The sequence below is a fragment of the Streptomyces sp. CA189 genome, from assembly GCF_056428985.1.
In genome coordinates this window covers 1-47969 of sequence record NZ_JBWJVM010000071.1, presented here as the reverse complement: position 1 = coordinate 47969, position 47969 = coordinate 1, and the positions used below count along the sequence as shown (strand labels likewise).

Annotated in this window: 41 protein-coding genes, 2 tRNA genes and 5 pseudogenes; 25 read left to right on the top strand and 23 right to left on the bottom strand. The window is 71.6% G+C overall.

Going from position 1 to position 47969, the window contains the following annotated elements; genetic code table 11:
- Nucleotides 1-192 precede the first annotated feature (192 nt).
- Together AC061S_RS35100 and AC061S_RS35095 are read right to left on the bottom strand one after the other, a co-directional pair.
- Complete coding sequence (locus AC061S_RS35100) at nt 193-759, bottom strand: GPR1/FUN34/YaaH family transporter (protein ID WP_385372615.1); 567 nt, start codon at nt 757-759, stop codon at nt 193-195.
- A gap of 99 nt (nt 760-858) precedes the next feature.
- Nucleotides 859-1389, bottom strand: coding sequence for a universal stress protein (locus AC061S_RS35095; protein ID WP_214951587.1), 531 nt, complete (start codon nt 1387-1389; stop codon nt 859-861).
- Nucleotides 1390-1921: 532 nt separating this feature from the next.
- Between AC061S_RS35095 and AC061S_RS35090 the strand changes: the two genes are divergently transcribed.
- From AC061S_RS35090 to AC061S_RS35075, 4 genes are all read left to right on the top strand, one after another.
- Entirely contained in the window at nt 1922-2200 is a 279-nt protein-coding gene (locus AC061S_RS35090; protein ID WP_478689924.1) for a hypothetical protein, read from the top strand.
- Nucleotides 2201-2576: 376 nt separating this feature from the next.
- Entirely contained in the window at nt 2577-3746 is a 1170-nt protein-coding gene (locus AC061S_RS35085) for a helix-turn-helix domain-containing protein (protein ID WP_422522592.1), read from the top strand.
- Nucleotides 3747-3828: 82 nt separating this feature from the next.
- Nucleotides 3829-4431: an oligoribonuclease gene (gene orn, locus AC061S_RS35080; RefSeq protein ID WP_250741286.1), complete on the top strand. Its 603-nt coding sequence runs from the start codon at nt 3829-3831 to the stop codon at nt 4429-4431.
- A gap of 96 nt (nt 4432-4527) precedes the next feature.
- Nucleotides 4528-4600 (top strand) — tRNA-His (locus AC061S_RS35075).
- Nucleotides 4601-4670: 70 nt separating this feature from the next.
- Here the strand turns inward: AC061S_RS35075 and AC061S_RS35070 are convergent.
- On the bottom strand, nt 4671-6434 hold the full coding sequence (locus AC061S_RS35070; protein WP_478689923.1) for an NlpC/P60 family protein: 1764 nt from the start codon (nt 6432-6434) through the stop codon (nt 4671-4673).
- Nucleotides 6435-6626: 192 nt separating this feature from the next.
- On the opposite strand from AC061S_RS35070, the gene AC061S_RS35065 reads away from it, so the two are divergent.
- On the top strand, nt 6627-7937 hold the full coding sequence (locus AC061S_RS35065; protein WP_478689922.1) for an MFS transporter: 1311 nt from the start codon (nt 6627-6629) through the stop codon (nt 7935-7937).
- Here AC061S_RS35065 and AC061S_RS35060 read toward each other — a convergent pair.
- From AC061S_RS35060 to AC061S_RS35035, 6 genes are all read right to left on the bottom strand, one after another.
- Nucleotides 7855-8154, bottom strand: a complete 300-nt coding sequence (locus AC061S_RS35060; protein ID WP_478689921.1) for a hypothetical protein — start codon at nt 8152-8154, stop codon at nt 7855-7857. The genes AC061S_RS35065 and AC061S_RS35060 overlap by 83 nt on opposite strands.
- Nucleotides 8155-8233: 79 nt before the next feature.
- Nucleotides 8234-8908, bottom strand: coding sequence for an NADPH-dependent F420 reductase (locus AC061S_RS35055; protein ID WP_478689920.1), 675 nt, complete (start codon nt 8906-8908; stop codon nt 8234-8236).
- A gap of 133 nt (nt 8909-9041) precedes the next feature.
- Entirely contained in the window at nt 9042-9683 is a 642-nt protein-coding gene (locus AC061S_RS35050; protein ID WP_478689919.1) for a disulfide bond formation protein B, read from the bottom strand.
- An 11-nt stretch (nt 9684-9694) separates the two neighbouring features.
- Nucleotides 9695-9859: a DUF5993 family protein gene (locus tag AC061S_RS35045; protein ID WP_478689918.1), complete on the bottom strand. Its 165-nt coding sequence runs from the start codon at nt 9857-9859 to the stop codon at nt 9695-9697.
- Nucleotides 9860-9927: 68 nt separating this feature from the next.
- Nucleotides 9928-11301 carry a sensor histidine kinase gene (locus AC061S_RS35040; protein ID WP_478689917.1) on the bottom strand — a complete coding sequence of 458 codons (1374 nt, stop codon included), beginning with the start codon at nt 11299-11301 and terminating at the stop codon, nt 9928-9930.
- Between the two features lie 7 nt (nt 11302-11308).
- A complete protein-coding gene (locus AC061S_RS35035) occupies nt 11309-11998 on the bottom strand; it encodes a response regulator transcription factor (protein ID WP_250741272.1) in 690 nt (229 codons plus the stop codon).
- A gap of 79 nt (nt 11999-12077) precedes the next feature.
- Here AC061S_RS35035 and AC061S_RS35030 point away from each other — a divergent pair, with 79 nt between their 5' ends.
- Complete coding sequence (locus tag AC061S_RS35030) at nt 12078-12629, top strand: hypothetical protein (protein WP_478689916.1); 552 nt, start codon at nt 12078-12080, stop codon at nt 12627-12629.
- Nucleotides 12630-12670: 41 nt separating this feature from the next.
- On the top strand, nt 12671-14173 hold the full coding sequence (locus AC061S_RS35025; protein WP_478689915.1) for a class I adenylate-forming enzyme family protein: 1503 nt from the start codon (nt 12671-12673) through the stop codon (nt 14171-14173).
- A gap of 7 nt (nt 14174-14180) precedes the next feature.
- On the opposite strand, the gene AC061S_RS35020 is transcribed toward AC061S_RS35025, so the two are convergent.
- Both AC061S_RS35020 and AC061S_RS35015 read right to left on the bottom strand, forming a co-directional pair.
- Complete coding sequence (locus tag AC061S_RS35020; RefSeq protein ID WP_478689914.1) at nt 14181-15065, bottom strand: spermidine synthase; 885 nt, start codon at nt 15063-15065, stop codon at nt 14181-14183.
- 66 nt (nt 15066-15131) lie between these two features.
- Entirely contained in the window at nt 15132-15548 is a 417-nt protein-coding gene (locus tag AC061S_RS35015) for a hypothetical protein (RefSeq protein WP_478689913.1), read from the bottom strand.
- Between the two features lie 318 nt (nt 15549-15866).
- Here AC061S_RS35015 and AC061S_RS35010 point away from each other — a divergent pair, with 318 nt between their 5' ends.
- The 5 genes from AC061S_RS35010 (at nt 15867) to AC061S_RS34990 (ending at nt 22218) form a co-directional block, all read left to right on the top strand.
- Nucleotides 15867-17222: a tetratricopeptide repeat protein gene (locus AC061S_RS35010; RefSeq protein WP_478689912.1), complete on the top strand. Its 1356-nt coding sequence runs from the start codon at nt 15867-15869 to the stop codon at nt 17220-17222.
- Nucleotides 17223-17986: 764 nt separating this feature from the next.
- Nucleotides 17987-18985: a DUF6192 family protein gene (locus AC061S_RS35005; RefSeq protein WP_478689911.1), complete on the top strand. Its 999-nt coding sequence runs from the start codon at nt 17987-17989 to the stop codon at nt 18983-18985.
- 2 nt (nt 18986-18987) lie between these two features.
- On the top strand, nt 18988-19407 hold the full coding sequence (locus tag AC061S_RS35000; protein WP_478689910.1) for a RacP protein: 420 nt from the start codon (nt 18988-18990) through the stop codon (nt 19405-19407).
- Nucleotides 19408-19475: 68 nt separating this feature from the next.
- On the top strand, nt 19476-20312 hold the full coding sequence (locus tag AC061S_RS34995) for an IS5 family transposase (protein WP_478689909.1): 837 nt from the start codon (nt 19476-19478) through the stop codon (nt 20310-20312).
- 1477 nt (nt 20313-21789) lie between these two features.
- On the top strand, nt 21790-22218 hold the full coding sequence (locus tag AC061S_RS34990) for a hypothetical protein (RefSeq protein WP_478689926.1): 429 nt from the start codon (nt 21790-21792) through the stop codon (nt 22216-22218).
- A gap of 341 nt (nt 22219-22559) precedes the next feature.
- Here AC061S_RS34990 and AC061S_RS34985 read toward each other — a convergent pair.
- Nucleotides 22560-22865, bottom strand: a pseudogene (locus AC061S_RS34985) (DUF6192 family protein); the annotation flags it as partial.
- A 74-nt stretch (nt 22866-22939) separates the two neighbouring features.
- On the opposite strand from AC061S_RS34985, the pseudogene AC061S_RS34980 reads away from it, so the two are divergent.
- Nucleotides 22940-23091 (top strand): annotated as a pseudogene (locus AC061S_RS34980) (IS5-like element IS4811 family transposase); the annotation flags it as partial.
- Between the two features lie 182 nt (nt 23092-23273).
- Here AC061S_RS34980 and AC061S_RS34975 read toward each other — a convergent pair.
- Both AC061S_RS34975 and AC061S_RS34970 read right to left on the bottom strand, forming a co-directional pair.
- Complete coding sequence (locus AC061S_RS34975; protein ID WP_478689908.1) at nt 23274-23726, bottom strand: hypothetical protein; 453 nt, start codon at nt 23724-23726, stop codon at nt 23274-23276.
- Between the two features lie 231 nt (nt 23727-23957).
- On the bottom strand, nt 23958-25577 hold the full coding sequence (locus AC061S_RS34970; protein ID WP_478689907.1) for an IS1182 family transposase: 1620 nt from the start codon (nt 25575-25577) through the stop codon (nt 23958-23960).
- 247 nt (nt 25578-25824) lie between these two features.
- Here AC061S_RS34970 and AC061S_RS34965 point away from each other — a divergent pair, with 247 nt between their 5' ends.
- Nucleotides 25825-26775, top strand: coding sequence for an MSCRAMM family protein (locus AC061S_RS34965; RefSeq protein WP_478689906.1), 951 nt, complete (start codon nt 25825-25827; stop codon nt 26773-26775).
- An 87-nt stretch (nt 26776-26862) separates the two neighbouring features.
- Here the strand turns inward: AC061S_RS34965 and AC061S_RS34960 are convergent, their stop codons facing one another.
- Together AC061S_RS34960 and AC061S_RS34955 are read right to left on the bottom strand one after the other, a co-directional pair.
- Complete coding sequence (locus AC061S_RS34960) at nt 26863-27459, bottom strand: histidine phosphatase family protein (protein WP_478689905.1); 597 nt, start codon at nt 27457-27459, stop codon at nt 26863-26865.
- Nucleotides 27460-27610: 151 nt separating this feature from the next.
- Nucleotides 27611-28523 (bottom strand): annotated as a pseudogene (locus AC061S_RS34955) (RNA-guided endonuclease InsQ/TnpB family protein); the annotation flags it as partial.
- 175 nt (nt 28524-28698) lie between these two features.
- Here AC061S_RS34955 and AC061S_RS34950 point away from each other — a divergent pair.
- The 5 genes from AC061S_RS34950 (at nt 28699) to AC061S_RS34930 (ending at nt 35463) form a co-directional block, all read left to right on the top strand.
- Nucleotides 28699-29727 carry a phosphatase PAP2 family protein gene (locus AC061S_RS34950; protein ID WP_478689904.1) on the top strand — a complete coding sequence of 343 codons (1029 nt, stop codon included), beginning with the start codon at nt 28699-28701 and terminating at the stop codon, nt 29725-29727.
- A complete protein-coding gene (locus tag AC061S_RS34945) occupies nt 29681-30862 on the top strand; it encodes a hypothetical protein (RefSeq protein WP_478689903.1) in 1182 nt (393 codons plus the stop codon). The genes AC061S_RS34950 and AC061S_RS34945 overlap by 47 nt, the downstream gene beginning before the upstream one ends.
- Nucleotides 30850-32454 carry a hypothetical protein gene (locus tag AC061S_RS34940; RefSeq protein WP_478689902.1) on the top strand — a complete coding sequence of 535 codons (1605 nt, stop codon included), beginning with the start codon at nt 30850-30852 and terminating at the stop codon, nt 32452-32454. The genes AC061S_RS34945 and AC061S_RS34940 overlap by 13 nt, the downstream gene beginning before the upstream one ends.
- The gene (locus tag AC061S_RS34935; protein WP_478689901.1) at nt 32451-33785 is read left to right on the top strand and encodes an AAA domain-containing protein; all 1335 of its coding nucleotides are present in this window, start codon (nt 32451-32453) and stop codon (nt 33783-33785) included. The genes AC061S_RS34940 and AC061S_RS34935 overlap by 4 nt, the downstream gene beginning before the upstream one ends.
- A gap of 283 nt (nt 33786-34068) precedes the next feature.
- Nucleotides 34069-35463, top strand: a complete 1395-nt coding sequence (locus AC061S_RS34930) for a signaling protein (RefSeq protein WP_478689900.1) — start codon at nt 34069-34071, stop codon at nt 35461-35463.
- A 15-nt stretch (nt 35464-35478) separates the two neighbouring features.
- Here AC061S_RS34930 and AC061S_RS34925 read toward each other — a convergent pair whose 3' ends face one another.
- A complete protein-coding gene (locus AC061S_RS34925; RefSeq protein WP_478689899.1) occupies nt 35479-35979 on the bottom strand; it encodes a MarR family winged helix-turn-helix transcriptional regulator in 501 nt (166 codons plus the stop codon).
- Nucleotides 35980-36094: 115 nt separating this feature from the next.
- Between AC061S_RS34925 and AC061S_RS34920 the strand changes: the two genes are divergently transcribed.
- Complete coding sequence (locus AC061S_RS34920) at nt 36095-36664, top strand: NADPH-dependent FMN reductase (protein WP_478689898.1); 570 nt, start codon at nt 36095-36097, stop codon at nt 36662-36664.
- Here the strand turns inward: AC061S_RS34920 and AC061S_RS34915 are convergent.
- The gene (locus tag AC061S_RS34915) at nt 36654-37916 is read right to left on the bottom strand and encodes a M20 metallopeptidase family protein (protein WP_478689897.1); all 1263 of its coding nucleotides are present in this window, start codon (nt 37914-37916) and stop codon (nt 36654-36656) included. The two genes, AC061S_RS34920 and AC061S_RS34915, sit on opposite strands and share 11 nt — an antisense overlap.
- 105 nt (nt 37917-38021) lie before the next feature.
- On the opposite strand from AC061S_RS34915, the gene AC061S_RS34910 reads away from it, so the two are divergent.
- The 3 genes and pseudogenes from AC061S_RS34910 (at nt 38022) to AC061S_RS34900 (ending at nt 39138) form a co-directional block, all read left to right on the top strand.
- Nucleotides 38022-38369, top strand: a complete 348-nt coding sequence (locus AC061S_RS34910; RefSeq protein WP_478689896.1) for a hypothetical protein — start codon at nt 38022-38024, stop codon at nt 38367-38369.
- A 122-nt stretch (nt 38370-38491) separates the two neighbouring features.
- Nucleotides 38492-39074, top strand: a pseudogene (locus AC061S_RS34905) (bifunctional DNA primase/polymerase).
- A tRNA-Lys gene (locus AC061S_RS34900) sits at nt 39065-39138 on the top strand. Before AC061S_RS34905 ends, AC061S_RS34900 begins: the two are co-directional and overlap by 10 nt.
- An 89-nt stretch (nt 39139-39227) precedes the next feature.
- Here AC061S_RS34900 and AC061S_RS34895 read toward each other — a convergent pair.
- Nucleotides 39228-40430, bottom strand: a complete 1203-nt coding sequence (locus AC061S_RS34895) for a M6 family metalloprotease domain-containing protein (RefSeq protein WP_478689895.1) — start codon at nt 40428-40430, stop codon at nt 39228-39230.
- A 441-nt stretch (nt 40431-40871) separates the two neighbouring features.
- Here AC061S_RS34895 and AC061S_RS34890 point away from each other — a divergent pair, with 441 nt between their 5' ends.
- Nucleotides 40872-42767 (top strand): putative bifunctional diguanylate cyclase/phosphodiesterase, encoded by a 1896-nt coding sequence (locus AC061S_RS34890; RefSeq protein WP_478689894.1) that lies wholly within the window; start codon nt 40872-40874, stop codon nt 42765-42767.
- Nucleotides 42768-42784: 17 nt separating this feature from the next.
- Here the strand turns inward: AC061S_RS34890 and AC061S_RS34885 are convergent, their stop codons facing one another.
- The 4 genes from AC061S_RS34885 to AC061S_RS34870 all read right to left on the bottom strand — a co-directional run bounded on the left by AC061S_RS34885 (nt 42785) and on the right by AC061S_RS34870 (nt 46753).
- A complete protein-coding gene (locus AC061S_RS34885; RefSeq protein WP_478689893.1) occupies nt 42785-43645 on the bottom strand; it encodes a poly-gamma-glutamate hydrolase family protein in 861 nt (286 codons plus the stop codon).
- 165 nt (nt 43646-43810) lie between these two features.
- Nucleotides 43811-44080 carry a DUF397 domain-containing protein gene (locus AC061S_RS34880; RefSeq protein WP_478689892.1) on the bottom strand — a complete coding sequence of 90 codons (270 nt, stop codon included), beginning with the start codon at nt 44078-44080 and terminating at the stop codon, nt 43811-43813.
- Nucleotides 44040-44888, bottom strand: a complete 849-nt coding sequence (locus AC061S_RS34875) for a helix-turn-helix domain-containing protein (RefSeq protein ID WP_478689925.1) — start codon at nt 44886-44888, stop codon at nt 44040-44042. The genes AC061S_RS34880 and AC061S_RS34875 overlap by 41 nt, the downstream gene beginning before the upstream one ends.
- Before the next feature lie 167 nt (nt 44889-45055).
- Entirely contained in the window at nt 45056-46753 is a 1698-nt protein-coding gene (locus AC061S_RS34870) for a glycosyl hydrolase family 18 protein (RefSeq protein WP_478689891.1), read from the bottom strand.
- 340 nt (nt 46754-47093) lie between these two features.
- Between AC061S_RS34870 and AC061S_RS34865 the strand changes: the two are divergent.
- Nucleotides 47094-47762: pseudogene (locus AC061S_RS34865) on the top strand (DUF7638 domain-containing protein); the annotation flags it as partial.
- Between the last annotated feature and the right edge of the window lie 207 nt (nt 47763-47969).

The following is a 47969-nucleotide window of genomic DNA, read 5'->3' as shown; positions in this document are numbered from 1 at the left end:
GAGCCGGGAGTATGCCGCCCGCTCACGAGCGAGCTTCTTACGTCCCTGCGGCTGCCGGTCCTCGCGGATCTCGAAGCCCATGCCACCCCTTGAACTGGGGTGTTGCAACGACTCCTAGAACCCAAGATCCCCCGGGGGCCTTTTCGTGTGGTGCGTGGTGCGTGGTGCGTGTGGTGCGTGGTGGTTGGTCCGTCAGCTCGCGGCGACCGCTCCGCGCGAACCCTTTCCGAAGGCCATCGGCCAGCTCGCCAGCGCCGCGGTGGCCCCGTACCAGGCCAGCAGTCCGGAGAGCGCCGCCACCCAGCCGGCCGCCTTGGCCAGCCCGTCGCTCTCGGCGAAGGTGCCTATCGCCAGGAGCAGCAGGGAGAGGGTGAACAGGCCGTACACGCCCTGACCGAACAGCCCGCCCGAGGCGGCGGCGGTGAGGGTCAGCGCCAGCATGGCGAACAGCACGAGGAACATTCCGGCCGCGTCTGCCGAAACCTTTCCGTCGGCCCCGTTGGCCCAGATGAACCAGAAGGTGCCGATGCCCGCGAAGGCCGTGCCGTTGAAGCCGTTGCCACCGCGGTACTCGAGGACTCCGAGGACGAACAGGGCGAGCCCGCCGAGGTACATGGCGAGCGAAACGGAGTTGGCTGCGGTCACACCGTCGATGATGCCGGTGGTGCCGATACCGAACGCGAGAAGGGTGAGACCCAGGGCGATGTGCCCGAGGGTCGAAGTCGAGGCCGTGCTTCCCGCAGAGACACCGTTGTCCACGGCGGGCTCCCTTCGATCTGCAGTTGTTTGCTGCGTCCCAGCAGCCTTTATCTACCCCTTACATGGGGGTGCACAACCGCACAATCGACATACAGTCGGTTACGGGATGACAACGACCGGTCGCTGCGCCCGCTTCGCCAGCCGGCCCGCCACCGATCCGAAGATCCGGCCGACGATGCCGTGCGTGGAGCCGACCACGATGGCGTCCGCCGAGTACTCCCGGCCGACCTCCTCCAGCTCGTGGCAGATGTCCCCGCCCCGCTCGACGAGGATCCACGGAACCTCGGAGAGGTAGTCCGCGCAGGCCAGCTCCAGCCCCAGCACCTCGGTGCGGTGGTCCGGCACGTCCACGAAGACCGGCGGCTCGCAGCCGGCCCACACGGTGGTGGGCAGCCGGTTCGCGACGTGGACGATGATCAGGCCGGAGCCTGAGCGACGGGCCATGCCGATCGCGTACGCGAGGGCGCGCTCACTGGACGTGGATCCGTCGAAGCCCACCACGACCCCGTGCCGGAAGGCCGGGTCGCAGGGATGACGTGGTTGTTCCACCGCGCGCAGGTCGGCCGATTCGGGATCGGCGAGGCGTTTGCGCTTACGGTCCGCGGGTTCGGAGAATTCGTGACCGGCCATGGGTGTCTCGGCGAAGAGGTCCTCAGGGGAAGGGACAAGGGGACGGGGCGCCAGTAGGCGGAAGCGACGATACAAGCGGGACGATTCCAGAAAACGACAACTCAGTGTGACCGAGCTCTGTCCGGGAAGCATCTTCCCAAGCCCATACCCACCAGGGTACGGCGACACTCCTGTGCTGCACAGGTCATGCCGCCCTTGGAGAGCGTCCCAGGGAGCATGCCGCAGCCACGCCTCCTTGGCAATGTCCGCTGCCCCCTACAGCCAGTGACGAGGAGCACCCCATCGGGTGTGCGCCACCCGTGCGCGCAGTGACCGAGCCGCGCCGCGCGCCGTTGGACACGAGTCCGACCGTCCAGGAAGAGCCCGCAGGGAGCACGCCGTGCCCGGTCATCCGCGAGGCCATCGAGGTCTTGGCCCCGTCCAGCCCGCTCAGTCGCCCGCTCAGCCGACGCAGTCCGTCCACATGCCGCCCCCTCCCCTTCACTCGTCCGTGCAGCCCGCCCGGGGGTCACACGAGGACCCCGCGGGTGACGTGGTGCGCTGGGCGGCCTTCAGCTGCCTGCTCGTCCCCGTGGTCCTCGTCGTCTACGGGACCTCCTTCGGCGGGGCCGCCGTCGCCACCCTCGGCCTGGCGGCCGTCACGGCGGCCTGCCGGGTGCTGCTGCGCCACTCGGAGCAGGCGGAGCGGAATGCCGCGCGGATCCTCTCGGAGGACCGGTTGCCGCCCGCGCATCGGGGCCGGCACTCGCGCGCCGGGGCCGGAACGCAGCGCGGATGTCAGGTTTCCGGCGGGATGTCCTCTCGCGACTGACCGATTCGCACATCCACACCCGCATGTTTTCAGCCAACTTCCCGGCAGGTCGCCCCCCTTGCCGGAATGTCCCCCCGACCCCCTCACCATCAGCGACTACGCCGCCACGGGGGGGCTTTGACCCTACGAGTACTGGCCATGGCCGGACAGTGCGCTTTCCACCCGGGTAGCGGAGTGGAACGCTTCCTGATCGAATGCTTTTCGCCAAGTTGCCAAGTCGACATAGCGCTGCGTGCTGAACTTGTCACGCCGACACCACGGGACGCAGTAGATTCGATCATGTATTTACGGCGGGGGAGCCACGTGCAAGGCCGAGGGGATACGTGCAGGTGCGACCAGACCAAGGAGTCGCGACACCCAAGGGGGGCTTAGCGCCATGAGCCAGGATTCCACCGCCGTCGTCGTAGACGGCAGGAAGCTCGCGGGGCGTCGCCGCAGGGAGATCGTCGCGGTGCTGCTCTTCAGCGGCGGACCGATCTTCGAGAGCTCCATTCCACTTTCCGTGTTCGGCATTGACCGGCAGGACGCGGGAGTTCCACGCTACCGACTGCTCGTGTGCGCCGGTGAGGACGGTCCGCTGCGGACCACCGGCGGACTCGAACTGACCGCGCCATACGGGTTGGAGGCGATCGCCCGGGCAGGCACGGTCGTCGTGCCCGCGTGGCGTTCCATCACCTCACCGCCGCCGCCGGAGGCGCTCGAAGCGCTGCGCCTGGCGCACGAGGAGGGTGCCCGGATCGTCGGACTGTGCACGGGGGCATTCGTGCTCGCCGCCGCCGGTCTGCTGGACGGCCGGCCCGCGACGACGCACTGGATGTACGCGCCGACGCTGGCCAAGCGCTACCCGTCCGTCCACGTCGATCCGCGCGAGCTGTTCGTCGACGACGGCGACGTGCTGACGTCCGCGGGCACCGCGGCCGGAATCGATCTGTGCCTGCACATCGTGCGCACGGACCACGGCAGCGAGGCGGCGGGTGCACTGGCCCGCAGGCTCGTCGTCCCGCCGCGCCGCACGGGTGGCCAGGAACGCTACCTCGACCGGTCGCTGCCGGAGGAGATCGGCGCCGACCCGCTGGCCGAGGTCGTCGCCTGGGCACTGGAGCACCTCCACGAGCAGTTCGACGTGGAGACGCTGGCCGCGCGCGCCTACATGAGCAGGCGCACGTTCGACCGGCGGTTCCGCTCGCTCACGGGCAGCGCGCCGCTGCAGTGGCTGATCACCCAGCGGGTGCTCCAGGCACAGCGGCTGCTGGAGACCTCCGACTACTCGGTCGACGAGGTCGCCGGACGCTGCGGGTTCCGCTCGCCGGTCGCGCTGCGCGGGCACTTCCGCCGCCAGCTGGGGTCCTCCCCGGCCGCCTACCGCTCCGCCTACCGGGCTCGCCGCCCGCAGGCGGACGTGGTCCAGGTGGCTCAGCTCTCGGACTCGCCGGTCCCGCACCAGCGCACTCCGCAGCCCCAGCGGGCCGCCGCGGCGCTGGCCGCGGCCGGTCCCACGGTGACGGAGCTGTACGCCCCGGGCCGGGTGCTGCGCGAGCACGCGTAACGAGGTCCCGGGAAGGTCCCCCGCGTCTGTGGTCACCTCGGTGGTCGCCGATGCGGGGGACCTTCCGCATAAGGTGGGGCGCATGAACGATCGCATGGTGTGGATCGACTGCGAGATGACCGGGCTCTCGTTGACGGACGACGCACTTATCGAGGTGGCCGCACTGGTCACCGACTCGGAGCTCAACGTGCTCGGCGAAGGCGTGGACATTGTGATCCGCCCGCCGGACGCGGCCCTGGAAACCATGCCCGACGTGGTGCGCGAGATGCACACGGCGTCCGGCCTGCTCGACGAGCTGGCCGGCGGGACCACCCTCGCGGATGCGGAGGCACAGGTCCTGGCCTACGTACGGGAACACGTGAAGGAACCCCGCAAGGCCCCGCTCTGCGGAAACACGGTCGGCACCGACCGCGGCTTCCTGCTGCGCGACATGGCCGCGCTGGAGGGGTACCTGCACTACCGGATCGTGGACGTGTCCTCGATCAAGGAGCTGGCACGCCGCTGGTACCCGCGCGCCTACTTCAACAGCCCGCCGAAGAACGGCAACCACCGGGCGCTCGCGGACATCAAGGAGTCCATCGCCGAGCTGCGCTACTACCGGGAGGCGGTCTTCGTGCCGCAGCCCGGTCCGGACTCGGACACGGCGCGCACCATCGCCGCCAAGCACGTCGTCCCCGGCGCCTAGCACCCACCGGAGAGGGGGGCGGGGAATGGGGGGAGCGAGCACCCTCCCGGACCCTGTACCCTTTTCTTCGGCCGGTCGGTTTTCCGACCGGACATGGTGGGTGTAGCTCAGTTGGTAGAGCACCTGGTTGTGGTCCAGGTGGCCGCGGGTTCAAGTCCCGTCACTCACCCTGTTGAAAGGCCCCGTCCCGCGCAAGCGGACCGGGGCCTTTCTCTTTGACCTACGTGGTCAGCCCGGTCTCAGATGCGGTGGACCGTGCGGAGCGACGTCGCGTAATTGCCCGTGCCGTCGAGGAGCGAGGTACCGCCCAGGTCGGCCATGGTGGGACCGTTGCCGGTCTTGCGGCTGGAGAGGAAGCGGCGCTTCCCCTCGATGTCCAGGCCGAGGTAGATGCCGACGTGGTCCACGGGGTAGTCGTCCTCCGGCCTGGGGTCGGTGGCGTCGAACAGGACCAAGTCCCCCGGCTGGATCGGGGCGTCCGCCACAAGGGCCTTGTTGTCGTCCGGCTTGGTCGCGACGCCCACCCCGGGGGCGTGGCCGACCATGGCACCCGACTGGCGGGGCAGTGCCGCCTTCGCCGAATTGTTGCCGTCGTGCATGGGGACGCCCATGTGGTAGCCGTAGACCATCCGCACGTACCCCGAGCAGTCGAGGTTCTTGCCCTGGCCCGGCTTCGCCACCTCCACCGAGGTGCGGTCGGGGAAGTACCAGTTCCGCTCCATGTAGTCATTGAAGTCCGCACCGACCGGGCGCAGCCCCTCCTCGTCCAGCTGGCCGTATCCGGCCGCGCCCATGACCTGCGCGCCGGTGGCCTGGGCGGTGGCGCTGGTGACCGCCGGAACACCCGCGAGGAACATGGCCGCGTGGGCCAGGACGTCCGGGCTGGGGGAACCGGCCCAGCCGCGGATGGTCTGCTCCAGGGCCTGGGTCCAGGTGCCGTCGAAGGGCGCGGGGAGGACGCGTACCCAGCTGTCGTGGGTGACGGTCGCCGGCTGCTCCCAGGTCGAGGCGTCGACCCTGAAGCTGCTCACGATCAGCTTGGGCGCGTTGGTGCAACCGGTGTTGGCCAGTGCCCGCACGCCCACCCGCCCCTTGGGGAAGGTGCTGTCCGTGTCCGTGGTGTCCACGGCCCAGCCGGGCTCGGTGGTGCCCGTACGCCAGGCCTTGACCTGTATGCGGGGACCCTCGCGGCGCACGCGGATCGTGAAGTTGGTGTTCTCCGGGATTCCGGTGCCGACGACGATGGGGGCGGTGGCACCCAACGGGAGCCGGGTGACCGAGTTGAGGTGCTCCCTCTCGACGCGCAGTTCCACCACATTCGTGGTCAGGAAGGACAGCCTGGCCCGGTAGCTGTTGTCGATGTCCTTGTAGCCGAAGGACAGCGCGAACGAGCAGGCCTGGCCCTCGGGCACCTTGTCGAACTTTGCGGTCATGCTGACGTCGACGTCCGTGATCTGGCTGTCCACGAGCGTGGCGTGGCGGCTCGCGTCTACGCTGCTGAGCTTGATGGTGCCACTGCCCGGCGCCACCGCGAAGTCGGCGGCGTGAGGGTCCTCGGTGGACCAGCTGCCGCCGCCGGGGGACATCCCCCAGCCCGAGACGGTGCGCTGGAATTCGTCCACGAAGGACTTCTTGTTCTCGATGAAGGTGCGCTCGGCGCCCTTGAGGACCACCGTGCGGGCGCCCTTGGTCAGGACGGCCACGTGCTGGGAGCCGGCGGTGACCTCGAGGCGCTCAGGGGTCCCCGGCAGCACCTTCGTGGTGAAGGTGCCGAGGGCGACCTCTCGGTAGAAGTTGGGGTCCAGCCCGGCGACCCATACGGCGGACCGGGGCGAGGTGAGCGTGCCCGTGCCCGCGGGCAGGGTCGAAGCGGCCGGCGCGAGGGTGGGCGCGGCCACGGCGGCGGATCTGGGCGAGGCCGCGGCGGTCAGGGTGCCGAGTGGAACGGAGGCTGCGGCACCGGCGAAAACGGCAAGGACGTTGCGGCGAGAAGTGTTTGACATGCGGCAATGATCTACGGGCCGTCAGCTGGAGCAGTCACCGCCCCCTCGAGTTCGCAGGAGCCGCCTGGGCGCGGAAGGGATCGGCGCCGTCCGTGGGTACCGAACCGGAGGCTCCGGCATTAGCCTCCCGCCCAACGGGCAACAGCGCGCGCCGGAGAAACGGGAGGGTCGGCGTGCGGCTGGAGGTTGTCCGTGCCCACGCCGTTGCCCACACCGTCCCCCACCTCCACGGCCCCGCCCGTGCCCGCCGGCTTCCGCGGGGTGTTCGCCCTCGGCGGCCCCGCCCTGCCCGTCTACGGGTTCCTGGCCCGGCTCCCCGCCGCGCTGTGCCCCATCGGCACCCTGCTGCTCATCAACGAGCGCGTCGGCATCGGCGACGCCGGGACCATCGCCGCCGCCCTCTGGCTCGGCCAGGCCCTCGGCGGCCCGGTCATCGGCCGGCTCGCGGACCGGCGCGGCCACCGGCCCGTCCTGCTGGTCGCCTGCGCCGCGAACGCCGCCGTGCTCCTCGCCCTCGTCGCCGCCGTCCTCGGCGGGCTGCCGCTCGCCGCCCGCATCGCGCTCGCCGTCGCCGCCGGCCTCACGGCGGCGCAGGTCGGGCCGCTGGCCCGGGCCCGGTGGGCGCGGCTGGCCGGAGAGGACAAGGCCCTGGTCGGGGCCGCGCTCTCCTTCGACACCACCCTCGACGAGGTCGGCTTCATGGTGGGGCCCGCGCTGGCCGGGATCCTCGCGGTGACCGTCCATCCCGCGTCGGCCCTGATCCTCGCGGCCGCCCTGGGCCTGGTGTTCGGGACGCTCTTCGCCGTGCACCGCACGGCGCCCGGGCCGACGGGACCGGGCGCCGCAGCGCGGGGCGGCGTACGGCTGTGGTCTCCGGGGCTCGCACTGCTGTTCGTCGTGGCCGTCCTGCAGGGCGCCGCCTGGAGCGGGGCCAACACCGGGGTCAACGCGCTCGCCGTGGCGGTGGGCTCCCCCGGGGCCGCCGGGCTCGTCTGGGCCGCCATGGCCGTGACCAGCTCGGTCGCCGGCTTCGTGACCGTGGCCCGGCCCGGAACGGCCGGCCTGACCGTCCGGCTGCGCTGGAGCATCGCCGCTCAGGCGCTGCTGACGCTTCCGCTGCTCGCCGTCTCCGGCCTGTGGGGCGCGGCCTTCGCCGTCGCCGGCATCGGGCTGGCGGTCGCCCCGCACCTCATCGCGCTGTTCGGCCTCGTGGAACGGGCCGGCCCCGCGCGGCGGATGGGTGAGGCCATGACCCTGGCCGGCAGCGGTCTGATCATCGGCCAGGCGCTGGCCGCGGCGGCCGCCGGTCCGCTCGCCGCGGCGTACGGCCACCAGGCGGCCTTCGCCATCTCGTGCGCGGCCGCGGCCGCCTCCGCGGTGCTGGTGTGGGCGGCCGCCGACCGGGTGCTGGGTGCGGGGCTCAGCCCGAGCTCTTCATCGCCGCCAGCCCCTTCGCCAGGTCCTCTGCGTTCATCACCGGGCCGACCTCCAGCTCGGCGTTGAACTGCAGGAACAGGTCCTCCATCAGGGGCGGCATCTGGGAACTGTCCTGGAGGTCGAAGACCATCCAGCAGGACCGGACGCCCTCGTGGAGGCCGAAGTAGGCGGCCTCCGGCTTCACGGCCTCCATGAGCTTCTTGATGGCCGCCGGAAGGGCGCCGCTCTTGATGCCCTCGTTCGTCGCCGCCGTGTCCAAGTGGGCCCTGAGCATGACTCTCATGCGCGGCTCCTTTCGTCACGGCCACCCTGAGCGCGCGTGCGGGAGGCGGCAACATCTCCGCCTCCGTCCGGGCGCGGGGCTACTCCGTCCGGTTCGCGCCCTGGATGTGGAAGTTGAAGTCCGTGTGCCCGAGGGCCCCCATCAGCCGGAGCCAGACCGGCAGCAGCATCTCGGTACCGCGCGCCGTCTCGATGCCGCCCAGGTCGATGACGGTGTGCTCGCGCCAGTCGAAGGAGTACAGGAGCTCCCGTACGGCCTTCTTGGCCCCGGCGTCCTCACCCGAGAGGAAGACGGTGTGGTCGCCGGGGACCCTGGCCGGGTCGACCATGACCTGGCAGTTCATCGTGTTCAGCGTCTTGACCACGCGCAGCCCCGGGAAGGTCCGCTGGATCAGCTCGCCCAGGCTGTCGCCGTCCACCGGGTCGAGCCCGGGCGGGAACCCGCGGGAGAAGTCCAGCGGGTTCGCGATGTCGATCAGGATCTTGCCGTCCAGGTGGGCGGCGTCCGCCTCCGTCAGGGCGGCCACGCTGACCTGCCCGCCCGTGGCGTTGACCAGCGCCTCGCCGAGCCGCGCCGCCTCCGCGAAGGGGACGAGGCCCGCCTCCGGGTGGGCCTGCTGCCACGTGGCGTACTCGGTGCGTTCGAGGGTGGCCCCGGGGTCCCGGGTGCCGATGACGACCTCGTGGCCGAGGGAGAGCAGCCGGGCTGCCACCGTACGGCCGACGATCCCGGTACCGAGCACTGCGTAGCGCATGACGCTTCCCATCGCAGACGGAAGGAACGGAAGGAACGGAAGGACCAAGGAGAGGGGCGGGGCGGGGGCGGCCCCACTCAAGCAGGTCGTACGGATTCCCGCGCGGAGGGCGTCAACTCCGCGCCAACCTCAGCTAGTCGAGGATCCCCACGTCGTAGAAGAACTGATAGCGCGTCGGGTCGTCCGGCAGGAACCAGTGGAAGCCCTCCTCCAGGAAGACGGCCACGACGTTCACCGCGATCACCAGACCCAGGAACCACAGGGCGGCCATCCCCACGGCGCGGTACGGACCCGGGTCCTGCGCCGGGACGGCCCGGTCCGCAGTGGCGTGGGCGAAGGCCAGGACGATGCCGACGGCGACGACCGAGGCCTGGAAGAGGATCCACGCCCAGACGTACAGGTGCAGGCCGAACACCTCGCTGCCGTACCCCTTGTCGCCGGGCAGGATGTGCAGCATCGTCTGGCGCCACGAGGCGAACGAGCCGGCGGTCACGGCGACCAGGGACAGGCCCCAGCCCATCATGTAGTCGCGGCCGGTCACCGCCCCGCGCGTCAGCGCCGTCCGGATGATGTGGGCCGCCCCCATCGCCGCCATCAGCATGAACATCCGCTGCACGATGCAGAGCGGGCACGGGTACTCCCACATCCCGAACTGGTAGAAGAGCCCGCCGCACACCACCCCCGTCCAGCCGATGGCGAAGGCGCACGCGAACCAGAACTGGACCCGGCCCAGCAGGCCGCCCCCCAGGGACGCCTCCGGGAGGAGGCTGGACATCGCGGCCACGGTCAGTAGCTCAAGGTGAGGGCGAGACCGCTGGTGATGTGGTGCGCCATCAGCAGGATCACGGCGAGGAGCATGAGCCACCAGGCGCCGAGCACGACGAACCGCGGGGCGTCCCGGTACATCGCGATCAGCGTGGCGAGGAGGCCGCCGAAGATGAGGGTGTCCATGGCGCGGACCGTACCGACAGGGGGACATGCCGGGCGCGCGGCGCGCCCCCGCCGGCCGCAGGGTTACGTCAGTTGCGTCGCCGCTTGCGTCGGCTGCGTCCGGGCCGCCCCGCGTCTCCCCGCGCCCGCCCGTCCAGCCCGATCCACACCCGCACCTCGGTGCCGCCGAGCACCGAGCGCCCCAGCCGCACGTCCCCGCCCGTCGACTCCGCGACCCGACGGACGATGTCCAGCCCCAGGCCCGTGGACCCGTCGCGGCCGCCGTCGTTGCCGCGCCGCAGGGCCGCGTCCGGATCGGCGATGCCGCCTCCCGCGTCCGAGACGAGCACGATGACCGCGTCCCCGGCGTCGTGGACGTCCACCGCGAAGGGGGTGCCCTCCGGGGTGTGCCGGAACACGTTGCCCAGCATGGCGTCCAGCGCCGCGGCGAGCTCCGGCCGGGCCACGGGGATCCGTACCGTACGGTCGACCCCCGCGAGCCGCACCTCGCGGCCCTCGTCCTCCGCCAGCGCCGACCAGAACCCCATCCGGTCGCGGATCACCTCGGAGGCGTCGCAGCCCGCGCCCGGCCCCTGCGCGGCGGCCGGCCGCTGCTCGCGGGCCGTACGGATGATCGTGTCGACCTCCCGCTCCAGCTGCTCCACGGCCGCCCGGGTCTGCTCCGCCGCCGGGCCGTCGCCCAGCGAGGCCGCGTTGAGCCGCAGCACGGTCAGCGGGGTCCGCAGCCGGTGCGACAGGTCGGCGGCCAGTTCCCGCTCGTTGGCCAGGAGTTCCACCACCTGGTCCGCCATCGAGTTGAACGCGACGGCCGCCGAGCGGAGTTCCTTCGGCCCGTCCTCCGGGACCCGTGCCCCCAGCCGCCCCTCGCCCAGCCGGTGCGCGGCGTCCGCGAGCCGCTCGGCCGGCCGCACCAGGCGGGCGCCGAGCCGGTCCGCGACCGCCACCGAGCCCACGACCAGGGCGAGGCCGACGCCCGCGAGGACCACCCAGGCGGTGGCGACCCCATTGCTGACCTCGCGCTCCGGGACGAGGATCTCCACCACGGCGATGTCCCCGGAGCCGAGCGCCACGGGCTGGAGCAGCGCGAAGCCGCCGCCCGCCACCGGGGCCGTCGCGGCCCGGCCGATCCGCCGGGTCTCGGAGACGGCGCGCTCGCCGGCCCAGCCGTCCCCGATGTCCACGCGCGGGGTGTCCCCGACGGCCGGCACGTGGACGGCCATCCGCCGGTCGGCGCCCATCTGCGTGGACTCCACGGCCTTGCGCAACTGCACCGGGTCGGTGGTGATGGACAGCGTCGGCCCGATGGTGGCGGCCTGCCGCTCGGCGTTGGAGAACGCCCGGTCGCTGGCCATCTCCTGGACGACCAGCCCGAGCGGTACGGCGAAGGCCACGACCACCATCACGGTGACCGCGAGGCACACCCTGACCAGCGCCCACCTCATCGGCGCGTCACTGCGGCGGCTCCAGCTTGACCCCGACCCCCCGCAGCGTGTGCAGGTAGCGCGGACTGGCGGCGGTCTCGCCGAGCTTGCGGCGCAGCCACGACAGGTGGACGTCGATGGTCTGGTCGTCGCCGTAGGACTGCTGCCAGACCTCGGCGAGCAGCTCCCGGCGGGCCACGACCACGCCCGGCCGCCCGGCCAGGAAGGCCAGCAGGTCGAACTCCCGCCGCGTGAGGTCCAGTACGGCCCCGTCCAGCTCGGCCTGGCGGCGCAGCGGGTCGATGGCGAGGCCGCCGACGCGCAGCACGCGCGAGGGCGGTTCCGCGCCGGCGGCGGAGCGGGCGCGGCGCAGGACGGCGGCCATCCGGGCGGAGAGGTGTTCCACGGAGAAGGGTTTGGTCAGGTAGTCGTCGGCGCCGTCGTTGAGCAGCCGGACGATCTCCGCCTCGTCGTCGCGGGCGGTCGCGATGATCACGGGCACGTCGGTGATCCCGCGCAGCATCTTGAGCGCCTCGGCCCCGTCCAGGTCGGGCAGTCCGAGGTCGAGGATCACCACGTCGAAGCGGTTGTGGGCGACCTCGCGCAGCGCCTCCAGGGCGGTGCCGACGCTGCGCACGGTGTGCGAGGCCTCGGTCAGGTGCCGGATGAGGGCGGAACGTACGAACTGGTCGTCCTCGACCACGAGCACACTAGCCATGGCCCGCACCGTAGCCCATTCGGGGGAGGCCGAGGGGTGCCGGGCCAGGTCTGGGGCAGGTGGTGCAGTATGGCCCCCGATGCGACGAGGACTTGTCGGTAAAGCAGTCGGCCATGCGGGGGCCTGGACCCTGGCGACCGGGGCGGCGGTGACGCTGTCCTGGTGGGGTGTGCACTCGGTCATGTCCGGTACCGCCTACGATCCGCCGCTCGCGGTGCCGCTGGCCACGCAGCCCCTCTCCTCCTCCACGCACCGGGCGCAGCCGCCGGAGCCGTCGCCCTCCTCGGCGCCATCCCCGTCCCCGTCCTCCTCTCCGTCCGCGTCGGCGTCGGCGTCCTCCTCCCCGTCCGCCTCCGCCAAGGCCTCCGCGCCGCCCACCCCGCAGCCGCAGCGGCAGGGGGCCCCGAGCGGGAACGTGAAGGCGTACAGCGTCTCCGGCGGCCGGGTCGTCTTCGATCTCGGCGCCTCCTCCGCCGAGCTGGTCTCGGCGACCCCGCTGGCCGGCTGGCGGATGCAGGTCTGGAAGCAGCCGTCGTGGATCCGCGTCACCTTCACCCGTGACGGCCGCGAGGTGTCGGTGTTCTGCACCTGGCACGACCACCCGCCGCTGGTGGAGATCGTCGATCCGTAGGGGGTGTCCTGTCGATCGGGCCCGCCGGATACCGTGGCGCCATGAGCACCGGCGCGCGCTACGTCACCGACCTGATCGACGCCTGCGAGCGGTACGGGGACCGGCCCGCCCTCGGGTCCGGGTCCTGGGTCCTGACCCACTCCGAGGTGCTGGCCTGGACGTACCGGCTGGCGGGCACCCTGGCCGATCTGGGGATCCGGCGCGGCTCCGGGCTGGCCTGCGTGGCGGCGGGCAATCCCCCCGAGACCCTGCTCGTACGGCTCGCCGCGCACGTGCTGGGGGCCCGGCTGACCCACGTGTGCCTCGGCCCCACCACCCACGGGCTCGACCACCTCCTACGGGACTGCGAGCCCGCCCTGGTCGTCCACGACACCCCGGTGCCGCCGGGCCCCGGGGCCCGCATCGGCCTGGCCGCACTGCTGGAGCTGGCCTCCGCCCGGGAGGCGCTGCCCGTCGCGGTGGCGGCGCGCGTCGAGGACGTGGCCCGGGTGACCTACACGGGCGGTACCACGGGCCGGCCGAAGGGGGTGGCCTCGACCTTCGCCGCGATGGCGGCCCGTACGGCCACCCGCACCGACTCCCCCGGCTCCGACGGCTCCGCCCCGCTGGTGTTCGTATCCACCGACGCGCTCTCCCAGCGCTCCGGCGGCCGGTGCCTGGAGCAGTTGCGGATCGGCGGCCGCTCCGAGGTCGTGCACCCGCTCGGCACCCGGGAGTTCGCCGAGGCCTGCCGGCGGCTCGGACCCGCGGCCACGTACCTGACGCCCTCGATGCTGTACCGGCTGCTCGACGACCCGGAGACCGCCGACGGAGTGCCCGGCCTGGTCCGGGTCTCCTACGGCGACTCCCCCGTCCACCCGGAGCGGCTGCGGCAGGCGCTGACCCGCTGGGGTCCCCAGGTGCGCTGGACCCAGGGCTACGGGATGAACGAGGCCGGGGTGCTCAGCCGGCTCTCCCCGGCCGACCACGACGCGGCGGCCGCCGACCGCCCCCACCTGCTCGGCTCCGTGGGCCGTCCGGCGCCCGGGGTGGAGGTCGAGGTACGGGGCTCCGCGCCCGGGGCCACCGGGGAGGTGTGGGTGCGCTCCCCGATGGTGATGACCGGCTACCGCAACCAGCCCGCCCTGACGGCCGAGACCCTGCGCGACGGCTGGCTGCGCACGGGGGACGTCGGGCATTTCGACGCCGACGGGTACCTGTACCTCGACGACCGGGTCAAGGACGTGGTGATGGTGCACGGGGCGAACATCTACTGCGGCCCGATCGAGACGGCCCTGACCCGGCACCCCGCCGTGGCCCGGGCGGCCGTCGTGGGGCGAACGGACCCGGTCACCGGGGAGGCGGTGTGCGCCTTCCTCGTCGCGGCCCCCGGCCACGCCCCGACGGAGGAGGCCGCGGCGGAGGCGTGCGCGCTGGTCGCGGCGGAGCTGGCGCCGGGCCAGCGGCCGACGGCGGTGTTCTGGCTGCCGGCGCTCCCGCTGACGGGCCGCGGCAAGCCGGACAAGCGGCGCCTGCGGGAGCTCGCGGCGGCTGCGCAGGAGTAGCCGCGGGTCAGCGGAAGACCGACGGCGGGGGCTCCGGCGAGGCCACCGCCGAGGCGTCCGAGACCGGGACGGCCCCGCCCGCGAAGTCGATGAGGGCGCGGCCGTGTTCGACCCGGCCGGGGTGCGGATCGCTCGCCACCCGACGGGTGAACTCGGCGACCGGGAGCTCCCGGTCGGCCGCCACCAGCACGGCGTTGCCGAAGCGTTTCCCCCGCCACACCACGGGGTCGGCGGCCAGCGCCAGCTCCGCGAACCGGGAGGCGGCCGTGGCGATCTGGCCCCGCAGATGGGAGAGCGGCGGACCGTCCGCGAGGTTCGCCACGTACCAGCCGCCCGGCGCCAGGGCCCGGCGTACGTCGTCCAGGAACTCCGCGCTCGTCAGGTGCGCCGGGGTGCGGGCCCCGCTGAACACGTCGGCGATCACCAGGTCGGCCCAGCCGTCCGGGATCTTCGCCAGCCCGGCCCGGGCGTCGACCGCGCGGACCCGGACCCGGGCCTGCGGGTCCAGCGGCAGGTGTTCCCGTACGAAGGCCACGAGCCCGGCGTCGATCTCGACGATCTGCTGCGTCGAGCGGGGGCGGGCGGCGGCCGTGTAGCGCGCGAGGGTGAAGGCGCCGCCGCCGAGGTGGAGCACGTTCAGGGGCTGGCGGGCGGGGGCGAAGAGGTCGATCAGGTGGCCGATGCGGCGCTGGTACGCGAAGTCCAGGTGCCCGGGGTCGTCCAGGTCCACGTGGGACTGCGGGGCCCCGTCGATCAGCAGGGTCCAGGCGCGCGACCGCTCCCGGTCGGGCTCCAGCGCGGCATGGCCGCCGTCCACCGGCCCGGCCGGCGCCTCGGAGGTCTCGCGCCCGCGCCGCTTGTCGTTGCCCTTGCCCTTGCCCTTGCTCGCCACGCCCTCATTATGGCTGGTCAGGGCCGGGGGCGGCGGGCGGCGGAGGTCCGCGGGCGTCAGCTGGCGTCAGCGGCAGTTGTCGGCGGCCTCGATCAGCCGGGCCGCCTCCCCGAGCGCCGCCCGCAGCACCTCCGGGTCGGTGACCGGCCCGACGGCGTCCGGCGGCAGCAGCCAGCCGGTGTCCCCCGCGGTGGGCGAGGTGTCGCCGAAGCGCATGCCGCGCCCGTTGGTGTGCGTACAGGCACTGCCCGGGAGGTCCCAGGCGTCGGCGGTGCCGGGCGGTACGAGGAAGCCGAGGGTGCTGCCGGACCCGTCGTGCAGGACCGGGCCGACGCCGCACGCGTGACTGGCCTGGCCGGCGGCCCGCTGGATGATGTCGACGGCCTCCAGCCCCTGCCGGGTGGGGACCGTGACCAGGTCCGGGGCGCCCATGAGGCGGGCCGCTCCGGGCTCGGGCGCGGTGTTCGTATCCGTGCTCTCCATGCCGCCCTCCACCATGGGAAACCCCTCCTCGATCCGCGTACGAGCATCGCGGGAGCGGTCCCGGAAGCCGGCGGGCTTCCTCCCACTCCGCATGGGTTCAACGCACGGGAACGTCAACAGGTGCGGCGGCAAGACGCTGCAAAGGATGGCAGTTCATGGCGGATCGCGGGTGAGATATCCGTTTTGTAGCCAAACACCGAGTCAACCCTCCACCGCTGGCGGTACGTTCGTGCCCGCCGGGCAGCGCGTCACACAGTCACCACGTGACCACCGCACAGTCACCGGCAGCGCGTCCCTTGCCCCAGAGAGGCAGCGTCCATGCCGGCGTCCCCCCACTCACCCAACACCCCCTTCCGGCGACTGCGCGGTCAGCACTCCCCGGCCGAGTTCGCCGCACTGGTGCGCAGGGCGGCAAAGGAAATCGGAGAAACGGTTTCCTGCGACGCCCGTTACATCGGCCGGGTCGAGTCCGGCGAGATCCGCTGCCCCAACTACGCCTACGAGCGGGTCTTCCTCCACATGTTCCCCGGCCGTACCCTGGCCGACCTGGGGTTCTCCCCGCGCGAGACGGTACGGGGCCGGCTGGCGCAGCGCGAACAGGCGGCGTCCTTCGGCTCGTTCGCCAAGCGCCCCCACCCCACCGACTCCCCTGCCCCTTCACGTTCCAAGGAGAGCGACGTGCTGCGTCGCGCGTTCATGGCGGGGGGCTCCGCGACCGTGGCGGCCGCGACCCTCAGCCTCACCCTGCTCGGCGACACCCGCCGGCTCCCCTCCCGCGCCGGCGAGTCCGAGGCGGCCGCCGTCGAGGACGCCGTACGCCAGATCCGGCTGCTGGACGACCGGCACGGAGCGGACGCCCTGTACCGGCGGGCCGCGGAACCCCTGCGCACCGCCTACGCGTTGCTCGACGCGGGGGCGACCCGGCAGTCCACGGAGGACCGGCTGCACGCCGGCGCGGGAGAGCTGGCCATCTCGGTGGGCTGGCTCGCGCACGACTCGGGCCGGTTCGACGACGCCCGCTCGCACTACGCGGAGGCGCTCGCCACGGCCCGGGTCTCCGGGGACGCCGGCCTGGAGGCGCACGCCTTCAGCAACATGGCCTTCCTCGCCCGGGACTGCGGACGCCCCCGCGAATCGGTACGGGCGGCCCAGGCGGGCCGCCGGGCCGCCCGATCGCTCGGTTCCCCGCGGCTCGTGTCGCTGCTCGCCCTGCGGGAGGCCGGCGGCTGGGCGGGGCTGGCCGACCGCAAGGCCTGCGAGGAGGCGCTGACGCGGGCGCACACGGAGTTCTCGCGGGGCCAGGCGGGGGCGGACCCGGAGTGGATGTCCTTCTTCGGCGAGGCCGAGCTGGAGTCCCTGGAGTCCCGCTGCTGGGCCGCGCTCGGCGAGCACGCCCGGGCGGCCCGGCACGCCCGCCGGGCGGCGGACCTCCAGGATCCGCACTTCGCCCGCAACGTCGCCCTCTACACCGCCGAGCTGGCCGACAACCTGGCCCACGCGGGCGCCCCCGACGAGGCCGCCTGGGCGGGCGGCCGGGTGCTGGAGCTGCTGGACGAGGTCCAGTCGACCCGGATCCGGTCCATGCTGGCGGCCACGGCCCGCACCCTGGTCCCGCACCAGCGCTCCCCGCGCGTGGGCGCGTTCCTGACGCGCCACGGACGCGACCAGGCGTAGTGGGCATCAGGCGGGGCCTTCGCCCGGCCCCTCCGGATCCTGCGCCGCCGATCCGTACGAGCCGCGGACTACCCCTATCAGGCCACCGATTGCATCCACCTGGCGCAAGGACACGTGTGGCGCGACGATGGCCGTTCCGCCTCTGGTCAGACTCGGCACCGGCTTGCGGTTCGACCAGCCGGAGAAGCGGCTGGCGACTCGTGCCGAAAGGTGGAGCAACTCATGGCAGTAACTGCCTGTTTCGGATCCCCTGTACCGGCTAGCCTGGGGGCCTAGGCTTGGCTGGTGTCGAAGGGCGCCAAGAAGGCTACGGAGAGGGCCTGTCGGGCTTGTGGTGACCGGCTTAGGTCGGGTGCCAGGCCGGACGCTGTGTTCTGTTCGGCGACCTGTCGTTCCAGGCAGTGGCGGGTGGAGCGGCGGTTGCGCCGGCGTCTTGCCGCGGTCCAGGGTGGTGCCGGTGAGGGCGAGTGCCGCGAGTGCGGGGCCCGCTGGATCGCGGGGGTGGAGCGGCGATTCGCGGCCGTGTATTGCTCGCCGAAGTGCAAGGTGAGGGCCTGGCGCCAGCGGAACGATCCGTTCGCAGACCGGTCACAGTAACCGCAGCGCGAACGCATCAGTTGTCCAAGTTTGGTCAGTTCCCGGTAATTTGCAGTCCTTTGTTGTGATCTTCCTCTTTGCGGTCTGACTCTCGGTGATGAGCGGGCTTTGTTCCGTCACGGCAGGAAGATGGCCGTGCCATGGCCCGCGCTGGGTGGTGACACACCATGCCCGAGGACAACGAGAAGATCGGAAGCGTCAGCCCGTCACGATACGAACAGATCGTGAGCGAGCTCCGCGAAGTCGTCGACCAGCACTCCCGGGGTCAGTTCACGATCGGTGACCGCGCTCTGGAGATCGAGCCCTCCCGCCCTCGCGAGGGCGCCCGGCCTGAGGGCGGATGGACCGTCAGGGAGTCGTTGACCCGGCTCGCCGAGGACATCGGCCTCAAGTACAGCACCGTCAACAACGCCCGCTGGGTCGCTTCCCGCTGGCCGAAGGAACACCGCCAGGCTGGCGTCCCCTTCACCGTCTACCGGATCCTGGCCAGCGTCGATGACGAGGACGAGCGATTCGCGGCCGTGAAAAGCCCGCCCAAGGGCAAGGCCCGTTGGACGGCCGATGACGCCAGCCGCGTGCTCGGCTGGCAGGTCGAGAACCCGGTCTCCAAGCAGGAGAAGATCAGCGCGATTCACGCCCTGGCCCAGGACGAAGAGGTCGCCGCGGTGGTCACCACCGATCTGCTCCGCCGGCCCTCGGTCTCGGCGCAGGTTGCTGTCGAGGACCGGGTCAGGGTGGTCGAGGAGTTCACCCGCGACGAGACCGTCGCGGCGACGGTGACCACCGGCCTGCTGCGGCGCCCGGACGTCGCCTTCAGGGCCATGAGCGATGACACCGCCCGCCACCAGGTCAACCACGCCCAGGTCGAACGCGGCCGCCAGGCCCGCGAGAACTTCGAACGGACCAGCCCCGTCGCGCCGGCGGTCAAGCAGATCAACCGCACGGTCGAGTTCCTGGACCTGGTCACTGCCTGTCACTCCTTCGTCGCCGCCTCCGGCCGGGCCGTTCCGGGCCTGCGGGACCGCCAGTTGTCCGAGGACGAACAGGCGATCGTCCACCAGAACATCGCCAAGGTCGGGGCCACTCTCGACTGGATCGAGAACGCCGTCGACACTGGCAAGGTCGACATGGACGACGAGCTCGCTGCCCTCCTCCGAGGCCAGTAGCCATGCCCCGCGCCTCACGGCGCCGGGGCGATGCCGCTCTGCGGCACGCCGACACGGTCCGATTCGTGCTCTTCGAAGCACGCCCGGCCGGACTCCTCTTCCACCAGCTCGCCCGCGCCAGCGACCTCACCCCCAGCCAGGTGAGGTCCGGACTGGCCGCTCTGCGGGACGTCATCGCGGACCAGGGATGGCCCCCGCTGATCTGGACCAGGGCCGATGGCTACCAGCTCGGAGCCGAACGAGCCGCCCTGGAGGCATACGAACGAAAGGTGATCAAGGAGAAGCTCACCGAGTTCCGCCGGTTCATCACCGGCGGCGTCGCACCCCACGCCGCCGCCCACCCGGGCGACAAATGGGTCCGCCACATCACCGCCCAGCTCAACTCGATCGAGTCCACCCTCGACCTCGTCAACAGCTACTGACCCCCTCGCTGCCCGGGGCCCGGCCGAAGGCCGGGCCCCGGGCAGCACCGGCTTGAAGGCCAGACACGATGCGCCGACGCCGCTACCCATCCGACACCACCGACGCCGAATGGGCCCTGCTCAAGCCCCTGCTGCCCACCCCGGCCTGCGAGACAACCACCGGCGGCCGGCCCGAGAAGCACGACCGGCGCGAGATCGTCGACGCGATCCGCTACGTCGTCGACACCGGCTGCAAATGGCGGGCGCTGCCGGCGGACTACCCGCCCTGGCGGACCGTCTGGGGATTCATGGCCCGCTGGGCCGCCTGCGGCGTCATCAACCAGATCCGCGACGCCCTCTCCCAGCGGATCCGCCGCGAGATGGGCAAAGGCCCCCGCGCGGTCGCCACCGTCATCGACTCCCAGTCCGTCAAGGCAGCCGAGACCGTCGGCCGTGACTCACGCGGCTACGACGCGGGCAAGAAAATCAACGGCCGCAAACGCCACATGGTCGTCGACACCCGCGGCCTCCCCCTGCTCGTCATGGTCACCCCCGCCGACCTCCACGACAGCCACGCCGCCAAGGAAGTCCTCTTCCGCCTCCGCCTCATGCACCCCGAGATCACCATCGTCTGGGCCGACTCCGCCTACGCGGGCAAGCTCGTGACCTGGGCAAAGAAGTATCTCAGCCTGACGATCAAGACCGTCAGCAGACCCAAGGACTCATCCGGCTTCGTCATCCTGCCCCGCCGATGGGTCGTGGAACGGACCTGGTCCTGGATGATGCGGGCCCGCAGACACGTACGCGACTACGAACGACTCATCCAGCACTCCGAAACCCTCATCACCTGGGCAGCCATCACCCTCATGACCCGTCGAATCACCAAGGCACGCAAGCCCCCCGAGCGGTTCTCACCCCTGCTCTGACCAGGCACCCCAAGCTCTCGAACCCCGCCCACACAACGTCAGCACCGCACCTCACCACCACGGAACTTGTCATGGCGGCCTCACGAACAGGCAGTAAGGGCCGAGCCGTCGGTGAGGGTGACGTCGGTGAAGTTGCGGTCGTCGGGAGTGAGGATGGTTCGAACGACGGACCGTGAGCCTGTTTCGCCCGTGGTGGGCTCCGTAGCGGTAACGAGGTCGCCGACTTGGATCTGTTCGATGGGGCGGCTAGTGCCGTCGGCCATCAGTACTGGGGTGCCGGCTGGGAAGCTGTGCGAGACCGCAACCAGGCACTCGATGGTGCTGCGGGTCTTGCGCGCATCTACGAATCCAGAAAGTCCGGCCAAGCGCACTGCGACACACCGTTGTTGGTTCCTTTGCCCCGATCACGATCAGCCGAACTATTGATCAACCCGCGTTTCTTCGCGTATGTAGGGGCCCGGCGACCGAATGATGCCTGGGAAGCCGAAAGTCTTTCGGATCAACTCATTCGGTTCTACGAGGAGCAATTTCACATGAGTCCTGAGAACAGGACCGTATCCGGCCTGGGCCCGCTTCCCCGGCGGGCCAAATGGCTCGCCAGCGGAGCGATGGCGTCGGTGGGTCTCATCATGCTGGGCTTCACCGGCAACGCAATGGCAGTCGGCCAGGTGCCCACCGCACCGCCTCAGGTGAGCCCGGCAAACCCGCCGACTGCCGGCACGACGAGCACGGCCCCGACGGTCAGGAAGGTCCGGACGGCCCATGGGGCCCTGAGGGCCCGCACGTCTCGAACCTCCTCAACGAGCACAGGGGGTTGGTCTCTGGGGACGACGACGGCCGCCACGACGACAAGTGCGAGGACAAGGACAGGCCGGGGGCAACCGGGGCCACGGGCCCGACCGGCCCCACGGGCCCTGCCGGAGCTGACGGCGCTGACGGTGCGACTGGTCCGACCGGCCCCGCCGGAGCCGACGGCGCCACCGGCCCTGCTGGCCCTGGCGGGGGTGCGACCGGTCCGACCGGTCCCGCCGGCGCTGATGGCGCAACCGGCCCGACCGGCCCTGCCGGAGCTGACGGAGCTGACGGCGCGACCGGCCCGACCGGCCCTGCTGGCCCTGGCGGGGGTGCGACCGGTCCGACCGGTCCCGCCGGCGCTGATGGCGCAACCGGCCCGACCGGCCCTGCCGGAGCTGACGGCGCTGACGGCGCTGACGGCGCTGACGGTGCGACTGGTCCGACCGGCCCCGCCGGAGCCGACGGAACCGACGGAACCGACGGCGCTGACGGTGCGACTGGTCCGACCGGCCCCGCCGGAGCCGACGGAACCGACGGAACCGACGGAGCAACCGGAGCCACCGGCCCCGCCGGCCCCGCCGGAACGGCGCAGTGCCTCGACGTCGACTCCTTCAACCCCAACGACAACAGCGAGGTCAAGGCGGTACTCACCGGCGGCGACACGTTCATCGGCATCCGTGACGTGGAGGGCAACCAGGGGACGGACCCTGGCCCCTTCTACTGGGTGAACCTCAGCGGCCCCGCCGCGCAGGGCTATCCCGAGGACGCCTGTGCTGTCTCCGTCAACCGCCTCGGTGACGACGAGTTCCTCATCGTTCAGGTGCTGACCGAGGGAGGGGAACTCTGGGAGACGCAGTGCGAATCGATCGAGCTCTCGCCCGGCCCCAACCAGCCCCAGAGGTGGTTCCTCTACTGCCCGTTCGTGCCGGACAACCCCGGTTTCGGCGCCGGCCAAACGCCCCCGCCGGGTCCTGGCCCCATCGTCTGGACCGAGGTGCTCCCGGTGGACCAACCGGCCACCCTCGCCAACCGGTCCTCGGCCAAGAAACTCCCGGTCGTCGGGCCGGGCGCTACCGACAAGGGCCTGAACAAGAGCAAGAAGCGCTCCTGACCCCTGTGCGGCCCCCCGAGCCACCGGCCGGACCCTAAGTCCGGCTCGTGCTCCGGGCCGCCGAAGTCCGGACTCGTGAGGTGCGATGTACAACCCGGCCGGGGACCCTCACAAGGGGTCCCCGGACCGGTGTAGTCAGGAGCTGTATAGCCGAGGTCGGGCGCCACGCACCGGCCAGCACCAAGGCCCCGCCCAACAGGCTCAAGGCCAGGCCCACCGCTTCGTACCCGGACCAGTTGGCCCACCAGCCCCCCGCGGCCAGCACCGTCCCCACCAGGACGCTGCCACCGACACGGCGCTGCCTGCCCGTCATCACCACCACGCCTCCCCTTCTCCTCAGGCGAGATAGGAGTCTCCACCCGGTTGCCGACCCGGCGGCTGGCGTCGTCGACCGTCCAGTGGGTCTTGCCCTCGGGCGGAGTGCAGATCGCAGTGAACCGGTCTTCCTCGTCCTCGATACCCGCCAGGATGCAGTGGACCTTGAACGAGACGTCCGGCCTGCGATGTTCCTTGGGCCACCGTGAGGAGGCGAACCGTGCCGTCTTGACCGCGCTGAAGGACAAGCCGACGTCCTCGGCCAGCCTGGTCAGCGAGTCGCAGACGATCGGGGTCCTCTCGCCCGCGGTCCCTCCGCCGACCTCACGCATCGGTTCGATCTCCAGGGCACGGTCCCTGGTGACGAACGAACCCCGGGACTGCTGCTCGACAACTTCGCGCACTCAGCGACGCGGCGAAGGAAGCGCTGTTCCGGCTGCGGCTGATGCCCCGGAGATCACCATCGTCCGGGCCGACTCCGCCTGCGCTGGACAGCTCGCGACCTGGGCGAAGAAGTACCTGAACCTCACCATCAAGACGGTCAGCCACGGCCCCGACGGCCCGTCAGCCCGGACCGCAGGATCCCACGACCGCAACCCGCCCGTCAGCGGATCCGCCCACCACACCCAGCTGAACCTCCCGCGCGGCTCCGACCCGCGCCTGCCGACAGCGTCCACGATCAGCCCCGTTCGATTCCTGACCTGGGAAAACGCTACCCGGAGCCTTGAGAAAGGTCCCCCTCACCGACCAGGCCTGCGGGGACCCGCATAGCGTTTGGGGTTGCGCTGTCGTCCCTGCCCCGGGGCCTGGGTTTGGGGCATGCTTTCGTCCCCGAACCCTCTACGGACCACTCCGGCACGTGGCGTTGATGTCGAGGAACGCTTCCAGGGGCCGACAAGCGACAGGGCGACCTTCAGCACAGCCGTGTCGCTGCCAGTGGCGGCGAAAGCGCCAGGGTTCCCCGCGAGGAGTCGTTCAAGCGCGTCCCACTCCACCAAAGGAGGGCGACCGCTCCAGTCGATGAGCGGGACGCCGGACACGGCGTTGAGTTCCTCGTCGTCCAACAGACGGCGCAACCAGTAACCTTCGCGGTCAGCTCCAAGGAGCCGGATCGCCGCCTTCATATGGTCGTTGCGCAACCCCCTCAGCAACATCTCGGCGAGCTCCTCACCCGTCAAGCTGTCGTTGGTCATCGGGCTCTCCCGTCCGTAATGGATAGGGCCTACAGTGACCCCGCACCACTGTCCTCGCCCCCAGGACGGCCCCTCGCCTCCACACGCCGCGCGACCTCCCGCAGCCCAAATCCAGCCGCCGGCAGCGTCCGCGATCAGCCCCGTGCGAATCCTGACCTGGGCAAACGCTGCCCGGAGGCTTGAAAACAGGTACTAACCTTGACTCTGTCGGGGATCTTGGAGCCGTCGAGGTCAGGTGCCCAGGGTTCGCCATGACTTCGGCCGGGGCATCTTGCGCTGGTCGAGGTAGTTCTGGAAGGCAGTCGGTCGGCGAGGTATGGGTGATTCCTCGGTTGGTGGCAGTCTGCTGAGGCGCTCGATGTTGACGGCGATGGCCGTCAGGACGTGCTGGATGTGGGCTTTTCCCTGTCCTCGGTAGCGGCAGCGCCGCATGCCGTGTCCGTGGGCGAACTCGTTGACCGTGCCCTCCACTCCGGAGCGGACCGCGTAACGGGTCTTCCACTCGGGTGTCTGTTGCTCGGTGCGGACGCGGAGTTGCAGGTCGCGGAGCTCTCGCGGGGGGAAGCCCACGGTGCGGGCGTTGTCGGCGGTGGTGGTGCACTTGGTGCGGGCCGGGCAGGGGCGGCACTGGCTCTTGGTGAACCTGGCCACGATCAGCGGGGCCGCGGTGGGCGAGGAGGTCGGGTAGGGGCCGTGCCAGCCCGCGCTGACCTGGCCCTGGGGGCAGGTGACCTGCCTGCGGTCGTAGTCGATGTGGAAGTCGTCCCGGGCGAAACCCTTGGCCTGGCGATGCTGGCGGGTGGGGTTGGCCGGCAGCGGTCCGGTGACGGTGACCTGGTGGTCTCGGGCGGCTTGTTCCAGGTGGGGCAGGGAGGTGTAGCCGGCGTCGACCAGGTGCTCGGCAGGCAGCAGCCCGCGGCGGGCCAGACGGGTGTGGATGCCGGGCAGGACCTGGCTGTCGTGGGTGGTGGCTGCGGTGGTGGCGACGTCCGTGATCACGTTGCGGCCGTCGGGAGCACAGGTCTCGGTCAGATGAGCGGCGAACCCCTTCCAGCTGATGATGTGTCCGTGGCGTGCGTAGCGGGCCGAGGTGTCGTAGGGAGAGACGACCGCCCGGGACGAGGGCGGCAGCCCGGGCCCTCCTTCCTTCTCGGCGGTGCGCCAGCGCAGGTGTCCCGCGGTGTCACGGTCGTAGTTCTGCACCATGATCTGGCGCAGGGCCTGGATGCGGGGACCGGACGTGCGGTCTGCTCCGTGCCGGTAGAGGTGTTCCAGGAGCCGGAGGGCGTCGTTTCCGGTAGCGAGGATCCGGGTCTTGGGTTTGGTGGGGTTCTTGCCCAGGCGGACCGGCCGGCCGTAGCGGAGCCCCCAGCCCTCATCGACCAGCTCGTCGAGCAGGTGAGGGGAGGTGCTGGCGACTTCTTCCAGGGCGGCGCGGACCGCTTCGGTGATCAGCTCCAGGCGGGTCAGGTCGCGCACCGCGGCCAGGACGTGGGTGGAGTCGGTTCGCTGCGTAGTGCGCTCGTGCACCAGGCCGGCCTCCTTGAGGCGGGCCAGCGCGAGGTCGAGGAGGCGATCAGCACGGTCTGCTTCGGCAAGACGGTCGCGGAAGTCGGCCAGCACGCTGTGGTGGAACCCAGGGTCGTCCAGCTCCATGGCCATGGCGTACTTGAAGTCGATGCGGCAGCGGACCGCCTCGGCGGCTTGCCGGTCCGAAAGCCCGAGCAGAAACTGCAGCACGCAGACGGTGGCCAACTGGGCGGGCGACAGGCCCGGGCGCCCGTCACGCGGGTACCAGTCAGCGAAGTCCTCGTCGTGCCAAAGCCCGTCCAGCCGGTCTCTCACCCACATCGCCGTGGTGCCACCTGGGTTGCTCGCCCGCGCGATCTGCACGGTCAGAGAGGGGACTTGCTCACCGGAACGGGGGCGGAGGGACAACGGGCACCTCGACGATTCCATCGGTTACTGGAACAGCCCGAGCATGCCCGTTGATCATGCTGCCGCGCTGAGGAACTCCAAGATCCCCGACAGAGTCAAGCTAACCACTGGAGCGTCCCGATCGACACGCCTGAGGCGGGGGACGCTCAGAGCTTCGCTCATGTGTCTCGGTGTGGTCACCGCAGTCGCCGTCCCCCTCGCCGGCATGGCGTCGGCCCAGGGGCGGGTGCCCGGACCCCCGAGCGGGGACGGCAAGCAGGCGACCCAGGTGCAGGGCAACCCGAACTGCAACACCCTCATGCCGGGTGCCTTCCTGTTCGCGTTCAAGCAGGATCCCCCGGCGGACGCGACGGACATTCCGCTGAACTTCAACGGGCTGACCGGCACGCTCGACATCGACGTCAGGAACACCGCACAGGGGCAGGTGTTCGACTACACCATCGAAGGTGACTTCACCGCCCTCGGCGTCATCGTCAAGGGCGGCCCGAACGCCAACTTCTACGACTACCGGCCCGGCGGCAACACGGCCGACACCTCGCTCCACGCCCCGATCAACCCGAACAACAACCGCTTCTTCGGCCTCAGTCACATCGACTTCTGCATCGGTGAGGCCCCTCCCGGCGCACTCAAGATCCTGAAGAAGAGCACCAAGGCCGGGAACCCGCTGGTCACCCAGGCCGGTGCGGTGTTCAACATCACCGGCCCCGACGGCTACGACGAAGACGTGACCGACGACACCACGATGGCGGCGCCCGACGAGGACCCGACCACCGGCGAGGTCTGCGTATCGGGCCTCAAGCCCGGTCAGTACACGTTCAACGAGACGACGCCTCCGCCCGGATACGGCGCCGCGGACCAGGAGGATGTGACCGTACAGGTGGTCTCGGGGACGACCTGTACCACCAACCCGCCCGCTGCCGGGGCCACGGCCACGTTCACGAACGCGCCGCTCGCCGACCTGCTGGTGCGCGTGGACGGCCAGGAGTCCGGCGAGATCCTGTCCACCATCGCGTGCAACGGCAACAGCACCGGCCCCTCGGACCCGGCCATTCTCAACGTCACCGACCTGCCGCCGGGGACGTACACCTGCACCGTCGTCATCGACCCGTGAGCCTGACACTCCAGTGAGCTGACCCACAGCCGACAGCGCCCGACGCGAACCACGCGCCGGGCGCTGTGTCGTTGCCCCGCCGTCGAGCTACCCGTCCAGGTGCCCCGTATCGTTCCAGCGCTCCAGCGCGGGCGCCCCGTACGCCCAGCCCAGGACCGACAGCGAGGTCGGCTCCAGCCTGATGCGGGCGCCGAAGGAGGCGTCGAAGCCGAGCCAGCGCGCGGCCAGGGTGCGCAGGATGTGGCCGTGCGCGAAGACGAGGACGTCGCGTTCGGCCGAGCGGGCCCAGGTGACGACCTCGTCCGCGCGGGCCGAGATCTCCGCGACGGACTCGCCGCCCGGGACCCCGTCGCGCCAGATCAGCCAGCCGGGCCGGATCGCCTGGATCTCGGCCGGGGTCATGCCCTCGTAGTCGCCGTAGTCCCACTCCATCAGCGCGTCCCACGGCTCCGCCTGGATGCCGAAGCCGGCCAGGTCGCAGCTCTCGCTCGCCCGCACGAGGGGGCTGGTACGCACCTCCAGGCCGCGCAGGCTCGCCCACGGGTCGCGGGCGAGGCGCTCGCCGAGCAGCTTCGCGCCGCGCTTCCCCTCCTCCAGCAGGGGCACGTCCGTGCGTCCGGTGTGCTTGCCGAGCTGGGACCACGCCGTCTGGCCGTGGCGGGCCAAGAGGATGCGGGGGGCCATATGAGTTCTCCCGGTCGAGGGGTCGAGTGGGGCCAACACCGACGGAACTGACCATTCGCACTGCTTTGCGGGGTTACGTCGTCCGCTCCATCATCCATCAGTTGACATCCTCCCCTCCCTGAAGGGAGGGGGTTCCTACGGCTCGCGCGCGGCACGTCCATTCGCGGACGTGCAGCGGCATCTTGCCCGCGATGGTGCCGCAGGCGGAGCACAGCCTGGAGGAGGGGAACCATCGGTCGATGGCGACCAGGTTCCTTCCGTACCAGGCGCTCTTGTACTCCAGCATGTTGCGCATCGTGGTCCAGGCCGCGTCCGAGACGGCGCGGGCCAGGGTGTGGTTCTTGACCATGGTGCGTACGGTCAGGTCCTCGATCACGATCGTTTGGTTTTCACGAACGAGCCGAGTAGTCAGCTTGTGCAGGTGGTCACGCCTGCGGTCGGCGATCCGGGCATGGATCTTGGCAACCCTTGCGCCGGGCCTTGGCCCTGTTGGCCCCGTCACCCTGAGCCTTGCGGGACAGTTCCCGCTGGGCCCTGGCCAGGCGTGCGCGGTCCTTGCGTTCGAACTTGGGATTGGTGACCTTCTCCCCGGTGGAGAGCGTCACCAGACTGGTGACACCGGCGTCGATCCCGACAGCCCGCGTGGTCACGGGCATGGGCGCGGGGATGTCGTCGCACAGCAGGGAGACGAACCAGCGCCCGGCCGCGTCCTGCGACACGGTCACCGTGGTGGGCGTCGTGCCCTCGGGCAGCGGCCTCGACCACACAATCGCCAGCGGGTCCGCCATCTTCGCCAGTGTCAGCGAACCATCCCGGTAGCGGAACGCGCTGGACGTGTACTCGGCGGACTTGCGTGACTTCTTCCGCGACGTGAAGCGCGGGTACTTGCCGCGCTTGGCGAAGAAGTTGGCGAACGCGCCTTGCAGGTGCCGAAGGCCCTGCTGGAGCGGAACGGAGGAGACCTCGGAGAGGTAGGACAGTTCTTCGGTCTTCTTCCACCCGGTCAGCATGGCCGAGGTGGCGTTGTAGTTGACCCGCTCCTGCCGCGCCCACGCGAGACAACGCGTGAAGTTGAAATCTGCGGGTCACGGCACTGTGATCGGCCCTGGCGGCGAATCCCAGCCCGTTGCCCCGCTCCGCAGGAGTCCAATTCCTCCCCGCCCCGAAGGGCGGGGTTCCCCTGGAGGCCTCCGATGAACGCCACGCAACCCTTACGTCTTCACACACGTCATACGGCGTATGACTAATAGGCGGCAGCCTCCACGATGGTGGGCCGAACTGCTGCTCCTGGGGCTCGTCTACGCGGCGTACTCGGGCGGCAGACTCCTCGCCCGGGGCGACGTCGGGCTGGCCGTGGAGCACGGGCTCGCGATCCTGCGCCTGGAGGAGCTCCTGGCCATCGACCTGGAGCGGCCGCTCAACCGGCTCTTCACCGGCCAGGCGGTCCTCGGCATACCCGCCGACTTCCTCTACGCCTCCCTGCACTACCTCGTCACCCCGGCGGTGCTGATCTGGCTCTACCGGCGCCGCCCCCAGCAGTATCGATTCGCCCGCACCTGGCTGATGCTCTCCACCCTCCTCGGGCTCGTCGGCTTCGCCCTGGTCCCCACCTGCCCGCCCCGGCTGCTCGACGCCTCGTACGGGTTCACCGACACGATGGCCCGCTACAGCGCCTACGGCTGGTGGGGCGGAGAGGCCAGCGCGCCGCGCGGGCTCGGCTCCTTCACCAACCAGTTCGCGGCGATGCCCAGCCTGCACGTGGGGTGGGCCCTGTGGTGCGGTGTCGTGTTGTGGTGCTGCGCGCGCCGGCCGCTGGTGCGGGCGCTCGGCGCCGCGTACCCCGCCGTCACCACCCTCGTGGTCATGGGCACGGCCAACCACTACTTCCTCGACGCCGTCGCCGGGGCCGCCGTGATGGGGGCCGGCTACGTCGCCGCCCGCGCCCTGCCCGCCGGGATCGTCGGGGCCACCGGGATCGCCGGATCCCCCGCACCGGCCGGGTCCGCGGGGTCCGCGGGGTCCGCGGGGTCCGCCGGGTCGTCCCCGCGTACCGCCCGAACAGCCGGTTTCCGCGGTAAGTCCACGATTGTCGGTGGCGGATGGGAGACTTCCGCGGGTGAGCTCCTACCCGTCCAGCGGTCAGCCGCCGCAGACCCCGCCGCGGTCCCCCGGGCCGACGGCGCAGCCGGCGGCATGGCAGGCCACGCAGGCCGCGCGGCCGATGAATCCCCCGAATCCCCCGAAGACGCTGCGGCAGCGGCTCGCTGATCTGCGCGGCCCCGCCGTCGCACCGCGCCCGCTCGACGCCCGCGCGCTGGCGGCCCTCGCCGCCAACCCCGGCTGCGGCAGACGCGCCCTGCTCGACGGCGCCGGGGTGGACAAGACCGTGCTCGCGGCGGCCCTCGGCTCCCCCGCGGCCTTCGGGCAGTCGCAGTTCGCCATCGTGCGCGGCAACTCCTTCGAGGCCAAGGTCAAGGGCGACGGCGGAGCCGAGCTCCTGCGGCTGGTGTACGAGCACCTCGGCGCGGGATCCGGCGGCGCGGCCGCCCCGCCCGGACCGGACGCCCTCACCCCCGACCTCACCGCCGCCGGCCCCCAGGGCCGCGCCGCCCGCACGGCGCTCGCGCTGCGCGAGGCGACCGCCGCCGGGGCCTGGACCCTGCTGGACCACCCCATGCTCGCGCTGGAGGTGGCCGGCTCCCCCGCCTACCTGGAGCCGGACGCGGTCGTCGTCCACCCCGACGGGCGCTGGTCCGTCGTGGAGATCAAGTCGTTCCCGATGATCGACGGGGCCGCCGACGCCGCGAAGGTGGGCGCCGCCGCCCGCCAGGCCGCCGTCTACGTCCTCGCCCTGGAGACGACCGCCGCGAAGGTGGCCGGCGCCGAGGTCGGGCACACGGTGCTGCTCGTCTGCCCCAAAGACTTCTCCAACCTGCCCACCGCCGCCCCCGTGGACATCCGCCGCGAGCGCTCCGTGACCCGGCGCCAGCTGGAGCGGCTCACCCGGGTCGAGGAACTCGCCGAGAACCTGCCCGCGGGCCTCACCTTCGATCCGGCGTGCTCCGCCGAGGAGCTGACCGAGGCCGTGTCGGCCGTGTCCGCCGCCTACGCCCCCGAGTGCCTGGCCGCCTGCGAGCTGGCCTTCCACTGCCGGGACCGGGCGCGTACGGCCGACGAGGTGACCGCGCTCGGCCGCTCCGTACGGGGCGAGCTGGGCGGGCTGACCACGGTCGAGGCCGCCCTCGCGGCGGCCGCGGGGTGCGGGGCTCCCGACGGCGCGGCCCCCGAGGACCCCACGGCCGCCGCGCTGCGGCAGGCCGCCCGGCTGCGCGCCGAGGCGCTGGAGCAGGCCCCCGCCCGCGTCCGCACGGAGGCAACGGAGGCAGCCGCATGTCCCTGCTGAACACCCTGGCCCGGCTGGAGGCCGTCCGCGCCGGGCGGGCCCAGCCGCTGGCGACCGTACGGCACCGGCACCTGAGCGAGCGCCCGCTGGTCTTCGTACCGCTGACCACGGCGGGCGAGGCCGGGGCTCCGCTCGGCGCGATGGTCGGCACCGATCCGGACCGGCCGCACGTCCTGGCCATACCGCAGCCGCGCGACCGGGACCTGCGGTGGGAGTTCCTGGCGGAGCTGGCCGGGCACGTGGTCCCGTACATCGAGGGCTACGCGGACGCCGTCGAGCCGGTGGAGCGCACCGAGACCGACCCGGAGACGGGCAAGCGGGTCAAGGTGGAGGCCGAGCTCTGCCTGGACGCGCCGCAGTTGATCGTGCCGAGCCGCGCGGGCATCGAGTACGTCCGGCTGCTGGGGCGGTCCATGCGGTTCCGGCGGACCGCCGAGGAGGACCCCGAGCACCCGTATCCGGCGCCCGCGCGGGTGCCGCTGCTCGGGCGCTGGTTCACGCACCTCACCGAGCGCTCCCGGGTGCCCGGTTCCTCGATGCTGCTGTCGGCGACGGACCTGCTGTCACGGCACTGGGCGACCGGGCAGAGCAATCTGGAGGACCAGCACCTCGGCGCCCTGCTGGCGTGGATCGACCCGCCGGAGGGGGAATCCGGCGCCGAGCGGGCGCTGCGCGCGGAGCTCGGCCGGGACCCGCGAGGCCTGCTGCTGGTCCCGCCGGCCGGTCCGGCCACCGATCCGGCCTTCGACAACAAGCTGCTGGCCCCGGCGATCGCGAAGTTCGACGCAGCGCGGGCGGTCGAGCCCGGGGGCGGGGACGGACCCCGCGCGGCGGCCGAGCAGGCGGTCCGGCGGCTGGTCGTGGAGCAGATGGAGGGCACCTGGCGGGCGGTCTGGGAATCGATCGCCCTGCTGCGCGAACTGCCTCCCGGGCAGCGCACCGAGGACCGCTGGACCGGTGACCGCTGGTCGTACACCGGCCACCGGGACCGGGTCCGGGCGGGCGAGGGCCCGCAGCCGCGCCGCGACGACGCGGTGACGGCCGCGCGCAAGCTCGCGACGCGGGAGACCGAGCAGGTGCGGCTCGACGCCCAGGAGGCGCTGGACGACCTGCTGGTGATGGCGGGGCGGCGGCTGGCGGGCGAGGCCTTCGCCGGCGAGGTCACCGAAGTCGTCATGGAGTGGACGGAGTCGAAGCGGCCGAGCCCGCGTCCGCTGGTGTGGGTGGCCACGGAGGACCGGCCGCAGCTCACGGAGGACGGCGGCGGCGGTGGCGGCGGTGGCCCGAAGGTGTACCGGTCCCTCGACGGGCGCCCGCAGAGCGCGCAGTTCGTGCGCCGGGAGGAGGACGGCCGGCTCGTGCTGCGCGTCCTCGACAAGATGGGCCGCGGCAAGGACCCGGAGCCGGGCTCGGTGCCGGAGAAGGGCGACCGGGTGTGCTGGACGCTGTTCGAGCACGACGCGCGCGGCGGCCCGAAGCTGCCGGACGCCGAGCGGACCCCGTGGACCCACGGCGGGCCGCCCGCGCACCTGACCGGTGACGCCCCCGCGCTGCCGCTGCCCGACCCCGTGACCGCCGAGGACCTCCTGTGAGCACCGCTTTCGATCCGGGCGCGGCCGCCGGCCGGGCCACCGACGCCATCTTGCGCGACACCCTGCACGGCGGGGCCCGGGGCGTGGTCGTCGACTCCCCGCCCGGGGCCGGGAAGTCCACCCTGGTGGTCCGGGCGGCCCGGGACCTGGCGGCGGCCGGGCGCCGGCTGATGGTGGTCGCGCAGACCAACGCGCAGGTCGACGACCTGGTGCTGCGGCTGCACGCGAAGGATCCGGAGCTGAAGGTGGGCCGGCTGCACAGCAGTGAGGGCGACGCCTACGATCCCGCCCTGCGCGAGCTGGACTCGGTGGTCCTCTCGGCGAAGCCGGCGGACCTCGCGGGGCTGCCGGTGACCATCTCGACGGCGGCCAAGTGGGCGTGGGTCAAGGACGTGGAGCCCTGGGAGCACGCCATCGTGGACGAGGCGTACCAGATGCGCTCGGACGCGCTGCTGGCCGTGGCCGGGCTGTTCGACCGGGCGCTGTTCGTGGGCGACCCGGGGCAGCTCGATCCCTTCAGCGTGGTCGGCGCCGAGCAGTGGGCGGGCCTGTCCTACGATCCTTCGGCCTCGGCGGTGTCCACCCTCCTCGCGCACAACCCGGACCTGCCGCAGCACCGGCTGCCGGTGTCCTGGCGGCTGCCGGCCTCGGCCGCGCCGCTGGTCTCCCGCGCGTTCTACCCGTACACGCAGTTCCGCAGCGGTACGGGCCCGGGCGAGCGGCGGATGTCCTACGGGGTCGCGGGCGACGGCTCGGGCCCCGACCGGGTGCTGGACGAGGCCGCCGAGTCGGGGTGGGGGCTGCTGGAGCTGCCGGCCCGGCACACCCCGCGGACCGACCCGGAGGCGGTGCGGGCGGTGGCCCTGGTCGTGCGCCGGGCGCTGGACCGGGGTGCGGTGACGGTGGACGAGCAGGCGGCCGGCCCGTCCCCGCTGACGGCGGACCGGATCGCGGTCGGCACCGCGCACCGGGACCAGGCGGCGGCGGTCCGGGCGGCGCTGTCCGCGCTCGGGGTCACGGGGGTCACGGTGGACACGGCCAACCGGCTCCAGGGCCGCGAGTACGACCTCACGGTGGTCCTGCACCCCCTGTCGGGCCGCCCGGACGCGACCGCCTTCCACCTGGAGACGGGCCGGCTCTGCGTCCTGGCCTCACGGCACCGGCACGCCTGCGTGGTGGTGGCCAGGGCGGGGATAGCGGAGCTGCTGGACGCCCATCCGTCCTCGGAACCGGTGCAGTTGGGCGTGACCATGAAGTTCCCGGACGGCTGGGAGGCCAACCATTCGGTGCTGGCCCACCTGGCGGAGCACCGGGTGGCCTGGCGGCCCTGACCACCGGAACCCGGCGCCCGATCGCCGGACGGAGTCCGGCACGCCGCCGGAGGCGGCCGGTGAACACAGCCCGGACGGCTGGGAGGCCAACCACTCGGTACTGGCCCACCTGGCCGAACACCGGGTGGCCTGGCGGCCGTAGCCCCGCAGGAGCCCCCTCGCTCCCGTATGTAAAGATCACGCGACCGTACAAGTGATCATTTGAGAAGGGGGCTCGTACGTCCATGTCGTCTCGCTCCACCCGCATACCGTGCCTCGGCCCGTCGAGGATCGCGGCGGCCCCATGTCGCTGACCCGCCGTACCCTCCTGACCGCTGTGGCCGCCGTGGCCGCCGCGCCGGTCATCGCCCCCGCCAGAACCGCGCAGGCGGCCGGCCGCCAGGTCGCCCCCGCAGCCGTCGCCGCACTGCCGGCCGGGCCGGCCCTGCACGCAGGGCACAGGTTCGACCTGCGGGCCCAGCCGGTCGCCCTCTTCGGCGGGGAGATCCTGCTCGCCCAGGGCAGGGTGCACCAGCAGGTCGCCTTCGATCCGGTGACCGGCCTGGCCTACGTGACGCAGCTCATCAGTGACGGCCGCCGGCTGGCCGACGAGCCCGCCCGCCTGCCCGACGGCGCGCGCGCTCTCCGGGGCGACCTGTGCGTCAACGAGCTCGCTCCGGACGGCACCGTCCGCGCCGTCATGTTCCTGAGGGGCTTCGGCCACGGCGGCGGACTGGGCGTCGAGCACGTCGACGGCCGGGCCTGGCTCTGGCTGGAGACCGACGCCGACCCCGTCACCACCGGCCTCGCCTACGGCAAGCGCATCGGCCGCCTGGAGTTCACGCCCAATGCCATCGTCGATGCGGGGGACGCCCGCATCGAGGTGTTCGACCCCGTTCCGGGGTCCTCCCGGGTCACCCCGTCCCTGGACGTCGAACACGGCCGCATCGGGGTGCGCCACGGGCTGCCCGGCGCCGACGAGTACCGCGTCTACGAGCTCGACGCCTTCAAGCGCCGTGCCTTCACGCCGCTGTACGGCTTCCCGGCCCGGTACGCCACCCAGTCCTGGTGCCTGTACGGGAACCTCGTGTACCAGAACGAGGGCGGCGCCTACAGCGCCACCAACCCGCTCCCCGGCAATTCCTGGTGGAACGTCTACGACATCACCACCGGGAAGACCATCGAGCGGCGGTTCAACACCACGGCCCTCGACCTGTCCCACCGCGAGACCGAATCCATCACCGTCCGCCGAACGCCCGACGGGCCGCAGCTCGTCTTCGGCTTCGCCACCCAAGAACCAGGACCGCGCCACATGGCCCTCTACGGCATCACCGCCACCACCGACGGCACGGGCGAGCACGTCCCGTGGACCAACCTGGACTACGACACCGCCGTCTACACCCCCAACTCCGGGAACTACGTTCCCCAGTACCGCCAGCTCGGCAACCGCGTCGACCTCCACCTGCGGCTGTCCCGCGCCGACGGTGCTCCGTGGACCAACGGCGAGAAGATCCTCACCCTGCCGCCGCACATCCGCCCCAACCGGACCCAGGGCCTGGTCGGAGTGACCACCGGCGCCGGGGTCTCCGACTCCCTCACCATCCGCTGGGAGGTCCTTACCGACGGCTCGCTGGTCGTCTACGACCAGCGCCAGCTCACCGGCTGGATCGGGCTCGACGCCGGCTACTTCACCAGCTGAGCCTTCCCGGACGGCTCAGCGGGTTTTGCGTTCCACGCCCAGGCGGGTGCGGAGCAGTTCGCCGACCTCGGCGAACGTGCGGAGCTGTTCCGGGGTCAGGATGTCGATCAGGTGGCGCCGCACCGACTCCACATGGAGCGGTGCGGCCGTCATGATCGTGGTGACGCCCTGCTCGGTGAGCACCACTTCGGCGCCGCGCCCGTCGTCGGCCACCTCTTGGCGGCGGACGATGCCGCGCTGCTCCATCCGGGTGAGCTGGTGGGAGAGCCGGCTGCGGGACCACTGCATGAGGACGGCCAGGGCGCTGATGCGCATGCGGTGGCCGTCGGTGGAGCCGAGGACGGACAGGACGTCGTAGTCGGCTTCGGAGAGCCCGCTGTCCTGGGTCAGATCGCGCGCGATATCGGCGTTGACCAGCGGAAACATCCGCCGCCAGGCGTACCAGGCCTGCTGTTCGGGCTCGCTGAGCCAGCGCGGGCCGCTCTCGCCCCCGCTCCCACGCTCGTTCTCGGTCATGGTCGAAGTCTAGACCGGTACGTGACACGTCACCTATCTAGTTGACACGTCACCCATCCCCGCGCTCTCATAGGTGACACGTCAACAAAACCGCCCCGGCCGCGAGGAGCCCCCCGTGAACCCGCACCCGATCCGCCTGCACGTCGTCTCCGCCTCCGTCCGCCCCACCTCCGCCGCCCGCCCCCTGGCCCGCTGGGCCGCCGACCAGGCGCGCGAGCACAGCCGCTTCGAGGTCACCCCCGTCGACCTCGCCGAGATCGCCCTGCCCTTCCTCGACGAGCCCGAGTACGCGTCCACCGGGATCTACGCCCACCCCCACACCCGCGCGTGGAGCGCCCTGGTCGACTCCGCCGACGCCTTCCTCTTCGTCCTGCCGATGTACAACCGCGGCTTCACCGCCCCCTTCAAGAACGCCGTCGACTTCCTCTACCGCGAATGGCAGGGCAAGCCGGTCGGGCTGCTCTCCTACAGCGCGGGCGGCTCCGGCGGCGCCCCGGCCGGCCGGATGCTGCGGCCGGTGCTGGAGGCCGTCGGCATGGTGCCCACCAAGGCCTCGGTGGCCGTCCCGGGCATCACCGGGCTGGTCACGGCCGACGGGTTCCGGGCCCCGGAGGGCCTCGCGGGCGAACTGGCAGCCGTACTGGACGAGCTCGCCGCCCTGGCGCGGACGCCGGTCAGCGCGTGACGAGGGCCCCCGCCAGGTGGTCGTACGCGGCATGCGCGTGCAGCCGTACGCCCGTGATCAGGGTGGCGTCATCGGCGTAGAAGGCGGGGTGGTGGTTGCCCGCCAGGCCCCGGCCGCCGGGGACGGCCACGGGTTCGCCGCTCGCCGGGTCCAGGGCGGTGTCCTGGACGCCGAGCATCACGTACAGCCCGCCGAAGCGGGTGATGAGCTCGGAGACGTCGTCGTAGCCGAGCGTGCCGCCGACCTCCACCACCCGGTCCGCGCCCGCGACCCGGCGCAGGGTGGGCAGCGCGGCCTCGACCCAGGCCGCATCGTTGCGCACGGCGGGCACGTCCTGGAGCAGCTCGACGGTCGCGGAGGCCCCGTAGGCCTCGGCCGTGTGCTCCGCCAGCACGGTCAGCCGACGCTTCACCTCGGGCATGTCCCGCTCCTCGGCGCAGCGGATGGTGCCCCACAGGGTGACCGTTTCACCGATCACGTTGTACCAGCCGACGTCCTCGATGTGGCCGATGGAGACCGTGACCGGGGAGAACGCCGACACCTGCCGGTAGAGCTGGCCGATCCCGGTCAGCAGCGCCCCGACGGCGGGCATCGGGTCGATGCCGTACCAGGGGGAGGAGGCGTGGGACTGCCGGCCGGTGACGGTGACCCGGACCAGGCAGGAGGCCCCGTACATCGGCCCGGACTTGTAGCCCACCCAGCCCTTGGGGTGCGGGGTGACGTGCATGCCGAAGGCCATCGTGGGGACGGGATCCGCGAAGGCCCCCTCGGCCACCATCAGGCGCGCCCCGCCCTCCTCGCCGACCGGCGGGCCCTCCTCGGCGGGCTGGAACACGAACAGCACGGTTCCGGGCAGCCGTTCCCGCACCCGTACGTCGGCCAGTGCGCGCGCGGCTCCGAGGAGCATCGCGGTGTGGCAGTCGTGGCCGCAGGCGTGCGAGGCCTGCCCGGTGGCGGCGAAGTCCGCGCCGCAGCGGTCGGGGACGGGCAGTGCGTCCATGTCGGCCCGCAGCGCCGCCACCCGGTCCCCGGGCCGGCCGCCGCGCAGCACCCCGACCACCCCGTGCCCGGCGATGCCGGTCCGCACCTCGTCCAGCCCGAACCCGGTGAGCTCCCGCGCCACGAGCCGCGCGGTGGCGGCCTCGCGGTTGGGCAGCTCCGGATTGCGGTGCAGATGACGGCGCCAGCCGATCACCTGCTCGATGCCCTCGTCACAGAGCTTGTCCAGCGCCTCGTGCACACCATCGGTCATACGCACGTTCTAGCCCATGCGCCGGGGGCTTCGGGCGCCCTTGCGTGAAGCTGGACAATGGACGGTGGCCCGGAAGCTTTTCTCACGTCCAGCAGGAGGACACGCATGGCAGAGCCCGAGCGGACCGAGCGGAGGCTGCGGCCCGCGCAGTTGCTCTTCGAGCCGTCGGAGACCGTCACGGACCCGGAGCACTTCTTCGACCTCGAATCGATCGACGACCCGCGGGAACTGCTGGTCCGGGCGACAGAGCTGACGCTGGCCTTCCGGGCCGCCCAGGAGCGGGCGGTGGAGTTCCAGGCGGTGGCCGCGGCGCAGCTCGCGGATCCCCGGCGGTTCGACCGGCTGTCGGCGGCCGCGATCGCGGAGCAGGCGGAGTGGACCGAGGACTACGCCCGCAAGATGATCGAGTTCGGCGAGTCCCTGCTGCGCGGCACCTCCCCCGAGGGCGCCTGAGGGCACCCCCGGCCGCGACCCCTGGCATATGCGGGGCGCAACATACCCCAGTCCCACCCGGCCTGTCCCGGTTTTCCGTAACTCCCGGAGACCGGTCCGCTACCCCGGGTAGACCTGGACGTATGACGACGCTGACCAGCTGCCCCGCGCTCGACCTGCGGACGACGACCGCCTCCGCGACCCACGTCACCCCGGCCGGCGCCGCCTGGCTGGCCTCGGCGTCCGCCCAGCCCGGCGGCACGCTGGCCGCCTGGCAGGCCCGGCCCACCGCGCCCGCCGTGCTGCCCTGCGGGACCGCCTTCGACGTCGTCAACGTCCCCCTCGTCCTCGGGCGCCGGATGCTCGACCTGCTCTGGGCCGAAGGCCCCGGCTCCGGGCCGGCCGCCGTGCACCGCGGGCGGACCCTGCTCTTCGCCACCCCCGGCACCGCCCACCGGCTCCCGGCCCTGCTGGCCTGGGAGGAGTGGAGCACCCCCGTGCCCGCCCCGCTCTGCCACGGCCCCGGCGACGCCGTCACCGTGCCGCCGCTGGCCGCCGACGGGGGGCCCTCGCGCTGGCTCGTGGCCCCCGACACCCGGCTGCCCTGGCTGCCCGGGCCGGAGGCGCTGCTGTGGGCGTTCGTCCGTGCCACCCGAGCTGCGGATATCGATTTTTCCGATCGCCGGTCGGGGTGCTAATGTCTTCCTCGTCACCAAGCGCCGCTAGCTCAGTTGGTTAGAGCAGCTGACTCTTAATCAGCGGGTCCGGGGTTCGAGTCCCTGGCGGCGCACAGACGGAGAAAGACCCCCACGCGAGTGGGGGTCTTTTTCGTATCCCGGCATCCCGGTATCCCGTCCCGGGCCCGGGATACCGGGTTCCTCACCCCGCCTCGCGCGTGATCTTCACCGTGTACGCGCCCGACTGCGTGCGGTCCGCCACCTCGACGGTGATCCGCTCGCCCGGGATGGTGAAGGCCTCCCCCACCTCCAGCGGGGCGTCCGCCAGCGGCGGGTACACCGACCGGTCCCAGCAGGCCTCGGTGTCGGGGTGCGCGTCCACGACCTCGATGGGCCCGCCGCCCGAGGCCGCCTCGTTGCGGACCCGGTAGATGAGGACGCCTTCGGTGCAGGTGTCCCCGTCGTTCCCGGCGGAGCCCCGCGCCTCGACGGCGATCGCGCTGCCGGGGCCCGTACGGACCACCGCGAGCCGGGTGCCGCCCGTGGCGCCGGGGCGCGGTGCCTCGGAGAGCGGCTGGAGGGTGTGCAGGGAGGAGCCGGTTCCCACACAGTCCACCTGGGAGGCGTCCAGCCAGCCGAGCTTCCACTTCTGCCAGGCGAAGAGGTCCGGGGCCATGCCGAACTGGCTGCCCATGACGTCCCAGTCCCCGACGTAGGTGTCCCAGTCGCCCTTGCCGTCCGAGGGCCGGTGGTAGAGGTCCGGCAGGTCGAAGACGTGCCCGGTCTCGTGGGCCAGCACGTTGCGGTCCGGCGGGTGCTTCTCGAAGACCGTGACGATGCGGCGCAGGTCGGCGCCGTCCGCCCGGATCGGCTGCTCGAAGTTGACGACCTTGGTGGCGTCGGAGTCCACGCCGGGCGCGTCCGGGTCGGCGACGAAGTAGACGACGTCGTACCGGCTGAAGTCCACCGCCGGATCGGCTCCGGCCACCGCGTCGCGCAGGTAGGCGGCCCGGTCCGCCGGGGCCCAGTCGCGCTGTATCCCGTACGCGGCGGACGGCTTCGGCATCTGGATCCACTGCTTCTGCGGGTGCGGGACCAGCCGGAAGCGGCCGTAGGAGGCCCGCTCGAAGAACTCGCTGGTCGCCGGGAAGTAGTCGGCGGTGAGTTCCTCGGGGGTCAGGGTGGTGCGGTGGTCGGGGAAGGAGAGGAAGACCATGACCGCGTTGAGGGTGCGCTCGGGCTTGGGATAGGCGCCGTTCCAGCTGTCCAGGCCCAGGGAGTGGTGGGCCGCGGTACGGGTCAGCGCGCAGGGGCCGGCTCCGGGGGAGGCGACCGCGGGTCCCGCGACGAGCGACATGGCGGCGAGCGCCGTCAGGGAAGTGAGCGCCGCCGCCGTGGTTCGCATGCGGGAGCGGTCCACTCCCCCGGGTGTCTGCTGTCGCGGCACATCGACCTCCGGTGGTGGATTAGTACCTCTTCATCCACCTTGGGGCGATTGTCTTACTAATGCCCTGTTCCGCTGCCCCACACGAGTGAGCACTAGGGCAAGCCGGTGACGCCGGGTTTCGCACATTCACCTACGGAAAGTCACGACCGATCAGGTCGGATCAGTGGTGGGCGCCGGATGCTCACAGCCGTGCGGAAACGATCAGGCAGTGTCACGTCGACGATCCGTCATCACACCGAACTCCCGCGTCACATACGGCGTCGCCGCTGGATAGGGCCGTCCGGGAGCCTCTATGATCGGCACACTTTCCTGCACGGACACTCACACGCACTGCGGGAGCCAACGGTGAGCGGAACCCCAGATGGAACCGGTTCGGCGGCCGACAGCATCCGACCGGCCATGACGCAGCGTCACCCGGCAGCGCCGGCGGCGACGGCAACCCCGGACCGCGCAGATCACCAGGCCGAGTACGGGGCCGGTCACCAAGCCGGCTACCGGGCCGACTACCGGGCCGCCTTCAACGCGGCCCACCTCCCCATGGCCGTCGTCGACCGCACCGGCCACATCTCCGGCGCCAACGAGGCCCTCGCCGCGCTCCTCGGCTCCGAGCCGCACGTCCTCGCCGGGCAGTCCGCCGCCGACCTGGTGGACCTGGCCTCCGAGGCCCGGACCTGGCAGGCGTACCAGGAGGTGCTGCGCGGCCGGCAGGCCCGGCTCCGCTGCACCCGCCGGCTCAAGCACCCCGACGGGCACTCCCTGTGGACCGAGATCACCCTCGGCCCCGTACCCGGGACCGACAGCGGTGACGTCCTGCTCTCCGTCGCCGACATCAGCGACCGGCGCGACCTCCAGGCCCGGCTGCGCCACCTCCAGATGCACGATCCGGTGACCCGGCTGCCCAACCGGGCGCTGTTCTTCGAGCGGCTCTCCGCCGCCCTGGAGGCCTCCTCGTACGGGCAGAGCGGCACGGGCCGGATCGGGCTCTGCTACTTGGACCTCGACGGGTTCAAGGCCGTCAACGACACCCTGGGCCACCGGGTCGGCGACCGGCTGCTGGCCGCCGTCGCCGGGCGGCTCACCCAGTGCGCCGACCAGTCCGGCTACGGGCGCACCGGCGGGCACCTGGTGGCACGGCTCGGCGGCGACGAGTTCGCCCTGCTGGTCGAGGATTCCACCGGCACCGAGCAGCTCGCGGACCTGGCGCGGAGCGTGCTGGCCGCCGTACAGGAGCCCTTCGACCTGGCCGGTCAGCGGCTGTCGGTCTCCGCGTCGATCGGCGTGGTGGAGCGGGCGGCCGCCGGGACCTCGGCGACCGGCCTGATGCAGGCCGCGGACACGACCCTCTACTGGGCCAAGGCGGACGGCAAGGCCCGCTGGACCCTCTTCGACCCGGAGCGCAACGCACACCGCATGACCCGCCAGGCCCTGTCCTCGACGCTGCGGCCGGCCGTGGAGCGCGGCGAGTTCAACGTGGAGTACCAGCCGCTGGTGGACCTGGAGAGCGGGGCGGTGCGCGGGGTGGAGGCCCTGGTGCGCTGGAACCACCCGCAGTTCGGCACGCTGACGCCGAATCGGTTCATCGGAATTGCCGAAGAGGACGGGTCCATCGTCCAGTTGGGCCGCTGGGTGCTGCGGACCGCCTGCCGGCAGGCCCGGCGCTGGCAGATCGAGCAGCCCAGCGACTCCCCCGTCTTCGTCTCCGTCAACGTGGCCGTGCGCCAGGTCTGGGACTCCGACCTGGTCGGCGACGTGGCCGAGATCCTCGCGGAGACCGGCCTGGCACCCCAGCTCCTCCAGCTCGAACTGACGGAGTCGGCCGTCATGGGCTCGGCGGGCCGGCCGCTCCAGGCCCTCCAGGCGCTGAGCGACATGGGGGTGCGGATCGCCATCGACGATTTCGGCACCGGGTACTCGAACCTCGCCTACCTCAGCCGCCTGCCCGTCTCCGTCCTCAAACTGGACGGCTCCTTCGTCCGCGGCTTCCGCTACGAGGAGGGCTCCCACCCGAACCCGGCCGACGAGACCATCGTCGAGGCCCTGGTGCAGCTCGCGCACCGGCTGGGCCTGACGGTGACGGCCGAGTGCGTGGAGACCGCCGGCCAGGCGGCCCGCCTGCGGCGCGTCGGCTGCGACACCGGCCAGGGCTGGCTGTACTCCCGGGCGGTGGCCCCGGACGTGATCGCCGGCATCATCAGCCGCCAGGCGGCGGAGGCGGCTGCGCGGACGGATTCGGGTGCGGAGACGGGTGCGGGGCCCGCCCCACCTGAAGGGCCGGCCCCGCACCCCCCGGTCTGAGAGGTCCTGCTCGCCTCTTAGTAGACGAAGAGGCTCTGGCGCGCGCGCTGCTCGGTCTCCATCGCCACGATGGCGTCACGGCAGGCGTTGGCGAACTTCCAGAACTCCGTGTTGGTGCTGGACGCGCGGTTGGCCGCACCGGAGAAGTTGCCGAAGAGGCTCGCGCGGAGTTCGGTGGTGATCTCCAGCTGGCCGCCGCCCTCACCCGTCAGGGTGCGGTTGCAGATGTTCTCCGGCAGGTCGCCGTTGAGGCTCTCCGGGTTGCCGCCGAGCACCTGGAAGCCCGCGGCGGACAGCTTCGCGGACAGCAGCTGGCGGAAGCGGGCGTTGAGGCCGCCGACCACGACCGCCTTGGGGGAGCCCGCGGGGGCGCCGGCCTGGGCGGCGGTGCAGCCGTGCAGGCTGAGGACGTTGGCGCTGCCGGCCGCGATGGAGCGCGCGATCGGGTCGTCACAGTGCGAGGAGGTGACGTGCAGCTCGCCGTTGTTGGAGGAGCGCATGCCCTCGAGCATCCAGTAGTCGTACACCGGGGCGCCGACCGTGACGGGGGCGAGGGTCTCGGGGTGGTAACCGGCTATGCCCAGGCAGAGCTCGGAGGTGCCCATCTCGATGCCGCCGCCGTGGATGGCGAGCACGCTGCTCAGACGGGGGGCCGGGGTGGTGGGCTTGTCGTTGTCGAAAGCCTCGTGGCGCTTGAAGCGGCGCGCGAAGTCCGTGCCCTCGACGGTCTTCGTGTACAGGTCCGAGTTCGCGGTGTAGAGGTCACCGCCGGCGGCGGCGGCCGGGGACGCGGCGAGGCCGGTCAGGAGCGGACCGCCCGCGGCCGCGGCCACGAGGGTGGCGAGGATGGTCCGGCGACTGGCGTGGGACTGGGACATCTGTATTCCTTCAGTGCTGCGCGGGCCGACCCGCGGATGCGTGCGATGCCGGGGGTCCCGGCTCGAAGCGGGGAGGACGGCGTTCGCCACACGACGGCATGACTGAAGAGTCGGCCGGCCCCCCTTCCGATGGCCGGAAGTGTAGCCGCTCCCCGTTCGCACTGGTCAGCGGTATCCCAGACTCCGGACGAACACTCCGAACGCCTCCGGCGCGACGGTGAAGGCGGGGCCGTCGGGACACTTGGAGTCCCGGACGGCGACCCGGCAGGGCTGGGGGGCGACCTCGACGCATTCGCCGCCCGTCGTGCCGCTGTACGAAGCCTTGCGCCAGGCCGCCGAGCCGAGGGGGGCGCACTCGACACAGTCGCCGCCGGTCCCACCGCTGTAGGTGGACTTACGCCACTGCGCGCCCGTCAGGTCCTGCATGGTCCCCATAACGTTCCTCCCGTACGCGAGCGATCAACGCTGCCGAATCCTCCACGGAGAGTGCCGCGGCCTGCAGGTGATCGTAGCGATGAGCACAGTCGCTGGCGGTTTCGGGATTGGCTGTCACGTGGGCCGAGCCGTAGCTCTCGGCGTAAACGATAGCCGGGTCGCCATCGAACCGAAGGACGTTGAACGCTCCTACCGTCGCGGGGTGTTGCCCAGCACTGAACGGGAGAATCTGGATCCCCACTTCACGCCGGTGCTGGAACTCCAGCAGCCGGTCCAGCTGCTCCCGCATGATTCCGCGGCCACCGAAGGGCCGATGCAGCACCGCCTCGTCCAGGATCACCCAGACAAGGGGTGGGCGTTCCCTTTGCAGGATGCGCTGACGCTCCATCCTCGCGGCCACCGCCTCGTCGAGCTTCTCGCCCCACCCTGCCAGGAGGACAGCCCGCGCATACGCCTCGGTCTGCAAGAGTCCGTAGACCAACTGCGGCTGGAACGAGGAGATGTGCGTCGCCCGCACCTCCATCTCGGCATACGCCTGGAACCAGCTCGGCAGCTGGCTCCGCAGGACCAGCCCCACCAGCCGGGAGAAGTGCCCATCCGTACCCAGCGCAGCGTCAAGCCGTTCCGAGAAGTCCCGGGTCGGGACCCGTTTCGTGTTCTCGATCATGCCGATCAGCGAGCCCGAGCAGTAGATGATGTCGCCCAGCTGCGCCTGCTTCAGCCCGGCCGCCTCTCTCAGGCGGCACAGCTCGTACGCGTAGTAGTCCAGCGGCGAGGCGCTGGGATCGAGGTCGCGGACGTTGACCAAGGGAATGGTCACCCCCCATGAGGACGCGTGCGGATCCAACTCATCGCCGAGCGTAATGACTTCGGCACGCTCCGGTACGGGGAATCCGGCAACCATGTCACACGGCAGCCCCCGCACCCTGGGAGAAGGGTGCGGGGGCTGCCGGCGCTCGGCGCGGGGTGGGGGGATCAGCAGGCGCCGAGGTCCTTCCAGACACCCCATTCACCGGTGGTGCCGGGCACCTCGTTCTGCGTCCACCACTGGGCCTTGTACTTGCGGCCGTTGTGCGAGACCTCGTTGCCGCCGGTGTAGACCGTGCCTGCGACGTACGCCGGGGTCGAACCGCAGCCCGTGGGCGGGGCGGTCGTCGGAGGCGTCGTGGTCGGAGGCGTCGTGGTCGGCGGGGTTGTGGTCGGAGGCGTGGTGACCGGAGGCTGCGTGGTGCCGCCCAGGGAGTCCGAGATCTGGTTCAGCAGGGTCGCGTTGGCGTCCAGGCCGAGCAGGGAGTACATCATCGCGCCGGCCAGGCCGCGCTGCTTGCCGTAGTCGACCCGGGCCTGGATGGACTTCTGGTTCAGGCCGGTGAAGAACTCGCCGTCCTTGAAGAAGTACGAGGCCTTGGCCTGGTCGTCCCAGAAGGTGGTCGCCGGGTTGTCGACGATGCCGCCGAGCTCCTTGTAGAGCGCGATGCCGGCCTGCTGGCTGGTCGGACGGGCGGCGGAGCCCTGCGTGGCGGGCTGGGCGAGGCCGTTGGTGGTGCCGGGCGTGACGCCCTTCCAGCCGCGGTAGTAGAACTCGTAGCCCAGGGTCAGCTTGTTGGCGGGGAAGCCGCCGGTGATCCCGTAGGCCGCGTTGCCGTCGATCCAGGAGTCGATGGCGTTCTTGATGCTGTACTTCTCGGTGCCCGGGGCGATCGGGTCGGTCGGGTCCGACGACGAGGGCAGCAGCGGGGACTGGTGGTACGTCGGGCCGTCCGAGTCCCAGGCGCCGTGCATGTCGTACGTCATGATGTTCGCGTAGTCGAGGTACGCGCCGATCTTGTCCGTCTCGATGTACTTGATCTTGTCCTGGCCGGCCGGGAGGGCCGAGGTCAGCAGGTACTTCTTGCCGCCGTTGGCCGCGCCGTGGGCGTCGAGCTGCTCGCGGAACTCCTTGAGCAGGAGCGTGAAGTTCTGCTTGTCCTCGGGGGCGTAGTGGTTGCCGAGGTGGCCGCCCGACGAGCCCGGGTACTCCCAGTCGATGTCGATGCCGTCGAAGATGCCGGCCGCGCTGCCCACGCCGCCGTAGCCGCCCTCGACGGGCAGGTTGCCCTTGATGTACTGGTCGATGCAGGAGGTCACGAGCTTCTTGCGAGAAGCGTCGGTCTTGGCCGCGTCGCTGAAGTACTTCGAGTAGGTCCAGCCGCCGAGCGAGATGTTGATCTTCAGGTTCGGGTACTTCGCCTTGAGCTGCTTGAACTGGTTGAACACGCCGACGATCGGCTGGTCCCACTTGTCGGCGACGCCGCTGACGCTGTCGGCCGCGCTGAAGGACTTCTGGTAGTCGGCGTACGAGTCGCCCGCACCGTCACCGGCGTTGGGGCTGTTGTCGTCGCCCGCCGCCTTGTTCGCCTCGAAACAGGTGAGGTTGGTGGGGTGGATGTTGCCGAACGAGTAGTTGATGATGTCCAACTTGCTCGCTATGCCACGGGTATCGAGGTGCTTGGGATAAAAGGCGTTCCCGTACACGCTCCACTGGTCGTAGTAGGCGATCTTGACGTTGCCGGCCGCTGCGGTGGTCCCGGCCTCGGCGGCCGAGGCGGTGGTGAGTCCCGCGAAGGCGGCCAGCGTCCCGCCGGCCAGCGCGGCCGTAGCGGCGGCCGCGATGAGGGATTTACGGATGTGCATGAACTGCCTCCGGGGAAGTGGGAGGGGAAGGCAAGACTTCAGGTGGGGATAGTGATAGCGATCACTCCGGGTCCGAGTCAATGGTTTGGACCAAAGAAGGACTAGACCAGTCACGACCCAGAACCCCACGTCAGCGACGTGGGACCCCACCAAAAATCACCCGCCACCCATGGTGACGAGCGATTTAAGGCTGCCTTCATTCACTCTCCGGCAAGGTTTCAGCAACAAACCAGCCAAACTCCGGTTGCCGGCGCGTGCGGGTCCCTCCGGGCTTCCTCGGGGCTCGTGTACACCCGTAAACCATTCCGGGCGGGTGCACGTCGGCGGCAGAATCAGCCGGATGATCGGCAAGCGAACCACCCATCGCGTCGTGGACGGCGTCCGCATACCCGGCACCTGGCGGCCCGCCTTCATCCGCAACGGCCGCTACTTCCTGACCGACCTCTTCATCTACGCCGACGGTCTCGTCGACTGCTGGGGCCTGGTCACCCTGGAGGAGTTCGAGGAGAAGGTCCGGACCGGCTGGGTGGCCACCACCCTCCCTGACGGTGGCCAGGCGTCCGTACACGGTCTGGCGCGCTGGAAGTTCGGCGAGCCCCTGAACCAGCTCACCCCTGACCTGCTGGTCGCCGAAGTCCGCGACACCGTCGACCGGCTGAACGAGCGGCCCGACTCGGCCGGCCGCTGCATGGCCGCCGTCGAGGCCTTCCTCGCCCACCGGACGGAGGAGAACCGGGCCGCTGCCCGGACCGCGTTCCTGGCCGTCCCGGTCTCGCGGCGCCGTGCGCTGGGCGACATGGACAGCAAGGACTGGCCCCTGCGGGTCCTGGTGGCGGGGCCCGGTGGCCGGACCTACGTGCCGGCCGACCCGCCGGTCACGCAGGAGGCGTACGACAGAGCCGTCGAGCACTTCGAGCAGCGGGCCCACCGGTTGACGGAGCTGCAGGCGCGCGCCTCGGCAGACGGGCCCGAGGTTTCGTACGCTCCGGTGGTCCATCTCCACCGTTCCTAGCCAGTGTGCAGGAGTGAGTCTTGGACCCACTGGTGCGTACTGGGCGCATCCCGAACGGTTTTGGATGCACTGGGTCTCCGCGTTCTCTTCCCGCTCGGCGGCACGTCTCTGGGGGCGTGGTCCGTTGCGGGTGGGCGGTTTCCCTCACGTCCACGGGCTCCTGGTCCGGCCTGGACGGTCCGATGCCCGTAGCGATCGCTCTGG

What these genes read in the sequence shown, in the direction of transcription:
- AC061S_RS34975 (WP_478689908.1), bottom strand. Translation starts at nt 23,726, where the DNA reads ATGACCAACGACAGCTTGACGGGTGAGGAGCTCGCCGAGATGTTGCTG.
- AC061S_RS35055 (WP_478689920.1), bottom strand. Translation starts at nt 8,908, where the DNA reads ATGCGCTACGCAGTGCTCGGTACCGGGATCGTCGGCCGTACGGTGGCA.
- AC061S_RS35085 (WP_422522592.1), top strand. Translation starts at nt 2,577, where the DNA reads ATGAGCCAGGATTCCACCGCCGTCGTCGTAGACGGCAGGAAGCTCGCG.
- AC061S_RS35045 (WP_478689918.1), bottom strand. Translation starts at nt 9,859, where the DNA reads ATGGACACCCTCATCTTCGGCGGCCTCCTCGCCACGCTGATCGCGATG.
- AC061S_RS35010 (WP_478689912.1), top strand. Translation starts at nt 15,867, where the DNA reads ATGCCGGCGTCCCCCCACTCACCCAACACCCCCTTCCGGCGACTGCGC.
- AC061S_RS35050 (WP_478689919.1), bottom strand. Translation starts at nt 9,683, where the DNA reads ATGTCCAGCCTCCTCCCGGAGGCGTCCCTGGGGGGCGGCCTGCTGGGC.
- AC061S_RS34890 (WP_478689894.1), top strand. Translation starts at nt 40,872, where the DNA reads ATGACGCAGCGTCACCCGGCAGCGCCGGCGGCGACGGCAACCCCGGAC.
- AC061S_RS35095 (WP_214951587.1), bottom strand. Translation starts at nt 1,389, where the DNA reads ATGGCCGGTCACGAATTCTCCGAACCCGCGGACCGTAAGCGCAAACGC.
- AC061S_RS35070 (WP_478689923.1), bottom strand. Translation starts at nt 6,434, where the DNA reads ATGTCAAACACTTCTCGCCGCAACGTCCTTGCCGTTTTCGCCGGTGCC.
- AC061S_RS34960 (WP_478689905.1), bottom strand. Translation starts at nt 27,459, where the DNA reads ATGGCCCCCCGCATCCTCTTGGCCCGCCACGGCCAGACGGCGTGGTCC.
- AC061S_RS35025 (WP_478689915.1), top strand. Translation starts at nt 12,671, where the DNA reads ATGAGCACCGGCGCGCGCTACGTCACCGACCTGATCGACGCCTGCGAG.
- AC061S_RS34885 (WP_478689893.1), bottom strand. Translation starts at nt 43,645, where the DNA reads ATGTCCCAGTCCCACGCCAGTCGCCGGACCATCCTCGCCACCCTCGTG.
- AC061S_RS35060 (WP_478689921.1), bottom strand. Translation starts at nt 8,154, where the DNA reads ATGAGAGTCATGCTCAGGGCCCACTTGGACACGGCGGCGACGAACGAG.
- AC061S_RS35040 (WP_478689917.1), bottom strand. Translation starts at nt 11,301, where the DNA reads ATGAGGTGGGCGCTGGTCAGGGTGTGCCTCGCGGTCACCGTGATGGTG.
- AC061S_RS34930 (WP_478689900.1), top strand. Translation starts at nt 34,069, where the DNA reads ATGTCGCTGACCCGCCGTACCCTCCTGACCGCTGTGGCCGCCGTGGCC.
- AC061S_RS34910 (WP_478689896.1), top strand. Translation starts at nt 38,022, where the DNA reads ATGGCAGAGCCCGAGCGGACCGAGCGGAGGCTGCGGCCCGCGCAGTTG.
- AC061S_RS34995 (WP_478689909.1), top strand. Translation starts at nt 19,476, where the DNA reads ATGCGCCGACGCCGCTACCCATCCGACACCACCGACGCCGAATGGGCC.
- AC061S_RS34945 (WP_478689903.1), top strand. Translation starts at nt 29,681, where the DNA reads ATGAATCCCCCGAATCCCCCGAAGACGCTGCGGCAGCGGCTCGCTGAT.
- AC061S_RS35015 (WP_478689913.1), bottom strand. Translation starts at nt 15,548, where the DNA reads ATGGAGAGCACGGATACGAACACCGCGCCCGAGCCCGGAGCGGCCCGC.
- AC061S_RS34915 (WP_478689897.1), bottom strand. Translation starts at nt 37,916, where the DNA reads ATGACCGATGGTGTGCACGAGGCGCTGGACAAGCTCTGTGACGAGGGC.
- AC061S_RS34940 (WP_478689902.1), top strand. Translation starts at nt 30,850, where the DNA reads ATGTCCCTGCTGAACACCCTGGCCCGGCTGGAGGCCGTCCGCGCCGGG.
- AC061S_RS34870 (WP_478689891.1), bottom strand. Translation starts at nt 46,753, where the DNA reads ATGCACATCCGTAAATCCCTCATCGCGGCCGCCGCTACGGCCGCGCTG.
- AC061S_RS35005 (WP_478689911.1), top strand. Translation starts at nt 17,987, where the DNA reads ATGCCCGAGGACAACGAGAAGATCGGAAGCGTCAGCCCGTCACGATAC.
- AC061S_RS34965 (WP_478689906.1), top strand. Translation starts at nt 25,825, where the DNA reads ATGTGTCTCGGTGTGGTCACCGCAGTCGCCGTCCCCCTCGCCGGCATG.
- orn (WP_250741286.1), top strand. Translation starts at nt 3,829, where the DNA reads ATGAACGATCGCATGGTGTGGATCGACTGCGAGATGACCGGGCTCTCG.
- AC061S_RS34895 (WP_478689895.1), bottom strand. Translation starts at nt 40,430, where the DNA reads ATGCGAACCACGGCGGCGGCGCTCACTTCCCTGACGGCGCTCGCCGCC.
- AC061S_RS34880 (WP_478689892.1), bottom strand. Translation starts at nt 44,080, where the DNA reads ATGGGGACCATGCAGGACCTGACGGGCGCGCAGTGGCGTAAGTCCACC.
- AC061S_RS35030 (WP_478689916.1), top strand. Translation starts at nt 12,078, where the DNA reads ATGCGACGAGGACTTGTCGGTAAAGCAGTCGGCCATGCGGGGGCCTGG.
- AC061S_RS34950 (WP_478689904.1), top strand. Translation starts at nt 28,699, where the DNA reads ATGACTAATAGGCGGCAGCCTCCACGATGGTGGGCCGAACTGCTGCTC.
- AC061S_RS34970 (WP_478689907.1), bottom strand. Translation starts at nt 25,577, where the DNA reads ATGTGGGTGAGAGACCGGCTGGACGGGCTTTGGCACGACGAGGACTTC.
- AC061S_RS35035 (WP_250741272.1), bottom strand. Translation starts at nt 11,998, where the DNA reads ATGGCTAGTGTGCTCGTGGTCGAGGACGACCAGTTCGTACGTTCCGCC.
- AC061S_RS35000 (WP_478689910.1), top strand. Translation starts at nt 18,988, where the DNA reads ATGCCCCGCGCCTCACGGCGCCGGGGCGATGCCGCTCTGCGGCACGCC.
- AC061S_RS34925 (WP_478689899.1), bottom strand. Translation starts at nt 35,979, where the DNA reads ATGACCGAGAACGAGCGTGGGAGCGGGGGCGAGAGCGGCCCGCGCTGG.